Genomic DNA, 57186 nt, shown 5'->3' on the forward strand with positions numbered 1-57186 from the left:
TCGAGCGCGGGGGTGCCGAGGAGCCGTGCGAGCTGTTCGGTCTCCGTCCGGTCGAGCACTCCCTGGGCGTACCGGCCGCCGTCGAGGAGTCCGGTGTCGAGGAGGTGGGCGGCCCACCCGCCGAGCTGGGGCCAGGATCGTCCCTCCGCCGTCCGGGCGGCGGCGGGCCGGCCGCCGGAGAGGTCGTCGAGCCAGAACTCGGCGCGGAACCGGGTGCGCAGCGTGCGGGCTGCGTCCCGGAGCTCTTCCCCGCCGGGCCTCCCGCAGGAGTCGAGGAGGTCGGCCCCGAGCAGGGCGGCCCGGTGCGCGTGGGCCTGTGTCTCGGCCCGCCAGGGGCCGCCGGGCGCCGGGTCCGGCAGGAGCCCGTCCGCGTCGAGGCCGCGGCGCAGCCAGCCGAGGCAGCGCTCCGCCACCGGAAGGAGCTCGTCGAGTTCGGCGACGGGAAGGCCCCAGCGCCGGGCTTCGGAGAGTAGGACGGGGAAGGCGAGGGTGGCCTCGACGCCGGTGCAGCGGGGCGGGAGGTGCGGTCCCGCGTCCCGCAGCGGGCCGGGGATGCGTCCGGACTCGGTGCCGCCGGCGACCTGGGTGCGGCCGAGGGCGCGCAGGGTGGTGGCGGCGAGGCGGGTGCCGAGCGGCAGGGCCATGCGGGCCGCCCAGAGGGCCTCCGCGGTGACGGGCCCGCAGCGCCACGGGACGCCGGCCGCGAGATGGACGTCGGCGGGGTGGGCGGGATCGCGCTGGAGGAGGGCCCGCAGGTCTTCGACGGAGGCGCGGAGCAGCGCGCCCGGCCGGTGGTCGTCGCCCTCCGCCTGGACGTCGGGGAGCAGGTGTCCGCCGGGGCGGCCGCCCCCGACGGGCGCGGCGGCGCCGGGGCTCCGCTCGGCCTGGACGCGGAGGTGGAGGGTGGTGGCGGTGCCGGGGGCGAGGTCGGTTTCCCAGCGGAGGACTCCGGCCGCCGCCAGGGCGTCCGTCGGCGCGGGGTCGGCGGTGACGGCCACGGAGCGGCCGTCGGGGGCGGTCCAGCGGAGGCCGGTGCCGTGGACACTGGGCCGGAGTTCGGGGCGGGGCCGGCCGGACGCGATCGCGCCCAGCTCCGCGAGATCCGTGCCCAGAGCGACCTCCACCGGGACGCGGACGGGGCGGGGTACCGCGCTGCGGAGGGTGATCCGCTCGGATCCGTCGGCGCCTCGGGAGCGCTCGACGGTGATGCCGGGGTCGGGGCCGGTGTCACCGGGGACGCGGAGGGCGCCGACGAAGACGGCCCGGTCGGCTGCGGCGAGCCGTCCCTGGAGGGGGACGGGCTCGCGGCCGGCGACCCGCAGGACGCTACGGGAGAGCAGCCGCCGCCCCGAGGCGTACACGCCCTCCGGTCCGTGCCCGGTGAGCTGGCCGTGCTCGGGCGAGACGGCGAAGGCGGGCAGGGCGACGCAGAGCAGGGCGTCGTGGACCGGGGGGAGTTCTCCGGGGCGCGGCCCGTGGACGGCGGGGGTGCCGCCGCCGACGGGCGGCTTCCTGGCGGAGTGTTCGGTCGGGTGTCCGGGGGCCGGGACAGGGCTGAGGACCATGGGGGGTGTGGCGTGCTCTCTGTGCGATCCGGACGGCCGGCGGGGTGTCGGCGGCTCGGCTCGCCCGGCTCCGCCACAGAGGTGAACGGTCCGGTGGCGCGCGGGGTCACGGTCGTCATCGGCCGCTCCTCGTCCCGCGCCGCCCGCCGTGGTGCGGGGCGGGCCTTCCGGGCCGGGTCGCGGCCCGTCCGGCGGGCCGGACGCCGGGCCTCGCCCGCCCCCGTCCGAGCTTTTGTTGGCTGCCGTCGTGCTCCGCTCGCGGGAGCAGCGGCCTCGGTCCGGCGGTGCGGACTCCCCGCGTGCGGGTCCGGGTGCGCGTCCGGCCTCCGCGGGCGGGGGCGGCGCCCCGCCGCGCCGCCGCGGCGCGGTCCTGCTTCTCCTGGCGCAGACAGGCGCGCAGCGACTCGGGGTCGAGGCCTTCGTTGCACGCCTGGTGCAGCAGCCTCGCGAAGACGTACTCGGGATCGGCCTGGAGGGCGAGGCCGAGGGCGACGCGTGCGGTCGGTTCGTCGCCGGTCGACCAGGCGGCCCAGCCCGCGAGGGTCAGGGGCGCGGCGGCGTACTCCTCGTAGGGGGAGACACAGCGCCGGGCGAGGACGCGCCACAGCCGCAGGGCCGCGGCGCCTTCGGGGCCCTCCATCCATTCGGCGAGCCGGTCGCGGGTGGCGCGGTCCTGGAGCCCCAGGATCACGGCCGCCGCCTCGCCGGGGTCGACGCGGGCGTCGTCGTCCGCCTCGACCGCGGCCCGGCCCCGGCGGGCGCCGTCCTCCCCGATCCGGCGCGGCGGCTCGGCGAACCTGCCGAGGAGCCGGCCGGCGAGGGCCAGGGTGGTCTCGCGGAGCTCCGCCCGGGCGTGCTCCTCCGCGCCGTCGACGACGCGGGGGACGATCGCGGCCGCGGCCGCGTCGAGGGCGGCGCGCTGCTCCGTCTCGCCGGGTGCCCCGGTGGGCCTGAACGCGGCCTCCATTTCCCGCAGCGAGCCCCGTACCTGGATTCCCGCGTAGGCGGCGGCCGCCGCCATGACCGAGGTGCCGGCGAGGGCGAGCGGGGTGCCCTCCGGCGGGCAGCAGCGGGTGTCGGGGCAGCAGTACGAGAAGTGGCGGCCGCCGGAGATGCACAGCACCTCGTAGACGGGGATGTCGAGGGCTCCGCAGGCGGTCCTGAGGCGCTGGGAGAGGGGCCTCAGCCGCTCGTGGACCTGGCGCGCGGTCTCGCCCGGCCGCGGGTCCTGGCAGAGGAAGCCGACGATGCCGTCCGGTGGCGTGGTGCGCTTGGCGGACGTCTCGACGAGGCATTCGGCGAGGTGGTCCGCGGTGGAGTCCCACTCGCCGGGCGAGCGGGGAATGCCGACCCTGATCCGGCCGCCGAAGCGGCCGTTCGCTCCGTGCAGGGCGACGAGCACGATCGAGTCGGTCGGGTGGAAGCCGAGCACGAACGGCAGGGCGTCGGCGAGCTCGGAGGGGCTGCGCAGGGTGATCTGGCGGCCTCGGGTGGATGCGTTGATCTCGTGGTGGTTCGCGTTCATGGCGAGGACCGTCTCGTGATCTCCGATTTCCGACAACCCCTGTGGATAACTCTGTAGATACAGTCTGATGATCCGATATGCACTGTCCACAGATCGCCGCCTCGTTCGCCGAATGTCCGAGGCATCGGGTTGCATGGACGCATGACCCACGCAGACCCCCCGGAAGACCGCGCCGCGCTCCGCGCCACCGCCGACGTCGTACTGGCCCGACTCGTCGGAGACCCGACCGGCACGGCGAGACTCCGCGAGGACCAGTGGCGCGCCATCGAGGCGCTGGTCGCCGACCACCGCCGGGCACTGGTGGTGCAGCGGACCGGCTGGGGCAAGTCCGCCGTCTACTTCGTCGCGACCTCCCTGCTGCGCGAGCGCGGCAGCGGCCCCACGGTCATCGTCTCCCCGCTGCTCGCCCTCATGCGCAACCAGGTGGACGCGGCGGCCCGGGCGGGCATCCGCGCCCGCACGATCAACTCGTCGAACACCGAGGAGTGGGAGAGCGTCCACGACGAGGTCGCGGCCGGCGAGGTCGACGTCCTGCTCGTCTCCCCCGAGCGGCTCAACAACCCGGACTTCCGCGACCAGGTCCTGCCGCGGCTGGCCGCCGCCACGGGTCTCCTCGTGGTGGACGAGGCCCACTGCATCTCCGACTGGGGTCACGACTTCAGGCCGGACTACCGGCGGCTGCGCACCATGCTGGCCGACCTCCCGGCCGGCGTGCCGGTGCTCGCCACCACCGCGACGGCGAACGCCCGGGTGACCGCGGACGTCGCCGAGCAGCTCGGCACCGGCGCGGGCACCGACGCCCTCGTCCTGCGCGGCCCGCTGGACCGCGAGTCCCTCAGCCTCGGCGTGGTCACCCTGCCGGACGCGGCCCACCGGCTGGCCTGGCTCGCCGACCACCTCGACGAGCTGCCCGGCTCCGGGATCATCTACACGCTGACCGTCGCGGCCGCCGAGGAGGTCACCGCCTACCTCCGCCAGTGCGGCCACACGGTCGCCTCGTACACGGGGCGGACGGAGAACGCGGACCGCCAGCAGGCCGAGGACGACCTGCTGGCGAACCGCGTCAAGGCGCTGGTGGCGACCTCGGCGCTCGGCATGGGCTTCGACAAGCCGGACCTCGGCTTCGTCGTCCACCTCGGGTCGCCGTCCTCGCCGATCGCCTACTACCAGCAGGTCGGCCGCGCCGGACGCGGCGTGGAGCACGCGGAGGTGCTGCTGCTCCCCGGCAAGGAGGACGAGGCGATCTGGCGGTACTTCGCCTCCGTCGCCTTCCCGCCCGAGGAGCAGGTGCGCCGGACCCTGGACGTCCTCGCCGCCGCGGGCCGACCGCTGTCGCTGCCCGCCCTCGAGCCCCTGGTCGAGCTGCGCCGGACCCGACTGGAGACCATGCTCAAGGTCCTCGACGTGGACGGGGCCGTCCACCGGGTCAAGGGCGGCTGGGAGAGCACCGGCCGGCCCTGGGTCTACGACACCGAGCGGTACGCGTGGGTGGCCCGGCAGCGGTCGGCGGAGCAGCAGGCGATGCGCGAGTACGCCACCACGACGGGGTGCCGGATGGAGTTCCTGCGGCGCCGACTCGACGACGAGGAGGCCGCGCCCTGCGGCCGCTGCGACAACTGCGCGGGCCCGCGGTTCGACCCGAAGGTGACGGACGCGGCGCTGGACGCCGCCAAGGGCGAGCTGGGCCGCCCGGGCGTGGACGTGGAGCCCCGCCGGATGTGGCCGACGGGTCTGGCCGCCGCCGGCGTCGACCTGAAGGGTCGGATCCCGGCCGGTGAGCAGGCCTCCGGCGGCCGTGCCCTGGGGCGCCTCTCGGACATCGGCTGGGGGAACCGGCTCCGGCCGCTGCTGACCGACACGGCGCCGGACGGCCCGGTGCCGGACGACGTGGTGCAGGCGGTGGTCCAGGTGCTCGCCGACTGGGCGAAGGGGCCCGGTGGTTGGGCGTCCGGTGCCTCCGACGCGCCGGCCCGTCCCGCCGGGGTGGTGACCGTCGCCTCGCGCCGGCGGCCCGCCCTGGTCGGCTCGCTCGGTGCCCGGATCGCCGAGATCGGCCGGATGCCCCTGCTCGGAGCGGTGGAGTACGCCCCCGAGGCGGAGGACCTCCGTCTGTCGCGCACCAACAGCGCCCAGCGCGTCATCGGACTCCATCGGGCCCTGGAGATTCCGCCCGCGCTCGCGGAGCGGGTGGCCTCGGCGGGCGGCCCCGTACTCCTCGTGGACGACCTGTCCGACACGGGCTGGACCCTGGCCGTGGCCGCGCGGCTGCTGCGGCGCTCGGGAGCGGACGGAGTCTTTCCCCTGGTGCTGGCCGTCCAGGGATGAGAAGGGTCGGGGAACGGCGAGTGAATACCGGGTAACTGGGCAGGGATATCAGTGGCATAACGGTTCATTACCGTCAGCCGCCTCAATTGCTCGTTGCCGCCCCCGCTCGGGCCACGCCAGAATTGGGGAACCGCCCCACACGGCTCGAAGCGGTCCGGAAGGACTGTGCCGTGCTGCGCCCTCACCCGACCTTGCCCGCCTCGCGGGCGCGTATCCGAAGGGAGGACCGTGACCCTCGGATTCGCTCCGTCCGCCACCTCGCTCGGCTCGAACCCGGCCTCCGCGAGCCGTCTCGCCCGGATGCTGGAGCCGGCCGACTGGGCCGCGGCCGGAATTCCCTTGCTGGGCAGTCCTCGTGAGGTCGTGAGCGGACTGCACTCCCGCCATCGGCCGCAGCCCACGACCGCGGTCGTGGCGGTGCTCGACCACGAGGAGCGGCTCACCGCGAGCGCCTCGTTCACGCGTCGCCCCGGCCCCGCCGACGGCTGGGAGTTCCGGAACGCGCTCCTCGCCCATCTGCGGCGGGTGGTCCCGCACGACCTCCGTCGGCGCGCCCCCGTCCGGACGGCGGTGCTCGTCTACTGCCGGGACGGCGACGAGCGCTGGACGGAGGAGGACGGGGCCTGGATGTGGGGGCTCCGGGACGCCTGCACGCTCCACGGGCTGCGGTGCGGCGCGTACATCACCCTGACCAAGGCCGGCTGGCAGGTCTTCGGCGAGGGCCGGGGCGGCCGCCGGCCGAGCTCGGACTCCACGCCGCTGGCGTTGGGCGAGCCGACCGGCGAGCTCGGTCACCTCGCGCCGCGGACGGCGGGCGGGGCGGCCGAGCCGCTGCGCAGGGCAGCGGCGCGCTGAACTCCCCGGCCGCTCCGCCGGGCCGTTTCCGGTCCGGCGGAGGCGCGACCGTCAGACTCCGGCGCCGAGGAGCGCGGTGACCCGCTCCGGGTCGCCGCAGACCACGAGCAGGGCACCCGCGCGGGACCGGGCGACCGGCAGGGCGCGGGCGGCCACGTCGTCACCGCCGTTGACGGCGACGATCACCACGGGGCGGGCGGCCACCCGGTCCACCGAGGCGGCGTCCGCGAAGAACACGTCCTCGGCGGTGTCCTGTTGGGCCCAGTAGGACGCCTCACCGAAGGACAGCTCGTGCGCGGCCCACGGGTGGCGCTCGCCGGTGGTGAGCACCAGGACCTCGCCGGGCGCCCTGCCGCTGTCGAGCAGCAGGTCGAGGGCCTCCTCGGCGGCGTCGAGGGCACCGTCGGCCGGAGCCGGGATGAGCTGGAGTTGCGGGTTGTCGCCGCCGGAACGATTCTCCGGACGGTTCTTGGGTGCGGGCGGACCTGGCACGGGCCGCTGGGCCGGCGGCGCGGGGCGAGCCTGACCGGGACGCGGGGAGGCCGCCGAACGGGGGCCGGGTACGGGACGTGGGGTCGGCGCGGGACGGCCGGCGGCCGCGGTGGCGCTAGGACCCTGGGCGCTCTCGTGAATCTGAGGCTCCTCGGGAGGGAGAGGCATGGGTTGATGTCTATCAAATGCCGTTTCGGACGGCACCGTCGGGTGGGCGCACAGGGGCGCCCCCCGGCCCGCCGGGACCGCGTCGGTGAGGTCCCGGGACCGGAAGATCAGAAGTCGAAGCCGAGTTGGCCCCCGCTCTGCAGAGCGGCCGCCTCGGCGGAGAGGCGGACCTTCTTGAGGTGGCGCCATCGGGGCATGGCGTCCAGGTAGGACCAGGAGAGCCGGTGGTACGGGGTGGGACCCAGCTCTTCGAGGACGGCCTTGTGGACGGGCGAAGGGTAGCCCGCGTTGGCGCCGAAGCCGTAGCCGGCGCAGCCGGGGGCGGCCTCCAGATCGGCCATCATGGCGTCCCGCCGCACCTTGGCGATCACCGAGGCGGCGGCGACGGCGATGCAGGACTGGTCGCCCTTGATCACCGTGCGCACCTGCCAGGGGCTGCCGAGGTAGTCGTGCTTGCCGTCGAGGATCACCGCGTCGGGGCGGACCGGGAGGCCTTCGAGCGCCCGGACCGCCGCGAGGCGCAGGGCCGCGGTCATCCCGAGTTCGTCGATCTCCTGCGGGGACGCCTCGCCGAGCGCGTAGGCGGTCACCCAGCGCTCCAGCTCGGCGGCGAGGGCGGTACGCCGCTTCGGAGCGATCAGCTTGGAGTCGGTCAGGCCCTCGGGCGGACGGCGCAGGCCGGTGACGGCCGCGCACACGGTGACGGGCCCGGCCCATGCCCCGCGTCCGACCTCGTCCACCCCGGCGACGATCTTGGCGCCGGTGGTGGCTCGGAGCGACCGCTCGACGGTGTGGGTGGGAGGTTCGTACGGCATGGCGCCTGACAGGTTACGCCGCCTGGTACCGCGTGCGGTACCCGGATTCCCGTCAGGCACTCCTCTCCCGCGGCGCGGGCCCGGTCAGCCTGGTACCGAGCGGACCTGCGGCGCCATGATCCGGCCGAGGGCACCGGCCGTCTCGCCGTCGCCCTCTTCGCTGCCGCACACCTTCGAGATGCCGAAGACAGCGGTCTCGACCGTGGCACGGCGGGGTACGGCCGCCGCCGCGTCGCACTCGTGAAGGACCGCGCGCAGGGTGGGGCCGCTGTCTCGTTGTCTGACGGCGGGAGAGTCCGGACCCGTGCGGGTCCGGAACCTCCGTCGCGTTCAGTTCCGGGCCGTCGCCGGCGGTACCCAGGAAGGAAGGGCCTCGGTCCGGTCCAGCCATTCGGCCGGGGGCGCGCCCGTGGCACCGGAGGCCACCACTCCACCGGCGATCGCACAGGTCGTGTCGACGTCCCCGCCGACCTGGGCCGTCGTCCAGAACGTCGTCTCGAAGTCGCCCAGGCCGCGGGCGGCCGACCAGAGGGCGAAGGGCACCGTGTCGTGGGCGCTGGTGCGCCGTCCGCTGCCGAGTACGGCGGCGACGGTCCCGGCGTCGCCGTAGTCCAGCATGTCGCGGGCCCGGCGCAGTCCCGCGCCGACCGCGCTGCGCGGGACCAGGGCGACGACCCCGTCGAGCAGCGCCTCCGGCGTGGGGGGACCGGCCGGATCGGCCGCGAGGGCGGCGGCCGCCGCGACGGCCATGGCGCCGACCACGGCCTCGCGGTGCTGGTGGGTGGGGTAGGCGGAGATCTCGGCCTGATGGGTGGCCTGTTCGGGGTCGTCGGCGTACCAGGCGCCGAGCGGGGCGATGCGCATCGCGGCGCCGTTGCCCCAGGATCCCTGGCCGTTGAAGAGGGCCGCGGACAGCTCGCGCCAGTCGCCGCCTTCCCTGATCAGCCGGAGCATCCGGTTGACGGCGGGGCCGTAGCCGCGGTCGAAGTCGTGGTGGTCGGCGAAGGAGGCGGCCAGGGCGTCCTGGTCGATGCGGTCGTGTCGGGCGAGGACGGCCAGGACGGAGCAGGCCATCTCCGTGTCGTCGGTCCACTGCCAGGAACCCGGCGGCAGTTCGCGCCGCTTCAGCAGGGGGTAGTGCGCGGGGACGAAGAACTGGGAGCCCAGTGCGTCCCCCACGGCCAGTCCGCGCAGACTGGCGAGGGCGCGGTCGAAGCGCCGGTCGAATGAGGAGTCAGCGGTCATCGGTGCGCCACTCTATCCGGTGGGACCGTACGGTTCCGGGGTACACCAGCGTTCGAACGGGCGGTCAAGTCGGTAGCGTCCGCCCTTCCCGAGCGTCAGGACCCGGGTCTCCGCGTTGCCCGGGTTCGACAGCGATTCGAATTCGGCGACGCTCCAGTGGAACCACCGCATGCAGAAGAGACGCATGGTCAGTCCATGGGTGATGAGCAGGACGTTCGGCGGATGGTCGGGCGCCTCGAAGCTGCGGTAGAGGCTCTCCAGGAACGCCCCGACCCGGTCGTACACATCGGCTCCGGACTCCCCTTGCGCGAAGCGGTAGAAGAAGTGGCCGTACGCGTCCCGGTAGACCTTCTGGAGGCGTACGTCCTCCCGGTCCTGCCAGTTGCCCCAGTCCTGCTCCCTCAGCCGGGGCTCCTCGCGGACCCTGACCTGCCCCGGTGGCAGCCGGAAGGCCTGCAGGGTCTCGTGGGTGCGGCGGTACGGCGAGACGTACACGCTGACCGCCTCGTCGCCGAAGAGCTCCCGGAGCTCCTCCCCCGTCGCCTCCGCCTGCCGCCGGCCGGTCGCAGTGAGCCGGAGGGCGTGGTCGGGCTCCCGTTCGTAGACGGTGTCGTCGACGTTGCCTTCGGACTCCCCGTGCCGTACGAGGACGATGCGCCGCGGTCGTGCCATGGTCCGACCCTAGAGGGAGCCGCCCCGTGCGGCTCAATCGAGGAGGCGACCGGAGTCCATCCGGCGTATCCGCCCGGTGAACCTCCGCCGCAGTTCACGGTCGTGCGAGACCACGACAAGGGCGCCGGGCCACTCCTCCAGGGCCTGCTCCAGCTCCTCGACCAGGCCGAGGGCGAGGTGGTTGGCGGGCTCGTCGAGGAGCAGCAGGTCCGCGGGGCGGGCGAGCAGCCGGGCGAGCGCGAGTCTGCGCAGCTGTCCCGCCGAGAGGGCTCCCACGGGCACGAGGAGGTCGTCCGGCCGGAACAGTCCGTACGACAGGAGCCGTTCGGCCAGGCCCTCTTCGTCGAGCCCGAGCCCCAGTCCGTGACCGAAGGCGGTGAGCAGCGGCTCGGCCGGGCGCGGGACGGCGACCTCCTGGGCGAGGTGGCCGATCCGGCCCCGGCGACGGACCTCTCCCCTGTCGGGGAGGAGGGAGCCTGCCATGACGCGGAGCAGGGTGGACTTGCCCGCGCCGTTGCCCCCGTGGACGAGGAGCCGCTCGCCCGCCCGGAGGGTGAGGGTGTCGACCGCGAGCCGTTCGCCGACCCGGACCCCGTCCAGGGCGAGCAGTTCACCCTGGACCGCGCCCGTCTCGGGACGTGCGGTGAAGGAGAGGGGCGGGGCCGGTTCGGAGACCGGGTTCTCGCCGAGGCGGCGGAGGCGCTCCCGGGCGTTGCGGACACGCCCCGAGACGGATGCCTGGACGCGGCCGCCGGCCCGGTCGTAGGCCATCTTGTTGTTGTCCTTCATGACGCGGCCCGCCGCGACGGCGTGGGCCGCGCCCGCCGCGTACACCTCCAGGCGCTCGGTCTCGGCGCGCCATTCGTCGTACTCCTGCCGGCGGCGCCGGCGGGTGGCCTCGCGTGCGGCGCGGAATCCGGTGTACCCCTCGCCGTGGCGGACGAGGCTCCGCAGGTCGGCGTCGACCTCGACGAGGGTGGTGGTGACCCGTTCCAGGAAGACGCGGTCGTGGGAGACGGCGACGACGGTCCCGCGGTGGCCGCGGAGGGATTCCTCCAGCCAGTCGAGGGCCGACGCGTCGAGGTGGTTGGTGGGTTCGTCGAGCAGCAGGACCTCGGGCGCGGAGGCCACGGCGACGGCGATGCCGAGCCGGGCCTGCTCCCCTCCGGAGAGACTGCCGAGCCGGCGCTCCCGGGGGATGTGGGCGATCCCGAGGGCGTGGAGCGCCTTGTCGACACGGGCGTCGGCCTCGTATCCGCCGCGGAGCTCGTAGGCGGTGAGCAGGTCTCCGTACGCGGCGAGGTCTTCGGCGGTCGCCTGGTCCAGACGGGCTTCGAGGGCGCGCAGGCGCGCCTCCATGGCGCGGAACTCGGCGAGCGCCGCGTCGACGGCGTCGGCCACGGTGTCCTCCGGGGGCAGTTCGGGGGTCTGGCGGACGAGCCGCAGTCCCCCGTCGGCCAGGGCGGTCACGCGGCCCTCGTCCGGCGCGACGGCGCCGGCGAGGAGGTGGAGGAGGGTGGACTTGCCGGCGCCGTTCTCCCCCACGATCCCGACCCGCTCGCCGGGGCGGACGGAGAGCGAGACGCGGTCGAGGAGTATCCGCTCCCCTCGGGAGACGGTGACGTCGTGGAGCGAGATCTGTGCGGGCATGACACCTCCGGCGAATCGGCAAACACAACCCTAGTTGCGTTAACGGCGAGTGTGGCACACTCGGAATCACTAACGCAACGGGAGTGGCAATTGAACGACTCGATCGAGGACCCCGACGCCGCCGCCTCCGCGCCCGGCCCCGCCCCGGGCAGCCGGCGCCCCGGCGGACGCACCGCCCGCACCCGGGCCGCCGTCCGCGACGCCGTCCTGACCGGGCTGGCCGAGCACGGCTACCCCTCCCTGACGGTGGAGTACCTGGCGGAGCACTCGGGCGTGCACAAGACGACGCTCTACCGCCGCTGGGGCAGCGTGGAGGGCATGGTGGCCGACGCCCTCGACCTCGCCGGGGAGGACGAGTGGACCCCGCCCGACACCGGCAGCCTCGCCGGTGACCTGCGCGCCCTCGCCCACGAGGTCGTCGAGGGCTTCCGCGACCCGGCGGACGCCGCCGCGCCCACCGCGTTCGTCGGCGCCGCCTTCCAGTCACCGCGCGCGGCGGACGCCCTGCGCGCGTTCTACGGCGAGAGGTTCCGCCGCTGCGAGACGGTCGTGACCCGGGCGGTCGACCGGGGCGAGGCACCCGTCGGCACCGACGCCGGCGCTGTGGTCCGCGCGGTCTCCGCCCCGCTCTTCCTCCGCCTCTTCGTCACCCGCGAAGCCGTCGACGAACGGCTGGCGGACCAGGCGGCGGACGCGGCGCTCGCGGCCGTGACGGCAGGCGTCTTCACCGGTCCGGACGGAGGACCGGCCCGAAGACCGGCCGCCGCCGCGGACCCCCGCCCGGCCCCCCGCGAGGGCTGAACGCTCAGACGGTCCAGGTGGGTTCGAGGCGCACCACGTCACCCGAGAGCGCGGCCACGTCGGCCTCGGTCTGCGCCCGCAGGCCGAGGCGCTCCACCCGCTCCTCGCGGTACTTGCCGTGCTCGGCGGCGGAGTTCCAGAGCGAGAGGACCAGGAACTCGTGACCGGGCGACTCCCCGAACAGCCCCCGGAGCATGCCCGGCGACCCGGCCATCGCCGGGTTCCACACCTTCTCCTGCATCAGGGCGAAGTGCTCCACCCGCTCCTCGTGGACACGGCAGTGCGCCACCCGCGCCACGTCCGCGTCGGCGAACTTCGGCTCGAAACCGGTCTTCACGTCGAAGCGGTGATCGAAGAGCCTGACCTGTGCGTCCTTGAACGTACCGGACTGCGCGGCGGCCAGCCGGTCGTGCGAGCGGGCCATGAAGGAGTCGTAGAAGGCCCGGCTCTCCCAGAAGGAGAAGACGTGCGCGATCTCGGGACGGGCCCGGCTCCAGCCACCGCCCTGCCCCCGGAACCCCGGCTCCCCGAGCAGCCCCGCCCACTTCCGCTGTCCCCGCTCGAACCCTCGACGGTCCACGACGGCGCAGCGAATCCACTTGACCAGCACCGCGCCATCGTACGGGTCGGAAGAGCGCCCCGGCAGACCGTCACCACAGATGGGCGATCCGGCATGAGCCCTCGTCAGGACCCATGCCATTCCGGCCAGTCGGGCATCGAGTTCCGGCATGAACGCACCCCGCGGGCGGGAACGGCCCGCACGACTGTCGTACCCGCGTGACACCATGAGGAGAGACCCGGGGCCGAGGGTCTTCACGGAGACACGGGGAAGGGGAGGCATCGTGAGCGGACTCAGCAAGGGCGTCGGCAAGGTGGAGGTGGCGCTCAAGTGGGATCCGGCGCCGGCGGGCGCGCCCGCGCACGACCTGGATCTCGTCGCCGCCGTCTTCACCGCCGAGGACCCCCACGGCGCGCCCGCGCAGCTGGTCCACTTCGACAGCCGCTCCCCCGACGGGACGATCACCCTCCTCCGCGACAGCCGCACGGGGCAGGGGTTCGGCTATGACGAGGCGATGACGCTCGAACTGGATCGGCTGGCCGTGCGGTACGGCCGCGTGGTGGTCGGCGTGGTGATACAGCAGGGCGGCGGCCGGGTGACCTTCGGCCGGATCGCCCGGACCTCGGTCCGGGTCCGCGAGGGCTACACCGAGCTGCTGACGTACGACTTCGGCGGCGTCGCCGACGCCACCGCCGCGACCGTCGTCGAATTCGTCCGCGACGCCTCGGCCGGCTGGACCTTCCGCCCCCTGCAGCGGGGCTTCGACACGGACCCGCAGTCCTTCGGCTCCCTGATGGGCACGGCGCGCGCCTGAGCCCGCCCGCTCCGGGCACGCCGAAGGGGACCGGCCGTGGGCCGGTCCCCTTCGTCAGTCACGCGTCAGCCGCGGCAGCCGTCAGCTGCAGCCACTGGTCGAGCCGCAGCCCTCGCAGATGTAGCAGGAGCCGGCGCGCTGCATCTTCGTGCCGCAGGAGAAGCAGAGCGGGGCGTCGGCGCTGATGCCGAGCTGCATCTCGACCAGCTCCGCCGAGGTGTGCGCCTGCTTCGGGGCCGGGATCTCGGCCTTGGCCGCGGGGGCCGGGGCGGCGACGGCCTTCAGCTCCGTGGCGACCGGGGCGGACTGGGCCAGGCCCTCGACGTCGACCTCGTCCTCGGACTGCTCGTAGGAGCCGGTCTCCAGGTGACGCTGACGCTCCTCGGCGGAGTGGATGCCGAGCGCGGAGCGGGTCTCGAAGGGCAGGAAGTCCAGCGCCAGGCGGCGGAAGATGTAGTCGACGATCGACTGCGCCATCCGGACGTCCGGGTCGTCGGTCATGCCGGCCGGCTCGAAGCGCATGTTGGTGAACTTCGAGACGTACGTCTCCAGCGGGACGCCGTACTGCAGACCGACGGAGACGGCGATGGAGAAGGCGTCCATCATGCCCGCCAGGGTCGAGCCCTGCTTCGACATCTTCAGGAAGACCTCGCCGAGACCGTCGTCCGGGTAGGAGTTGGCGGTCATGTAGCCCTCGGCGCCACCGACGGTGAAGGAGGTGGTGATCCCCGGGCGGCCCTTCGGGAGGCGCTTGCGGACCGGGCGGTACTCGACGACCTTCTCGACGGCCTCGCGGATCGTCGCCTCGGTCTTCGCGGTCACCTCGGCCTTCTCGTCCTCCTTCTTCTTGGCGGAGAGCGGCTGGCCGACCTTGCAGTTGTCGCGGTAGATCGCGAGCGCCTTGACGCCCATCTTCCACGCCTCGAAGTAGACCTCCTCGACGTCCTCGACCGTGGCCGTCTCCGGCAGGTTGACGGTCTTGGAGAGGGCGCCGGAGATCCAGGGCTGGATGGCGGCCATCATGCGGACGTGGCCCATCGCGGAGATGGAGCGCTCGCCCATGGCGCAGTCGAAGACCTCGTAGTGCTCGGTCTTCAGGCCCGGGGCGTCGATCACATTGCCGTGCTCGGCGATGTGGGCGACGATCGCCTCGATCTGCTCCTCCTGGTAGCCCAGGCGGCGCAGGGCCTGCGGGACGGTGCCGTTGACGATCTGCATCGAGCCGCCGCCGACGAGCTTCTTGAACTTGACCAGGGCGAGGTCGGGCTCGAGGCCGGTGGTGTCGCAGGACATCGCGAGACCGATGGTGCCGGTCGGGGCGATGACCGACGCCTGCGCGTTGCGGAAGCCGTTCTTGGCGCCGAGGCGGATCACGTCCTGCCAGGCCTCCGTGGCGGCGGCCCAGATCGGCGAGTCCAGGTCGTCCATGCGGACGGCCTTGTCGTTGGCGTCGGCGTGCTGCTTCATGACGCGCTGGTGCGGCTCGGCGTTGCGGGCGTAGCCGTCGTAGGCGCCGACGACACCGGCGAGCTCGGCGGAGCGCTTGTACGAGGTGCCGGTCATCAGGGAGGAGATGGCGCCGGCGAGGGCGCGGCCGCCCTCGGAGTCGTACGCGTGGCCGGTCGCCATCAGCAGGGCGCCGAGGTTGGCGTAGCCGATGCCGAGCTGGCGGAAGGCGCGGGTGTTCTCGCCGATCTTCTGGGTCGGGAAGTCGGCGAAGCAGATGGAGATGTCCATCGCGGTGATGACGAGCTCGACGACCTTGGCGAAGCGCTCGACGTCGAAGGACTGGTTGCCCTTGCCGTCGTCCTTGAGGAACTTCATGAGGTTCAGCGAGGCGAGGTTGCAGGACGTGTTGTCCAGGTGCATGTACTCGCTGCACGGGTTCGAGCCGTTGATGCGGCCGGACTCGGGGCAGGTGTGCCAGTGGTTGATCGTGTCGTCGTACTGGATGCCCGGGTCGGCGCAGGCCCACGCGGCCTCGGCCATCTTGCGGAAGAGCGACTTGGCGTCGACCTTCTCGATGACCTCGCCGGTCATGCGGGCCCGCAGCCCGAAGGTGCCGCCGGACTCCACGGCCTTCATGAACTCGTCGTTCACGCGGACGGAGTTGTTGGCGTTCTGGTACTGGACGGACGTGATGTCGTCGCCGCCCAGGTCCATGTCGAAGCCCGCGTCGCGCAGCGCGCGGATCTTCTCCTCCTCCTTGACCTTGGTCTCGATGAAGTTCTCGATGTCGGGGTGGTCGACGTCGAGGATGACCATCTTGGCGGCGCGGCGGGTGGCGCCACCGGACTTGATCGTTCCCGCGGAGGCGTCGGCGCCGCGCATGAAGGAGACCGGGCCGGAGGCGTTGCCGCCGGAGGAGAGCAGCTCCTTGGAGGAGCGGATACGGGAGAGGTTCAGGCCGGCGCCGGAGCCGCCCTTGAAGATCATGCCCTCTTCCTTGTACCAGTCGAGGATCGACTCCATGGAGTCGTCGACGGACAGGATGAAGCAGGCGGAGACCTGCTGGGGCTGCGGCGTGCCGACGTTGAACCAGACCGGCGAGTTGAAGCTGAAGATCTGGTGGAGGAGGGCGTAGGTGAGCTCGTGCTCGAAGATCTCCGCGTCGGCGGGCGAGGCGAAGTAGCCGTGGTCCTCGCCGGCCTTCGTGTAGGTCTTCACGATGCGGTCGATGAGCTGCTTCAGACCGGTCTCGCGCTGCGGGGTGCCGACGGCCCCGCGAAAGTACTTGCTGGTGACGATGTTGACCGCGTTCACCGACCAGAAGTCGGGGAACTCGACGCCGCGCTGCTCGAAGTTGATCGAGCCGTCGCGCCAGTTGGTCATGACGACGTCCCGGCGCTCCCAGTTCACCTCGTCGTACGGATGCACGCCGGGGGTGGTGTGGATGCGCTCGATCCGCAGGCCCTTGCTCGCCGCCTTGGCTCCCTTGGTGCGGGAACCACGTGCCGGGCCGCTCGCCGTCTCTGTCATGCCGCCTCCCATATACGGGCAAAACACCCTTTGGCGCCCAGATAATCCCAGAGCACCGTCTTCTGTACTACGTTCTGTACTGCTTGACCCACGGGTGCCGCACGGGTCACCCGGGGCAGGTCTTCACGGCCGCACGGCGGCCGGTCGCCGGGCCGCGAGGGCCCGGGCCGCCGTCAGTCGGCGGCGCCGGCGGGAACGGGCACCTCGGGGGTGCCGGTCCCGCCGTTCTCAACGGGAGGCCGCTCGCGGAGTTCCGCGATGGCGGCCTCGAAGTCTTCGAGTCCCTCGAAAGCCTTGTACACGGACGCGAAGCGCAGGTACGCGACCAGGTCGAGCTCCCCCAGCGGTCCGAGGATGGCCAGGCCCACGTCGTGCGTGGTCAGCTCGGCACTGCCGGTGGCGCGCACCGCCTCCTCGACCCGCTGGCCGAGCTTGGCCAGGGCGTCCTCGGTGACCGGCCGCCCCTGGCACGCCTTGCGGACGCCGGAGATGACCTTGGTGCGGCTGAAGGGCTCGGTGACGCCGGAGCGCTTGACCACCATCAGCGAACAGGTCTCCACCGTGGTGAAACGGCGGGCGCAGTCGGTGCACTGGCGGCGGCGTCGGATCGACGTGCCGTCATCGGTGGTGCGGCTGTCGACGACCCGGCTGTCGGGGTGCCTGCAGAAGGGGCAGTGCATTGGTTACGACCCTCTCCTCATGGCACGACCGAACAGCCTCGGCCGGCCCGTCAAGGCCCTCGAAGCGACCACCAGCATAGGCGATGGACAGCACCCCGGCAGACCGAGGACCACTATCCCTGGGTGGCCGGTGACATCCAACCACTAGATCTTGGGTTCAGGAGGTTGCGACACCCCCAGCGTGTCGCGGCCGCGTCGCGGCATCCCGGAGCCGCGTGCGCGGCCCGCGGATGGGAGACTGGGAGGGCGCGCCGGAGTCCGGAAACCCAGCGGCGAAGGCTACCGTAAGGGCGGGATCGACCCCCGAGGGCCCACTCCCATACACCCCCACCCGCACACACGTAAGGCAATCTGCGGATTTTCACTCGAACGTGTGTTTGGCGCAACCTTTCGAAAGCTACTACCGTTGTGCCAGCCAGGGAGACCATTCGAGAGGGGCCGACGACGTGACCACCACCGCAGACAGCGCCACCATCACCGCCCAGGACCGCTCCCAGGGCCGACTCGAGCCGGTGCACGCCATGAACGACACAGCCATGAACGGCGAGGAGCCCGGGCGCCCCGCCCGAGCCCTCCCCGGAAGGCCTCCAGGCATCAGGGCCGACAGCTCCGGCCTCACCGACCGCCAGCGCCGGGTCATCGAAGTCATCCGCGATTCGGTCCAGCGACGGGGCTACCCGCCGTCGATGCGCGAGATCGGCCAGGCGGTCGGCCTCTCCAGCACGTCGTCGGTGGCCCACCAGCTGATGGCCCTGGAGCGCAAGGGCTTCCTCCGCCGCGACCCGCACCGCCCCCGGGCGTACGAGGTCCGCGGCTCGGACCAGCCCAGCACCCAGCCCACCGACACCACCGGCAAGCCCGCGGCCTCGTACGTGCCGCTGGTCGGCCGGATCGCGGCCGGCGGCCCCATCCTGGCCGAGGAGTCGGTCGAGGACGTGTTCCCCCTCCCCCGGCAGCTGGTCGGTGACGGCGAGCTCTTCGTCCTCAAGGTCGTCGGCGACTCCATGATCGAGGCCGCCATCTGCGACGGCGACTGGGTCACCGTCCGCCGCCAGCCCGTCGCGGAGAACGGCGACATCGTCGCCGCCATGCTCGACGGCGAGGCCACCGTGAAGCGCTTCAAGCGCGAGGACGGCCACGTCTGGCTGCTCCCGCACAACGCCGCGTACCAGCCCATCCCCGGCGACGAGGCGACGATCCTCGGCAAGGTGGTCGCCGTCCTGCGGCGGGTCTGACCGAGCCCGCCGGCTCCGACCGGGCCCCGGGACCCACTGCGCCGGTCCCGGGGCTCGCTGTACGACCCGTTCTCCTGGCCCGCCTCCGGCCCCGGCACTCCGCCGGGGCCGGAGGCATGTCCGCGCCCCTCGCTCAGGCGCCGTCCGCCTTCGCCTTCGCGTCGATCGCCGCGAGCGACCTGCGCACCTGATTGCGGTCGGTCGTGTACCAGAAGTCGGGCATCGAGGCCTTCAGATAGCTGCCGTACCGGGCGGTGGCCAGGCGCTGGTCCAGTACCGCCACCACGCCCCGGTCGCCGGTCGCACGGACCAGGCGGCCGGCTCCCTGGGCCATCAGCAGCGCCGCGTGCGTCGCCGCCACCGCCATGAAGCCGTTCCCCCCGGCCTCCTCCACCGCCTTCTGGCGTGCGCTCATCAGCGGGTCGTCCGGGCGCGGGAAGGGGATCTTGTCCATGACGACCAGCTGGCAGCTGGCCCCCGGCACGTCCACGCCCTGCCAGAGCGACAGGGTGCCGAAGAGACAGGTCTTCGGGTCGGCCGAGAAGTTCTTGATCAGTTCGCCCAGGGTGTCCTCGCCCTGGAGCAGGATCGGGAACTCGGGGATACGGGTCCGCAGCTCCTCCGCCGCCAGCTGCGCCGCCCGCATCGAGGAGAAGAGGCCGAGGGTGCGGCCGCCGGCCGCCTGGATCAGCTCCGTCAGCTCGTCCAGCATGTCGCCGCGGTCGCCGTCCCTGGCCGGCTTGGCCAGGTGCTTGGCGACGTACATGATCCCCTGCTTCGGGTAGTCGAACGGGGAGCCGACGTCGAGGCCCTTCCAGACCGGGAGGTCGTCCCCGGTGGTGCCCTCGGGCGCGAGGCCCAGCGAGGCGCCCACGCCGTTGAAGTCACCGCCGAGCTTGAGCGTGGCCGAGGCCAGCACGACGGAGCGCTCGGTGAAGAGCTTCTCCCGCAGCAGCCCGGAGACCGACAGCGGCGCGACCCTCAGCGAGGCGCCGAAGCGGTCGTGGCGCTCGTACCAGACCACGTCGTACTCGGAGCCCTGGGTGATCCGCTCGGCGACGCCGTGCACGGTCTCGACCGAAGCCATCGCCTGCTTGCGGACCGCGTCCTCGTCCTGCACCGAGCGGTCCCGGGTGTTCCCGAGGGCGGTGATCACCGCGCGGGCCGCGTCGCGCAGCGCCGCGAGGGCGTACGCCAGGTCCTCGGGGATCTTCTCCAGGCGGCCCGGCAGGGCGAGCTCCATGACCCGCTCGAAGCCCTCCGCGGCGGTCTGGAGCTCGTCGGCGACCTTCTCGTCCACCAGCTTGGCGGCCCGGCGCACCGCCCGGTTCACCTGGCCCGGGGTGAGCTCGCCGGTGGCCACGCCGGTGACCCGGGAGACCAGCTCGTGCGCCTCGTCGACGATCAGGACCTCGTGCTGCGGCAGCACGGGGGCGCCCTCGATCGCGTCGATGGCGAGCAGGGCGTGGTTGGTGACGACGACGTCGGCGAGCTTGGCGCGCTCACGGGCGGCCTCGGCGAAGCACTCCGCCCCGTACGCGCACTTGCTCGCGCCGAGGCACTCCCGGGAGGAGACCGACACCTGGCCCCAGGCCCGGTCGGAGACGCCGGGCGTCAGGTCGTCCCGGTCGCCGGTCTCCGTCTCGTCCGCCCAGTCGCGCAGCCGGATCAGGTCCTGGCCCAGCTTGCTGGTCGGCGCGGCCGCCTCGAAGGGGTCGAAGAGGCCCTCCTCCTCGTCCTGCGGCACCCCCTCGTGGAGCCGGTGCAGGCACAGGTAGTTCGATCGGCCCTTGAGCATGGCGAACTGGGGGCGGCGGCGCAGCTGCGGGTGGAGCGCCTCGACCGTCCTCGGCAGGTCGCGCTCGACGAGCTGGCGCTGGAGCGCCAGCGTGGCCGTGGCCACCACCACTCTCTCCCCGTGCGCGAGCGCCGGCACGAGATAGCCGAGCGACTTTCCGGTGCCGGTGCCCGCCTGGACGAGCAGGTGGGAGTTGTCGTCGATGGCCTCGGCCACGGCCTCGGCCATGGTGACCTGGCCGGGGCGCTCCGTGCCGCCGACGGCGGCGACGGCGGCGTGGAGGAGGTCGGGGAGGGATGGCTTCGTCATAGCGTTCCCAGCCTACGGGTCCGCACCGACAGCGGGCGCACTCCCGGGAGCACCGCCCGGGATCACGCGAGGGGGTTGGGGACGGTGCCGTGGACGGCGGCGTGGGGGCGGTCGGAGCGGTCGCGGTAGCCGTCCATGTGCAGCCGGTTGCGGTTGAGGCAGAGTCGTTCGATCCGGGGCGTGAGCAGGTCGAACAGCTCGAACCGGTCCTTCAGCTCGGGGAAGCGTTCCTGGTGGCGGAGGATCTCGGCGCGGACGAGGGCCCAGAAGTCCGCCTCGGGGACGTCGAGTTGCTCCTCGCACAGCGGGGCGAGGTAGCGGAAGACGCCGACGAAGAGCCCCGAATGGATGAACTGGGTGAGGAAGCCGGGGTCCTCGGTGAGGAGGACGGCGCGGACGTCGTCGGGCATCGTCGCGTGCTCGGGGAGCGGGTGGGCGCTGATGTTGACGTCGTCGACGAAGTCCTTGATCGCCAGGCGGACGGGGACGTCCTGCTCGTCGTAGACGACGATCGCGTTCTCGCCGTGCGGGGAGAAGACGGTGCCGTAGCGGTAGAGGAAGTGGAGCAGCGGCGGCAGCAGGGCGGCGAAGAGGTGCCGGAGCCAGACGGCGGGGGCCAGGCCGGAGCGCTCGACGAGTTCGGCGACGAAGGCGCGGCCCTCGGGGTCGGTGTGGAGCAGGGAGGCGAGGGTGCGGGCGCGCTCGCCGGGCGGCAGCCGGAGGGGCTCGCGCCAGATCGCGCCGAGCAGTTCCTTGTACTGGTACGGGACTTCGGGCAGCCGGTCGTAGAGGGGGTGCTCGACGGTGACGGAGGCGACCTCGCCGAGGAGGACGACTCCGCACTCCTCGCGGAGGAAGGGGTCGGCGTCGCGCAGGCCGTGGACCCAGGCGGTGACGGCGGGGGCGGCGAGGGTGCGCTCGGTGGGGAGGCCGCGCCAGACGAGGGTGTTGAGCACGGAGAGCGGCAGTTTGACGGTGTGCCGGTCGGGGCGGCTGGTGTTGACGAAGGTGCGGATGGACTGCTGCGGCAGGCGGAGGTCGGCGTCGGCGGGGAGCGGGACGATGGCGCCGGAGGCGATGGCGGGGGCGTACAGCGGGAGCAGGATCTCGTCCCACTGCCAGGGGTGGACGGGGAGCAGCAGGTACGCCTCCGGGTCGAGGCCCCTGGCGGTGAGCCGGGCGCGGAAGGCGTCGAGGACGGCTGCGTCGAGCTCGCCGGCGTAGAGGCACTCGGGTGTGGCGAGTCCCGCGACGCCGCGGTAGGCGGCGATGCGGTTGCTGACCGCGATCCACGGGAGCCGGGTGGCGCGGCGGGCCTCGGGGGCCCAGCGGGCCGCGTCGCCGGCGGAGAAGCCGATGCGGCCCTTGTTGAGGACGAGCCAGGGGTGGCCGGTCTGGTGCCCTTCGAGTTCGGCGTAGGGCAGGTCGGCGAGGCGGTCCGCGGTGAGGGCGGTGTGGTCGAGGCGGGCCTCGGCGGCGAGGGTGGTGGAGAGCTCGCGGATGAGGTGGCCGAGGGTGGCGCCGTCGAGGCCGAGGATCCGGCGGGCGCGGACGAGCAGGTCGAGGGGGTCGGTCAGCGGGCGGCCGTCGTGGGTGATCGTGCCGGGGTCGACGCGCCAGCTGTCGTAGGCGCCCCGGCGGGCGGTGAAGGCGAGGGGGGTGCCGTCGTCGAGGGCGAGGACGTACCGGCCGGGGGTGTCGGGGCCCGCGGCGACGGGTTCGAGGATCTCCTCGTAGGCGAACTCGCCGAGGGCCTTGGCGAGGGTGCGGGCGCCCGCGCGGGCCCAGGCGGTGGGGTTGAGCTCGGGCGGCGCGAGCAGTTCGGGGGCGGACGCGGCGGTCGCCGCGGGCCGTCCGGAGGCGTGGGGTGCTCCGGAGTCGTGGCGTGCTCCGGAGGCATGGGGTGCTCCGGATTCGTGAGGTGCTCCGGATTCGTGGGGTGCTGGGGACGTCGTCACAAGGACTCCTCGAAGGGGGAACCGCTGTGGGGCGAGCGGTGTATCAAGGGCAGGGGTGGTTCACAGAACGTGCCGGAGGGCCCGGTCTCGGATCATGAGCGCGGCCCGTTTGTCGGGTAGGTCGATCTCCGCCGCGTAGCGGAATCCGGCGCTGAGGAAGGCCGAGACGGAGGGGGTGTTGCGGATGTCGGGTTCGGCGACGACGCGGGTGCAGCGGGGACGGTGGTCGAGGACGAGGTCGGCGACGGCCCGCAGGAGTGCGGTGCCGACGCCGCGGCCGCGGTCCGCGACGCCGCCGAGGAGGAGATGGACGCCCGTGTCGTGCGGCAGGGCCGGGTAGGCGCGGGCGAGCGGGTCGAGGTCGGCCCGGTAGATCTCGAAGTAGCTCATCGGGGTGGAGTCGAGGACGCCGAGGCAGGGGACGCTGCGGCCGTCGCCTTCGAGCTGGGCGCGGACGTGGTCGGCGGTGACGGCGTCGGGCCCGGCGAGTTCCCAGAAGGCGGCGACGGCGGGGTCGTTCATCCAGCGCGTGAGCAGAGGCAGGTCGCGCTCCGGACGGACGGGGACGAGCCGGAAGTCGCCGAAGCGGGTGGCCGCCGGTGCCCAGGAGGCGACCGAGTCGAGCAGGTCGCCGTCGAGGCGACGGTCGACGGCGGTGCCGATGCCGGTGCCAGGGCCGGGGTCGGGGCCAGGTCCGGGTCCTGGCCATGGCCCTGGTCCGGGGCCAGGGCCGGGGCCGGTGCGGTCCCGCGCGAGGAGAGCGAGGAGGTCGGCGACGCGGAGGTCGAGGGTGTCGTCGCCCGCCGCGGCGTCGGCCGGTTCGGTGGGCGGATGGGCGGTGGCCGGGGTGCCGGCGTCGTGTCTGTGGTCCGGGTGTATGGACATGAGACGGGTCCTCCGTGGGTCGGGGGCGTCCCCTCGGTGGATGGTCGGGGGACGCGCCGGTGGGCGGGGGCGGGGGGCGGCCGGGCGGGCCGCCGGGGCGTTCAGGCGCGGAGGGGGTTGGTGATCGTGACGTAGACGGACTGGGTGTCGACGGGACCGACGAGCTCGTCGAGGCCGTGCAGGCGGGTGAGGAGGTTGGCCTTGCTGCGGAGGGTGGCGGCTTCGAGGAGGCGGTGCGGGAGGGGCGAGCCGAGGCCGGTGGCGGAGGTGAGGAAGGACCGGAAGGCGGCGAGGAGGATCCGCTCGTCGGCGAGGTGCTGGGCACCGAAGGCGCCGATCAGGCCGAGGACGTTGTTGATGCCGAGGTAGTAGGCGAAGCGCTCGTCCGTGACCTGGTCGGAGACGAAGGTGTCGCTGTGGGCGCCGATGCCGGGGAGGCGGCTCTCCAGCTCGGCCCGGTGGGACTCCCGGAAGTAGTAGCCCTGGTTGTCGCGGTAGCGGCCGCCGACGGGCCAGCCGTCGGGGTCGAGCAGGACGAGGGTGTTCTGCTGATGGGCCTCCAGGGCGATGCCGGCGTGGCCGTCGAGCCAGAGGACGGGGCGGACAACCTGGTCCAGGTAGCGGAGGAACCACTCGGCGGAGACCGCAGCGACGGGACGGCCCGTACGGCCGGCGAGGCGGTCGACGAGGTCGGCGAGGCGGGAGCCCATGCCGGTGGCCCCGGGCCGGGGGCGGGGGGCCGTGAGGGCCGCGAGGCAGACGGCGTCGTCGCCGGGGCCGAAGGGGTTGTGCCGGATCATCAGGTCGAGCCCGGGGACGGGGGTCCCGTCGGGGGCGTCGACGGCGAGCCAGGCGGGGTCGCGGACGATGTCGAAGCCGGGGTGGGCGGCCTGCCACTCGTCGACGAGGCCGGTGCGCAGCAGGCGGTGGACCTCGACGCCCCGGTGGAGCTCCTTGCGGAGGTTCTCGCGGCGGGAGTTGGTGATGCGCAGGCCGAGGGAGAGCTTGAGCATGGCGCGGGCGCCGGGGCGGTGGACGGTGCGGACGGAGGAGGTGGGGTGCCAGTGGCTGCCGTGGGACCCCAGGTCGTGGAGGAGGCCCTGGTCGAGGAGGTCGCGGACGTCGGGGCGGTGGAGGAGTTCGCGGGCCTGCCAGGGGTGCAGGGGCAGGGGGGCGGTGCCGGCGGGGTGGGCGAGGCCTTCGGCGAGGCCGGCGGCGAGCTGCTCGGCGGTGACGGGGCGGCCCTGCTCGGTCCAGGCGGAGTCGGAGGCGAGGAGGGTCTGGTCGACGGCGAACCAGTGGAGGGGGAAGGCGCCGTGGAGTTCGGGCGAGTAGAGGCGGGACTCGGCCTCGGAGAGGCCCTCGCGGCTCTTGGGGGTGGGGTGGAGCGGGTGGCCGAGGAGGAGGGACTGCTCGGCGGCGAGGAAGAGGTCGGCGTCGGGACGGGGCCGGGGGTCGCGGCGGCGGGCGGCGAGGAAGTCGGCGGTGCGGCGGGCGGAGTCGGCGACGCGGCCGACGAGTTCGGTGGCCTCGGGGCGGCCGGTCTCGCGGCTGAGGAGGGCGGCGAGGGTGACGGCGTCGACGGCCGGGGCCGTGGAGGGGAGACCTTCCAGGGTGGGGGTGCCGAAGCGGTGCCAGCCGGTGGGCGACCAGTAGGCGACGGGGACGAGGAGGGCGGTGCCGCTGGCGTCGAGGGGGATGCGGAGGGTGGAGGTGCCGGGGGCGGGGAGGTTCTTCTCGCGGACCCAGCAGCGGAGGAGGTTCTCCAGGGCGGCGGCGTCGGCGGCCCGCTGCGGGTCCGGGTCGTCGAGTGGGTCGGCGGCAGAGGCCGCAGAGGCGACGGAGGCCGCAGAGGCGCCGGGTACGCCGGGGCGGTCGCCGGCCGGGGCCTCTCCGGGGCGGGACGGCCGGAGGGGCGCGGGGCCGGTGTGCTGGCGCGGGACCGTGGATTCCTCGGCGTCGGGGTGGGTCGCGGTCGCGGTCGCGGTCAGCTGGGAGGTGGGGGTGGCGTTCACGCGGGTTTCCTTGGGGAGGGGGCCGGGGGCGGTCCGGGTCAGTGGGACGGTCCGGGGGCGGGCCGGTGGGGGGCGGGCGGCCGGGGGACGTGGCCCCGTTCGGCGGCGGCGAGTGCGTCGGCGAAGCGGTCGAGGACGGCGGTGGCCTGCTCGTCGGTGAGGGTAAGCGGGGGGAGGAGCCGTACGACGGCGGAGTGGCGGCCGCCGAGCTCGACGATGAGGCCGCGGGCGAGGCACTCCTCCCGGACGGCGCGGGCGAGGGCCGGGGCGGCGGGCGGGACCGGATCGTCGGGACCCGCGGCCTCGGGGTCGACGAGCTCGACGCCGATCATGAGGCCGCGGCCGCGGACGTCGCCGACGCAGGGGTGGGCGGCCTGGAGGCCCTGGAGGCGGCCGAGCATGTGGGCGCCGAGGGTGGCGGCCCGGTCGGCGAGCCGGTTCTCGCGGACGTACGCGAGGGTGGCGGTGCCGGCGGCCATGGCGAGCTGGTTGCCGCGGAAGGTGCCGGCGTGGGCGCCGGGTTCCCAGGCGTCGAGCCCGGAGCGGTACACGACGACGGCGAGCGGGAGGGAGCCGCCGATGGCCTTGGAGAGGACCATCACGTCGGGGACGACGCCGCTGTGTTCGACGGCCCAGAAGGCGCCGGTGCGCCCGACGCCGGTCTGGACCTCGTCGACGACGAGGGGAATGGAGTGCCGGGCGGTGATGCTCCGCATGCGGCGCAGCCAGGCGTCGGGGGCGGGGAGGACGCCGCCTTCGCCCTGGACGGCCTCCACGATCATTCCGGCGGGGGTGGTGACGCCGCTCTTGGGGTCGTCGAGGAGGGACTCGGTCCAGCGGGCGGAGAGTTCCGCGCCGCGCTCGCCGCCGACGCCGTAGGGGCAGCGGTACGACTGCGGGTACGGGAGGCGGGTGACGCGGACGTCCTCGGCGCCGCCGGAGACGGCGAGGGCCCCGGCGGTCATCCCGTGGTAGGCGCCGGTGAAGGCGAAGAGGCCGCGGCGTCCGGTGGCGGTGCGGACCAGCTTCAGGGCGGCCTCGACGGCGTCGGTGCCGGCGGGTCCGCAGAACTGGACGCGGGCGTCGGCGGCGAGCTCCGGGGGGAGGGTGGCGAAGAGCTCGGAGGTGAAGGCGTCCTTGACGGGGGTCGCGAGGTCGAGGACGTGGAGGGGGGCGCCGGAGTCCAGGACCTTGCGGATGGCTTCGAGGACGACCGGGTGGTTGTGGCCGAGCGCGAGGGTGCCGGCACCGGAAAGGCAGTCGAGGTAGCGGCGGCCGTCGGCGCCCTCGATGGTCACGCCGCGGGCCCGGACCGGGACGATCGGCAGCGAGCGGGCATAGGTGCGGGCGGCGGACTCGCGCTGGGCCTGCCGCCGCAGGATCGCCTCGTACCCGCCGCCCGCCGCAGTCCCGTACCCCCGCCGGGTGGGGGCGGCGGCTGAAGCTGATTCGGTAACGGCCACGGCTCGGAGTCCTCCCGCGATAACGGTTGCGTTGCACATCGGCGGGGCGTCCGGACGTGCTCAAAGGCCGCTCCGAGCACCGCCGTTGCATCCCCGTCCGTACCAACGACGGGAACTGCCGGGGAACACGGGCCGGAGGCAAGATCCTTGGCGTGTCCCGGATCACGGCATGACAACGGCCGCACCGGCTCCGGAACCGGCGGCGGGGCGCGTACCGTCCCCTCCGGCACCGGCATAGTGGGGGCCGTCGTTCCCACGTCCGGTCGGACGCGTGTGCGGCCGATGCCCGGAAATGCACCAGTTAATGCACCAGTTGACGTAGTCCCAGGGGGATCACGAGATGCGATCGATTCGTCCGCTGCTGACGGCGGCGTCCGCCGTCGCGGCGCTGACGCTCACCGCGACGGCCTGCGGCCCGAGCGAGGAGAACGCAGGAGACAAGCCCAGCGCGCCGGTGAGCGAGAACCCGGTCGACAAGATCAAGATTCCGGAGGACCTGAAGCAGAAGCTGAAGGACCACGGGATCGATCTCGACAAGTGGCGCGACGGCGAGTGGAAGAACTGGGACAAGGACAAGTGGCTCCGCGAGGCGAAGGACTTCGTCAACCCGATCATCGAGGACCTCTGGGACCCGGACCGGATGCGGGACGCCGAGCGCCCTGAGCCGCGCCCGGTCGAGGAGGAGGACATCTCCGGTGACGAGGGCGTCACCGACCCGACCCCGGACCCGGTGAAGGCGAAGGCGGTGCCGGCGAAGTACCACGCGAACTCGCCCGCGTCCGGCAAGGTGTTCTTCGACGGTCCCGACGGTTCGATGGTCTGCTCGGCCACCGTGGTGAAGGACCCGGCGCACCCGGGCAAGTCCAACCTGGTGTGGACGGCCGGCCACTGCGTCCACAAGGGCAAGGAGGGCGGCTGGTACCGCAACATCGCCTTCGTCCCCTCCTACAACGACGCCGCGATGAAGACCTCGGCGCTGGAGAAGGCGACGCGCGAGCAGATCGCCCCGTACGGCGTGTGGTGGGCGGACTGGGTGAAGACCTCCGACGAGTGGATCGCGCAGGGCGCCTCCACCGGCGGCGCGGGCGCCCCGTACGACTTCGCGGTCATCCAGGTCACCCCGGAGAAGGGGTCTTCCGGAAAGTCCCTGGAGGAGACGGTCGGTACGGCCCTGCCGGTCGAGTTCAACGCCCCGGCGGTGCCGAAGATCAAGGCCATGACGGCGACCGGCTACCCGGCGGCGCCGCCGTTCGACGGCCAGAAGATGTTCCGGTGCACGGACAAGCCGGGCCGGCTCTCGCTGAAGGCGGAGCAGCCGACGATGTACCGCATCGGCTGCACGATGACGGCCGGTTCGTCCGGCGGCGGCTGGGTCGCGCAGGGGCAGGACGGGAAGCCGGCGCTGGTGTCGAACACCTCGATCGGCCCGTCGACGGCCGGCTGGCTGGCGGGTCCGCGCCTCGGCCCCGAGGCCAAGGCGATCTTCGACGAGGTCAGCAAGAAGTACGCGGGACAGTAGGCCCGTTCGGGCGCGGGGCCGGGGGCGGGGCGGGACGCCTCCGGCCCCGCGGTCCGGCATACTGTGCACCAGCAAATGACGTGCTCATGGCAATGCATGCAAGGCGTTGCCGGGAGCGAGAGACACCTTCACGGGGGAACTCGAACACATGCGTTCTGTACGGCTCATACCCGCCGCTCTCGGCGTGGCGACGGCGCTCGCGCTGACCGCCACGGCCTGCGGCCCCACCGAGACGCCGGCCACGGACAAGCCGACCGGGGCGACGAGCAGCTCCGCGCCCGCCACCGAGGGCGAAGGCGGCTCGGACGACCTCGCCGGAGGACTCGCCGACAAGCTCAAGAACCACGGCATCGACATCGACCGGTGGAAGGACGGCGAGTGGAAGAACTGGGACACCAGCACCTGGCTCCGTGAGGCCGAGGACTTCGTCAACCCGGTCATCGAGGACCTGTGGGACCCGGCGCGCATGCAGTCGGCGAAGAGCCCGGACCCGACGATCACCGCGCAGGCCGGGGCCTCCGGCTCGGACCCGGTGCCGCGGCCGGTGACGGCCCAGCGGGAGAAGACGCCGTACCACCGCCACGCCGCCCCCGTCGGCAAGATCTTCTTCGACTCGCCCCAGGGTTCGATGGTCTGCTCGGGCACGATCGTGAAGGACCCGCGCCGGCCCGGGAAGTCCAACCTGGTGTGGACGGCCGGGCACTGCGTCCACGCGGGCAAGCGCGGCGGCTGGTACCGCAACATCACCTTCGTCCCCGCCTACAACGACCAGGGCAAGTCCCCCTCCGCCCTGCGCAAGGCACGGGCGCACGAGATCTACCCGTACGGCCAGTACTGGGCCGACTGGGCGGTGACCTCGGGCGAGTGGATCCAGCGCGGCGGGACGCAGCAGGCGTGGCCGTACGACTACGCCGTCCTGCACGTGAAGCCGCAGCGCGGCAAGAAGTCGCTCGAGGAGACCGTCGGCGCGGCGCTGCCGGTCGACTTCTCCGCGCCCGCGCCCGCCCGGGCCGGGACCGTGGGCGCCTGGGGCTACCCGCAGGCGGCTCCGTACAACGGCGTGATCATGCACAAGTGCCTGGACCGGCCGACCCGGCTCACGACGGCTCCGGCGACCCCGGTCATGTACCGGATCGGCTGCACGATGACGGCGGGTTCGTCGGGCGGCGGCTGGTTCCGGGTGCTGCCGGGCGGGAAGACGGCGCTGGTGTCGAACACCTCGATCGGCCCGGCGGGCGGCCGCGGCTGGCTGGCCGGTCCGCAGCTGGGCCGGGGCGCCAAGGGCGCGTACGACATGGTCAGCAAGAAGTTCGCCCGCTGACCGGAGCGGAAGAACGCTGACCGCAGCGAAGGAAACGGGCGCCGGCCCCCTCCCGTGGTCGGGAGGGGGCCGGCGCCTTCGTACGGTCCGGGCTCAGTGCGCGGCGGGGACGTACGGCGCGAGCGCCGCCGCCAGTTCCTCGTGCACCCGGGCCTTGACCAGGGTGCCCTCCGGGGTGTGCTCCTCGGAGAGCATCTCGCCCTCGGCGTGGACGCGGGAGACGAGACCGCCCTGCGTGTACGGCAGGAGGACCTCGATCTCCACCTCCGGGCGCGGCAGCTCGCGGTCGATCAGGGCGAGCAGCTCCTCGATGCCCTCGCCCGAGCGGGCGGAGACGGCCATGGAGTGCTTCTCGACGCGGAGCAGCCGCTGGAGGACCAGCGGGTCGGCCGCGTCGGCCTTGTTGATGATCACGATCTCCGGCACGTTCACCGCGCCGACGTCGCGGAAGACCTCGCGGACGGCGGCCAGCTGCTCCTCCGGGACGGGGTGCGAGCCGTCCACCACGTGCAGGATGAGGTCGGCGTCGGCGACCTCCTCCATGGTGGAGCGGAAGGCCTCGACCAGGTGGTGCGGCAGGTGCCGGACGAAGCCGACGGTGTCGGCCAGGGTGTAGACCCGGCCGGACGGCGTCTCGGCCCGGCGGACGGTCGGGTCGAGGGTGGCGAACAGGGCGTTCTCCACCAGGACTCCGGCGCCCGTGAGGCGGTTGAGCAGGGAGGACTTGCCGGCGTTGGTGTATCCGGCGATGGCGACCGACGGCACCTTGTTGCGGCGCCGCTCCTGCCGCTTGATGTCGCGGCCGGTCTTCATCTCCGCGATCTCCCGGCGCATCTTCGCCATCTTCTCGCGGATGCGGCGCCGGTCGGTCTCGATCTTGGTCTCACCGGGACCGCGGGTGGCCATGCCGCCACCGCCGCCGCCACCCATCTGCCGGGAGAGCGACTGACCCCAGCCGCGCAGGCGCGGCAGCATGTACTGCATCTGCGCGAGGGCGACCTGTGCCTTGCCCTCTCGGGACTTGGCGTGCTGGGCGAAGATGTCGAGGATCAGGGCGGTCCGGTCGACCACCTTGACCTTGACGACGTCTTCGAGGGCGATGAGCTGGCCGGGGCTGAGCTCGCCGTCGCAGACGACGGTGTCGGCGCCGGTCTCGACGACGATGTCCCGCAGCTCCTGGGCCTTGCCGGAACCGATGAAGGTGGCCGGGTCGGGCTTGTCGCGGCGCTGGATCACGCCGTCGAGGACGAGGGCGCCCGCCGTCTCGGCGAGGGCCGCGAGCTCCGCCAGGGAGTTGTCGGCGTCCTGCACGGTCCCCGAGGTCCAGACGCCGACGAGCACGACGCGCTCCAGGCGCAGCTGCCGGTACTCGACCTCGGTGACGTCCTCGAGCTCGGTGGAGAGGCCGACGACACGCCGCAGGGCCGCGCGCTCGGAGCGGTCGAACTGCTCGCCGTCCCGCGCTCCGTCGATCTCGTGGCTCCAGGCGACGTCCTCTTCCATCAGGGCATCGGCCCGAAGGCTCTCGGTGCGGCGCGACTGCGCGAAGCTCTGCTCGTCCTGGGAAGGGGAAGAAGAGGAGGTCATTGGATCCTTACGTCGGTCGGAACGATGATGTCGGTACAACGTGCGGCGGCTCCGGAAGATTCCCCGAAGGGCTCCGGCCGGCCGCGTCGCCGACCTGAAAATGGTGACACGGCCGCCCCGCGCCCGTCACGCGGGTTTCCTCAGCGGCGCGCGTCCGCCGGCGGGAGGCTGCGCCAGTCCGGGTGCCCGGGCATGGGCGGGGTCTTCTCCCCGTACAGCCAGCCGGCGAAGAAGGCGTCGAGGTCCCGCCCGGAGACCTGCTCCGCGAGGGCCGTGAAGTCGGCGGTGGTGGCGGTGCCGTCCCGGTGGTCGGCGACCCAGCGCCGCTGCAGCCGGTCGAAGGCCTCGGCGCCGATGGTCTCCCGCAGGGCGTGGAGCACGAGCGCGCTGCCGTCGTAGACGACGGGCCGGAAGAGGCTGATCTTCTGCCCGGGCGCGGGCGGGCGGGGCGCCGCCGGGGGCCCGCCGTCGGCGCGCCAGCCGTCGGAGGCGGCGTACGCGGCCTTCATGCGCTTCTCCAGGGACTTGCCGGCCGTCTCGTCGGCGTACAGCGCCTCGTACCAGCTGGCATGCCCCTCGTTGAGCCACAGGTCGGACCAGGTGCGCGGGGAGACGCTGTCGCCGAACCACTGGTGGGCCAACTCGTGGACCATGACCGCGTCGACGTACCACTCGGGGAAGCGGGGGTCGGTGAAGAGGCGCCGTTCGAAGAGCGAGAGGGTCTGGGTCTCCAGCTCGAAGCCGGTGGTGGCGTCGGCGATCAGCACGCCGTACGTCTCGAAGGGGTACGGGCCGACCTTGCCCTCCATCCACTCCAGGTGGCCGGGGGTGCGGCGCAGCCAGGGCTCCATGGTCTCCCGGTCCTGGGCGCGGACCACGTCGCGGACCGGGAGGCCGTGGGGGCCGGTGCGGTGGAGGACGGCGGAGCGGCCGATGGAGACCTGGGCGAGTTCGGTGGCCATGGGGTGGCGGACGCGGTAGGTCCAGGTGGTGGTGGCGCCGTGCTCCGCGCGGTCGACGGGCAGGCCGTTGGCGACGGCCGTCAGCTCGCTCGGGGCGGTGATCCGGAAGGTGAAGGCGGCCTTGTCGGAAGGGTGGTCGTTGGAGGGGAAGACGCGGTGGGCGGCGTCGGCCTGGTTGGCCATGGCGAGTCCGTCGGAGGTGCGCACCCAGCCCCCGTTGGCGGCGGGCCCGCTCGGGTCGCTGGTGTGGCGGACGGTCACGGTGACGGCCTCGCCGGCGTCGATCGGGACGACGGGTGTGACGACCAGGTCCTCGCCGCTGGTCGCGAAGCCGGCCGGTACGCCGTCGACGGTGACGCCGGAGACCGTGCCGTGCGTGAAGTCGAGGTGGAGCCGGTCGAGGTCGGCGGTGGCGAGGGCGTCGACCCGGGTGACGGCGGCGAGCGGCTCGGTGTTCACGCCGGAGTAGGTGAGGTTGATGTCGTACGCGAGGACGTCGTACCCCGGGTTCCCGAGGTACGGGAAGAGCGGGTCGCCGATGCCGAGCGGGGCGGGTGCGGGCACGGCCGCCGCGACCAGTCCGGCGCCGGCGGCGACGAGCCCGGCGGCCCGCAGCCAGGACCTCCGGCGCGGTCGCCGGGGGGTGCCGGGGGCGGGCGGCGTCCCGGTGGCGGGGGTGTCGGTGCCGGGGGTGCCGGTGGTGGAGGCAGGCGGGCGGGGCGGGGAAGTGTGCGCCATGGGCCAGGGCTACCAGTGCCCGGGCCCGCGCCCCGGGCCGACGCGCGCACCCGCCACCCGAAGGTGTCACCCGCGGGCGGGGTCAGAGGCGGGGGCAGAGGCGGTGGGGTCAGAGGCGGTGGGTCCTGGCCACGTCGTAGACGCCGGGGACCTCGCGCATGGCGCGCATGAGGGCGGGGAGCGCCGCGGCGTCGGCGAGTTGCAGGGTGTACGTGTGGCGGACCCGCTGCTCGCTCGGTGGCTCGACGGTGGCGGAGACCACCTCGGCGCCGGCGGTGGCGATGGCCTCGGTGAGGTCGGCGAGCAGACCGGGGCGGCCGAACGATTCGGCTACCAGCGTGACCCGGCAGTGGGCGGCGTCGCCCCAGCGGACGGGGACGGCGGCGCGGCCGAGGCGGCGCATGACGTCCACGGCCGGACAGCCCGTGCGGTGGGCGGTGACGGCGCCGCCCCGGACCCGGAAGCCGGTGATGGCGTCGGGGGGCACGGGGGTGCAGCAGCCGGCCGGGCGGACCGGGGCGGCGGGGGCGCCGTCGAGGTCGGCGTGGAGCTCGGCGCCCGAGCTGCGGTCGGCGGCGACGCTGAGCGGCGGGCGGGGGGCCGCGGCGGGCGGGGCGGCGGCCTCCGGGTGCGCCTGGAGCCAGGCGGTGATCGCGATCCGCGCGGCCGGGGTACGGGCGTGGTCCAGCCACTCCGGGGAGGGCCCGGAACCGGCGTCCTGGGCGAGGAGCAGGTGCACGGTGTCGCCGTCGGCGAGGACGGTGCCCAGGGGGGCGAGCCGGCCGTTGACGCGGGCGCCGAGGCAGCCGTGGGCGGCCTCGGCGTGCTGGGCGTAGGCGGCGTCGACGCAGGTGGAGCCGGCGGGCAGGCCGAGCGTCCCGCCGTCGGCGCGGAAGACGGTGATCTCGTGGTCCTCGGCGAGGTCGGCGCGGAGCGAGCTCCAGAAGGTGTCGGGGTCGGGCGCGGACTCCTGCCAGTCGAGGAGGCGGGCGAGCCAGCCGGGGCGGGTGGGGTCGGTGCGCTCGCCGTCCTCGGCGGTCTCGGACGGGTCGGCGGTGTCCGGGGCCGTGCCGAGGGGGCTGCCGAGCGCCACGACGCCCGCCTCGGCGACCTTGTGCATGCGGTGGGTGCGGATCAGGACCTCCGCGACGGCCCCGTCGGGCGCGGCGATCGCGGTGTGCAGCGACTGGTACAGGTTGAACTTGGGGGCCGCGATGAAGTCCTTGAACTCCGAGATCAGCGGGGTGAAGCAGGTGTGCAGCTCGCCGAGGACCGCGTAGCAGTCGGCGTCCTCGGCGACGAGGACGAGGAGCCGCCCGAAGTCGCAGCCGCGCAGCTCGCCGCGCTTGAGCCGGACGCGGTGGACGGAGACGAAGTGGCGGGGCCGGACGAGGACTTCGGCGGCGATGTCCGCCTCGCGCAGTACGGTGCCGACGTGTTCGGCGACGGCGGCGAGGGCGTCGGGCGATCCGGAGCCGGTGGCGTCGGCGATGAGCGCGCGGGTGGCCTCGTACTCCTCGGGGTGGAGGATGGCGAAGACCAGGTCCTCCAGTTCGGTCTTGAGGGCCTGGACGCCGAGCCGTTCGGCGAGCGGGATGAGGACGTCGCGGGTGACCTTGGCGATGCGGGCCTGTTTCTCGGGCCGCATCACGCCGAGGGTGCGCATGTTGTGCAGCCGGTCGGCGAGCTTGATGGACATGACGCGGACGTCGTCGCCGGTGGCGACGAGCATCTTGCGGAAGGTCTCGGGTTCGGCGGCGGCGCCGTAGTCGATCTTCTCCACCTTGGTGACGCCGTCGACGAGGTACGCGACCTCGTCGCCGAACTCGCGGCGGACCTGATCGAGCGTCACCTCGGTGTCCTCGACGGTGTCGTGGAGGAGGGAGGCGGTCAGGGTGGTGGTCTCGGCGCCCAGCTCGGCGAGGATGAGGGTGACGGCGAGCGGATGGGTGATGTACGGCTCGCCGCTCTTGCGGAACTGGCCGCGGTGCGAGGACTCGGCGAGCACGTACGCCCGGCGCAGCACCGTCAGGTCGGCCTCGGGGTGGTGGGCGCGGTGCGCCTCGGCGACGTGGCTGATGGCGTCCGGCAGCCGGTCGCGGGGGGCGGGGCCCGCGGTGGCGCCGAGCAGGGCCGCGCGGCCGATCCTGCGCAGGTCGAGCCGGGCGCGGCCGCGCCTGCGGACGCGTGGGTCGGTGGCGGCGGTCTCGGCCGCGCTCACGGGGTTCGTGGCCTCTGCGCTCATGGGGCACCTCCGGCGGCGTCGACCGGCGGTGGACGGGCGAGGGGAGCCCGGGGGGCCGGTGCTTGATGCTACCGACCCCACCACGTGGCGCAGTCCCGCTCTCGCCCAGCGTGAAACGGATCACCCATTCGAGCGACACGAGAGTCGTTGACAGTTTCGATTGGACCGCCGGGACGGGCCCTCGGGATCGACCGCCGGGACGGCCGCGGCCGGAAGGCGCCTCAGCCGGCGGTGAGCCAGGAGGGCTCCAGGGTGCCCTCGGCGACGATGACGGCGGGACCGGTCATCTCGATGGCGCCGTCGGGGTGCTCGGTGATGACCAGGGTGCCGCCGAGGACGTCCACGGTGTACGTGACGGGGGCGCCGGTCACGGCCGGGTCCGCCCCGTCGCGGCGGGCGGTGGCGACGGCCACGGCGCAGGCGCCGGTGCCGCAGGAGCGGGTCTCGGCGGCGCCGCGCTCGTGCACCCGCATGGCGACGTGGCGGGGGCCCCGGTCCGCCACGAACTCGATGTTGACCCCGTCCGGGTAGACCGACGCGGGCTCGTACGGCGGCTCGTCGTACAGGGTGCCCGCGTGGGCGAGGTCCTCGACGAAGGCGACCGCGTGCGGATTGCCCATGTTCACGTTCCGCGCGGGCCAGCTGCGGCCGTCGACGGCGACCGTGACGCCCTCCTCGGGGAGGACGGCGCGGCCCATGGAGACGGTGACGGAGCCGTCCTTGTCGAGGTGGACGCGCTTGACGCCGCCGCGGGTGGCGACGGCGACCTCGCCGGCGGTGACGTGGCCGGCGTGCTCCAGATAGCGGGCGAAGACCCGGACGCCGTTGCCGCACATCTCGGCGACCGTGCCGTCCGCGTTGCGGTAGTCCATGAACCACTCGGCCTCGTCGGCCATGGCGCGGGCCTCGGGGTGGGCGGCGCTGCGGACGACGTGCAGCAGGCCGTCGCCGCCGAGTCCGGCGCGGCGGTCGCAGAGCCGGGCGACGAGCGCGGGGGGCAGGTCGATCTCGTTCTCCGCGTCGGGGACGATCACGAAGTCGTTCTCGGTGCCGTGGCCCTTGAGGTAACGGAGCGGGGTGGTCTGCGTGCTGGTCACGGGATCAACTGTACGGTGCCGCCCGGACACCCGTTCCGGTTGTCCACAGGGCGGCCGCTCCGGACTCGCACTCGTACTCGTACTGGTCCACAGGGCGGCCCGCGACCGCCCGGCCCGGGCTCAGCGGAGGCGGGCGACGCGCCAGACGGCGAGGGCGACGAGGGCCGCGATGGTCGTCACGTACAGGCCGAGGACCCGCCAGTCCGGACGCTCGCCCGAGCCGCGCTGCGGCAGCCCCGGCCAGGTGTAGCCGACCCTGCGGGCGGCCATGACGCCCCAGCCCGCGGCGCAGAAGCTGATGAGCAGTCCCAGCATGGCGACGACCGCGCCCGCGTCCCCGGAGCCGAAGGCGAGCGGGAAGGCGAACATCAGCGAGCCGACGGAGGCGAGCCCCACGATCGGGGCGAGCTGCCAGAACCTCAGCAGCCGCCGCGGGCGCAGCTCGACCTCGACCTCGTCGGCGATCTCGACCGCGGAGCCCTCGGCGTCGTCGGGCCCGTCGGGGGTCAGCCCCGGGGCACCCCCGGGAACCGACTCGTGCTGTTCTCTGTCGCGAGGGCCGGCCTCCATCGCCACGCGCCCTCCCCACTCGGACTCCACCTTGGTCGATGCTCGATGATGGCACGCTCCCGACCGCGGAAATGACGGGCGGAGCGTCCCGATGCCATCACGTGATCAGGCTGTAACCGCTCGTTCGACCAACGACAGCGCCTCCCGCGGGAGTTCCCCGCGGTGATCGGCGGCCCCGCTGAGCCAGTGGACGCGCGGGTCGCGGCGGAACCACGAGTCCTGGCGGCGGGCGAAGCGCTTGGTGGCGCGCACGGTCTCGGCACGTGCCTCGTCCTCGGTGCACTCCCCCGCGAGCGCCGCGAGCACCTGCTGGTAGCCGAGCGCGCGGGAGGCCGTGCGCCCCTCGCGCAGTCCGAGCGCCTCCAGGGCGCGGACCTCGTCGACGAGCCCCGCCTCCCACATGCGGTCCACCCGGGTGGCGATCCGCTCGTCGAGTTCGGGGCGGGCGACGTCGACGCCGATCTGGACGGTGTCGTAGACCGACTCGTGGCCGGGGAGGTTCGCCGTGAAGGGCTTCCCCGTGATCTCGATGACCTCCAGGGCGCGGACGATCCGGCGGCCGTTGCTGGGGAGGATCGCGCGGGCCGCCTCGGGGTCGGCGGCGGCCAGGCGGGCGTGCAGGACGCCGGAGCCGCGCTCCTCAAGCTCCGCCTCCAGGCGGGCCCGGATCGCGGGGTCGGTGCCGGGGAACTCCAGGGCGTCCACGGCGCCGCGCACGTACAGGCCGGATCCGCCGACGAGCACGGGGGTACGGCCCTCGGCGAGCAGCCGGTCGATCTCGGCGCGGGCGAGGCGCTGGTACTCGGCGACGCTGGCGGCCTCGGTGACGTCCCAGATGTCGAGGAGGTGGTGCGGGACGCCGCCGCGTTCCTCCGGCGTCAGTTTGGCGGTGCCGATGTCCATCCCGCGGTAGAGCTGCATCGAGTCGGCGTTGACGACCTCGCCGCCGAGCTGCTGGGCCAGGAACACACCCAGATCGGACTTTCCGGCTGCCGTGGGGCCGACGACGGCGATGACCCGCGGTGCGGGAGCTGCGCTTCTCACCGTCCCAGTCTCGCAAACCTCCGGGGGCGTCCCCGAACGAGCGACGTGACACGGGGGTGGGGGCTTCGTTCCCCGTGCGTGGTTCCGGCCGTGGTTCCCGCGCACGGCACCCCCGACGAGTAGGCTGAGGAGTGGATATGGGCGTTTTCTCAAGGTTTCGCCGGAAGAAGCAGTCGATGGAGGAGTCGGGTGAGCCGGCTTCGGCGGAGCTCGCCGAGTCCGAGTCGGCGTCCGAGGCGGAATCGGAGTCCGATTCGGAGTCCGATTCGGAGTCGAAGTCGGAGGCGGAGGCTGTCGAGTCCGAGGCGGGCGGGACGGTGACGCGGCTGACCGTCCCGGGAGTGACCGCACCGGAGGAGTCCTCGGAGATCGTGGAGATCCCCCGGCAGCAGTCGGCCGACACCGCCGCGGACGCCGGTTCGGGCGCGGGCTCGGACGCGGGCTCGGACGCGGACAGCGAGACCGGGAAGGCCGCCCGCACATAGGCACGACACGGACACGGAGAGGTGCTCCATGGGCTTCCTGGATTCACTGAAGGCCAAGCTGGGCCCGGCCAAGCACAAGGTCTCGGACCTCGCGCAGCAGCACGGGGACAAGATCGACCAGGGCCTGGACAAGGCGGCGAAGATGGTCGACGAGAAGACCAAGGGCAAGTACAGCGACAAGATCCAGTCCGGCACCGGCAAGGCCAAGGACGCGATCGACCGCATCGGGCAGAAGGACGACGGCACGCCCGGCACCGACGGCACGCCCCCGCCGCCGACCGCCTAGGCACCCGACCGCACGCGGCCCGCGGAGCACGTACCGCTGCTCCGCGGGCCGCGTGCGTTCGCGTGGCGGGCCCGCGCCGAGAACCCGTGGCGGGCCCGCGCTCAGGACCAGACGGCGACCAGGTACTCGACGCCGTACGGCGCGTCCTCGTGGAGGAGGCGGCCGGCCAGGCCCGCGCCCTCGGCGGCGCCCGCGAGGACCTGCCAGGGGGCGCGGCCTGCGGCCTTCAGCTCCCGGGCGAGGCCGGCGTCGAGCGCGAGGACCCCGGGCACGTCGGCGGAGCCCAGGACACGGGCGGCCTCGGCGTCGAAATCGGCGGCGCGCTCGTCGAAGTAACCGGGGGCCTTCACGGTGCGGCAGGCGCTGCCGTCGCCGAGGACGAGCAGGGCGACCCGCTCGGCCGAGGACGCGAGGCGTCGTCCGGCCTCCGCACACGCCTCGGCGGTGGCCCGCTCGTCGACCCCGAGCCCCTCCACGGCCGCGCCGGGCGCACCGGTACGGGAGAGCAGCCAGGCGCCCACGGCGAGCGAGGCCGGCAGCGGGCGGTCGCCCCCGGGGCCCTCGCCGAGGCGCACGGCGAGGTCGACACCGAACCCGGCGAAGGACCCGGCGGAACCGGCCGGGAAGCCGCCCAGGGCGTCCCCGGGCGCCGCCCCGACCACGTACAGCCGGTCGGGCCGGGCGGCGGCGAGCACCCCGAGGGCGTCCGCGCAGTGCGCCCGCGCGGCGTCCAGCTCGGGGGCGGCACCGCTCGCGACCTCGGACACGAGCAGCGGCGGGCAGGGGCACACGGCGGCGGCGACAAGCATGATCCGCAGCCTACTGCCCCGCTCCGACAGGAACGCGGCCGTCGGTGGCGGGCGGGAGCGCGGGCGCGGGCGACCGGCTGGAGCGCGGTGGTCCGGCAAGCGGCCCGGGCACAGCCCGCGCGGTCACCGAGCCGGCGTCCGGCCGCGACCCTCCGGCCTCAGCCCTCAGCCCTCCGCCCTCGCCCCTCCGGCCTCAGCCCTCCGGCCTCAGCCGCTCGGCGACCGCCTCGGACGCGGCTGTCAGTGGGCGACGCCGCAGGCCGGGGCGTCGGCTGCCGGGAGGGGGGCCGGGGCGCCGATCTGCGGGAGGCCGAGCAGGACGCCGGCCGGCTTGGCGGCGGCCGCGGCGGTGCGCTTCTCCCAGGCGTCGCCCGCGCGGGTGCGGCGGACGGCGGTGGTGGGGCCCTCGGCGAGGAGGTGGTGCGGGGCGGCGTAGGTGATCTCGACGGTCACCACGTCACCGGGGCGGACGTCCTCGTCGGGCTTGGTGAAGTGGACGAGCCGGTTGTCGGGGGCGCGGCCGGAGAGGCGGTGCGTGGCGCCGTCCTTGCGGCCCTCGCCCTCCGCGACCATGACCTCCAGGGTGCGGCCGACCTGCTTCTTGTTCTCGTCCCAGGAGATCTCCTCCTGGAGGGCGACCAGGCGCTCGTAGCGGGCCTGCACGACCTCCTTGGGGATCTGCCCCTCCATCTCGGCGGCGGGGGTCCCGGGGCGCTTGGAGTACTGGAAGGTGAAGGCGTTGGCGAAGCGGGCCTCGCGGACCACGTGCATGGTCTGCTCGAAGTCCTCCTCGGTCTCGCCGGGGAAGCCGACGATGATGTCCGTGGAGATGGCGGCGTGCGGGATCGCGGCCCGGACCTTCTCGATGATCCCGAGGAAGCGCTCCTGGCGGTAGGAGCGGCGCATCGCCTTCAGCACGGTGTCCGAGCCGGACTGGAGCGGCATGTGCAGCTGCGGCATCACGTTGGGCGTCTCGGCCATCGCGGCGATGACGTCGTCGGTGAAGTCGCGCGGGTGCGGGGAGGTGAAGCGGACCCGCTCCAGGCCCTCGATGGCGCCGCAGGCGCGGAGCAGCTTGCCGAAGGCCTCGCGGTCGCCGAGGTCGGAACCGTACGCGTTCACGTTCTGGCCGAGCAGGGTGATCTCGGAGACGCCCTCGGCGACGAGCGCCTCGATCTCGGCGAGGATGTCGCCGGGACGGCGGTCCTCCTCCTTGCCGCGCAGGGCGGGGACGATGCAGAAGGTGCAGGTGTTGTTGCAGCCGACCGAGATCGAGACCCAGGCCGCGTACGCCGACTCGCGGCGGGTCGGCAGGGTGGAGGGGAAGGCCTCCAGGGACTCGGCGATCTCGACCTGGGCCTCCTGCTGCACGCGGGCGCGCTCCAGGAGGACCGGCAGCTTGCCGATGTTGTGGGTGCCGAAGACGACGTCGACCCACGGGGCCCGCTGCACGATGGTGTCGCGGTCCTTCTGCGCCAGGCAGCCGCCGACGGCGATCTGCATGCCGGGGCGCGCGGTCTTCATCGGGGCGAGGTGGCCGAGGTTGCCGTACAGCTTGTTGTCGGCGTTCTCACGGACCGCGCAGGTGTTGAAGACGACGACGTCGGCGCCGTCCGCGTCCTTGGGCGCGCGGACGTAGCCCGCCTCCTCCAGCAGACCGGAGAGCCGTTCGGAGTCGTGGACGTTCATCTGACACCCGTAGGTGCGAATGTCGTAGGTCTTCGGTCCTTCGATGCCCACTGTGAGACTCCGGTCGCTGCTGCTGGTCATGTTTCAAGGGTATGGAGTCTTCAAGAGTAGGCGGTCCGCCGTGGGCTCCGGGCCGGACGCCGGACTCCGGCCCGGAGCCCTGCTCGGTGTCCTGCCCGGAGCCCTGCTCGGTGTCCGGCCCGGCGTCCGGCCCGGCGTCCGGCCGGTGTCCGGATGTGACAGGGAATCGTCATTGCCGTCATGGGGCGGGGCGGGCGAAGGTGGGGTCATGTCCGAGACCACCCCCGCCACGGCCCCCGCGGTGCAGCCGGCGCACCCCGTGCACCGGGTCGTCGTCGCGGTCTTTCCCGACGTGGACCTCCTCGACGTCACCGGCCCCGCCGAGGTCTTCGCGCTGGCCAACCGGGAGACGGGCGGCGAGCGCTACCGGGTGCGGCTCGCCGCGCCCGGCGGTGCCGGGGAGGTGCGGACCTCGGCGGGGGTGCGGCTGCTCGCCGACCTCGGCTTCGACGAGGTCGGCGCGGACGTCGACACCCTGCTCGTGCCGGGGGCGGTGGACCCGGGCGAGAACGGCGGGGTCGTCGCCCGGCTGGACCCGGAGGTCGTGCGCTGGGTGCGGGAGACCGCGCCGCACGCCCGGCGGGTGGCGTCGGTCTGCGTCGGCGCGCACGTGCTCGCCGCGGCAGGCCTGCTCGACGGGAGGTCCGCGACGACCCACTGGTCGACGGCGGCGCAGCTGGCGGCCGACCACCCGGAGGTCTCCGTCGACCCCGATCCGATCTTCGTGCGGACGGACCGGGGGCGACTGTGGACCGGGGCCGGGATCAGCGCCTGCCTCGACCTGTCCCTCGCCCTGGTGGCGGAGGACCTGGGCGAGGAGACCGCGCTCGCGGTGGCCCGGCAGCTCGTCATGTACCTGAAGCGGCAGGGCGGCCAGAGCCAGTTCTCGGTGCCGCTGAGCCGTCCGGCGGCCGGCCGGCGCGACATCGACGAGCTGCGGCTCTGGATCGCCGACCACCTCGACGAGGACCTGTCGGCGGAGCGGCTCGCCGGCCGGATGTGCCTGAGCGAGCGGCACTTCGCCCGGGTCTTCGCGCAGGAGACGGGGTCGAGCCCCGCCGCCTACGTGGAGGCGGCCAGGATCGAGGTGGCCCGGCGCCATCTGGAGACCTCGGACGCGCCGCTCGCCGAGGTGGCGGCGCGGGCGGGGCTCGGCTCGGTGGAGACCCTGCACCGGGCCTTCCGCCGGCAGCTCGCGACGACGCCGGCGGCGTACCGGCGGCGCTTCCGCACCGGGGCCGACTGACGACCCCGCCCCCCGCACATTCCCCGTTTCCCGTTCCCCGTTTCCCGTTCCCCATTTCCCGTTCCCCGTTTCCGTTCCCCGTCCCCCGCCGTGGGCGGCTCCGTCGCGCCCGTACGGCATCCGATTTCATAGTAAAGGTTCCGAAATGAGCATCACTCCGTCCGCCTCCCTCCGTTCCCTCTCCGGTCTGGGCGACGAGCCGGCCCGGCTCGCCGAGGCGGCGCTCGTCCTCATCGACGTCCAGAACACCTACCGCTCCGGCGTCATGGCCCTCGAAGGCGCCGAGGAGGCCGTCGCCGAGGCGGCGCGACTCCTGGCCCGGGCCCGGGCGGCCGGCACCCCGGTCGTGCACATCCAGCACGACAGCGGCGAGGGCTCCCCGTACGACCTCACGGCGCCGGTCGGCGCGACCTGCGACGAGGTGGCCCCGGCCGAGGGCGAGCCGGTCGTGGTGAAGAACTTCCCGAACGCCTTCCACGCCACCGACCTGGAGAAGGTCCTGACGGGCCTCGGCTTCGCGGCCGGCGAGGGGAAGGAGCTGGTGCTCGCCGGGTTCATGACGCACATGTGCGTCAACTACACGGCCCAGGCGGCCTTCAACCTCGGCTACCGGCCGACCGTGGTCGCCGAGGCGACCGCCACCCGCGCCCTCGCCGCCCCGGACGGGACGGTCGTGCCCGCGGCCGAGCTGAAGCGGGCCGCGCTGACCGGGCTGACGGACGTCTTCGCGGTCGTGGTGCCGACGGCGGCGGACCTGCGGGCCTGAGCCGGCCGGACCAGGACGGACCCGGCCGGACCAGGACGCCCCTGCGGGCCCGATCCGGACCCCGACGCCCCTGCGGTTTTCCGCAGGGGCGTCGGGCGGGAACGCGCATACCGGCTCCGAGCTGCGGTTTCTAGCGTGGGAAGGGTCGTCGGGCGAGCACGTCGGACGACCCTTCCCCGTGACCCTGGAGGGCTCATGACACCGCTCACGACCGTTCTCGCCCAGGAGCCCGCGGGCGGCCCCGCGGGCGGCCCGGCCGACGGCGTCGCCGGCTGGGCCGCCGGTCTCGTCGACACCCTCGGCGGGCCGGGCGCGGGCTTCGCCATCGCGCTGGAGAACCTCTTCCCGCCGCTGCCGAGCGAGGTGATCCTCCCGCTGACCGGCTTCGCCGCCGGGCAGGGCGTGCTGAGCCTCGCCTCGGCCCTCTTCTGGACGACGCTGGGCTCGGTGGTGGGCGCGCTCGCCCTCTACGGGATCGGCGCCCTCTTCGGCCGGGAGAGGATGCACGCGCTGTGGGCGCGGCTGCCGCTCGTGAAGGTCGCGGACCTGGAGCGGACCGAGGCGTGGTTCCGGCGGCACGGCACGAAGGCGGTGCTCCTCGGCCGGATGGTGCCGATCTTCCGCAGCCTGATCTCGGTGCCGGCCGGGGTGGAGCGGATGCCGGTCCCCCTCTTCCTCCTGCTGACCACCGTCGGCAGCCTCGCCTGGAACAGCGTCCTGGTCCTCGCCGGCTACGCCCTCGGCGACCGCTGGGAGTTGGTCGAGGCGTACGTGGGCGTGGCCTCCAAGGCCGTCCTCGCCCTCGTCCTCGCGGCGGCCGTCGCCTGGCTCGTCGTACGGCTCCGGGGGCGCGGGGCGGAGCCTCGTCACCGTCGCGCCTAGGGTGGGTCGGGTGATCGGGGGCGAGGGATCGAGGGCCGCTCGGGCGGTGGGGGTCGCGGCCGGCTGTGCGTCGGCGGTGCCGGGGGTGCTGTACCTGGTGGGGGCCGGGGTGCCGCTCGGCGGCTTCCTGTTGTGGCCGCGCACGCGCGCGTACGTCCTCCGGATCCTGACGTGCGGCGCCCGGCCGCTGGTGGAACTGGAGCGGAGGCGGCGGGAGCGCTTCTTCGGCGACCGGTTCCCGGAGGCGGACTTCCCGGAGGCGTACGTCCCGGAGGCGTACGAGGGTGAGGGCGGCCCCCTGCGGTATCTGGCCGCCCGGTCCGCGACGGGGCTCGTGTGCGGGATCGTGCTGGCGCTGCTCGGGTTCGGCGTGGTGCTCGCGGTGCTGCTGGCCGGCGGTGTGGCGCGCGGGACGATCGGGGCGGCGGAGCTGCTGACGCAGCTGGTCCTCGGGGGTGTCCTGCTGTTCCTGGGCCTCCAGGGGCTGTTCGCGCTGACCGCGCTCGACGCCCGTCTCGCCCGGGAGTGCTTCGGGCCGTCGGAGCGGGAGCTGATGCGCCGCCGGATCGAGGAGCTGTCGCTGAGCCGGGCCGCCGTCGTGGGGGCCGTGGACGCGGAGCGGCGGCGGATCGAGCGGGACCTCCACGACGGGGTCCAGCAGCGGCTCGTGGCGCTCGCCATGCTGATCGGGCGGGCCCGCAGGAGCGGCGGGCGGGACCCGGAGCGGGCGGCCGGACTCCTCGGCCAGGCGCACCGGGAGGCCCAGGAGGTGCTGGCCGAACTCCGCGAGGTGGCCTGGCGGGTGTACCCGTCGGCACTCGACAGCCTCGGCCTGGAGGAGGCGCTCGGCGGCGTCGCGCAGCGGTGCGCGCTGCCGCTGCGGATCGCGTACGAGGTGACGGGCCCGCTCCCCCGACCGGTGGAGACGGCGGCGTACTTCGTCGTCTCCGAGGCCGTCACCAACGCGGCCAAGCACTCCGCCGCCTCGGCCGTCTCGGTGCGGGTCGCGGGGGCACCCGGCGGCCCGCTGACCGTGCGGGTCGAGGACGACGGCCGGGGCGGCGCGGATCCGGCGGGCGGCGGCCTGACCGGGCTGCGCGGGCGGGTCGCCGCGCTCGACGGCGTCCTGCGCATCGACAGCCCCCTCGGGGGACCCACCACCATCGTCGCGGAGCTGCCGTGCGTGTGATCCTGGCCGAGGACTCGACCCTGCTGCGGGAGGGCCTGTCCCGCCTGCTCGCGGAGGAGGGGCACGAGGTCGTCGGGGCGTTCGGCGACGCGGTGACGCTGCTCGCCGAGACGGAGGCGCTCCGGCCCGACGTGGTCGTCGTGGACATCCGGATGCCCCCGACCCACACCGACGAGGGACTGCGGGCGGCCGTCGCGATCCGCGAGCGGCTGCCCGGGACGGGCGTCCTGGTCCTCTCGCAGCACGTCGAGCGCAGTTACGCGGCCCGGCTGCTCGCCGCCGGCGCGGAGCGGGTCGGCTATCTGCTGAAGGACCGGGTGGCGCAGGTCGAGGAGTTCCTCGACGCGCTGGAGCGGGTCCACGCGGGCGGGGCGGCGATCGACCCGGAGGTCGTACGGCAGCTGGTGGTGCGCAGCGCGCACGCCGATCCGCTGGCCCGGCTGACCCCGCGCGAGCGGGAGGTGCTCCAGGTGCTCGCGGAGGGGTACACGAACACGGCGATCGCCCGCCGGCTGCACCTGTCGCTGAGCGCGGTGGAGAAGCACCTCAACGCGGTCTTCGACAAGCTGGAACTGCGCGGGACCGAGGGCCACAGCCCCCGGATCCTCGCGGTCCTGCGCTATCTGGAGGCGTGAACCTCAGAGGTGTGAACCTCAGCGGTGTGAACCTCAGCGGGTGGCCCCGGTGAGGAGGGCGTGCAGCCGGACGAGGGTCCGCTCGTCGCCGAAGCCGCCCGCCTTGATGACGACCGGGACGCGGGGCACGCCGGCCGGCCCGGCCAGGGTGCCGCGGGCGATGCCGGGCTCGGGTTCGTCGTGGAGGTCGATGCCGTACGCGCCGAGCGCGCGCAGCACCGCCTCGGCGGTCTCCCCGCCGGTGAGCACGAGCCCGTCGAAGGGCGCGCGGGCGGCGAGCGCCGCCACGGACACGGCGAGCTCCCGGGTCAGCTCCGCCGGGTCCACCCGCCGTTCGTGCGGCGTGTGGATGATCCGTACGAGGGCGTCGGCGGCCGCCGACAGCGGCTCGGCGGCGACGGCCGCGACCGCGCCCGGCCGGGCGGCCAGCAGCGCGAGCTGCCGGCGGGTGGCGGGGTTGGCGCTGCCGACCGCGACCAAGGGGCGTACGGCGGGCGGGAGTTCCACCGCGTCCGCGTCCGCATCGCCGCCGGGCCGCGTGTGGTGCCGGGCGAGGGCGGCGGCGAGCCCCGGGGAGCCGACCCACAGGACGGACCGGTGGTCGGGGACGGCGGCGACGATCCGGTCGAGGTCGGCGTCGGTGGCCGCGGAGCAGACGAACAGCCCGCCGGAAGGGACGGGTTCGGCTTCGGCGAGGAGCTCCGGGCGGGCCGCGTCGACGGTGACGGCGTCCGGGAGGAGGCGGGTGAGGTCGGCGGTGCGGACGGGGTGCGCGGGGTCACGGGCGAACTCGCTCTCGTCCACGCGGACTCCGCGGACGTACTGCACGCCGTCGCGGGTGGTCCGCCCCTCGGCCGGGAACGCGGGCGCGACGACGACGGCGCGCCGCCCCGAGCCCTCCCGCGCGGCGCGGATCTCGGCGGCCACATGGCCCCGGAGGGTCGAGTCGACGGTCTTGAGCAGCAGCCCCGCCCCGGACAGCGCACGGGCCGCCTCGCGCGTACGGGCCTCGGCCCCGGCCTCGTCGAGGAGCCGGCTGCCGAGGTCGACGGCGAGCACCCCGTCCTCCTGCCCGTGCCCGGCGAGCGGGCTGCCGGAGAGGAGGACCCGCGCCGGGTGGCCGCCCCGGCGGAACGGCGCCGCCCCGTCCCCCGCGCTGGTCAGGTCGTCGGCGAGGACGGCGACGCGGGGCGGGGTGACGGGCGGGGCGGAGTACATCGACGGCTCCCTGGGGTCGGTCGTACGGTCTCGGGCGGGGCGCGTACCAGCAGGACCAGCAGGACCACCGAGGCCACGGGGGCCACGGGGGCCTCCGGGACCATCGGGGACACAGGGACCTCCGGGGCCTCCAAGGCCACTGGGGCCACCGAGGCCACTATGCCCACTGGGGCCACAGGGGCCACAGGGGCCTCCGGGACTACCAGGACCGCCAGGACCACCGGGCACCGGGCACCGGGCACCGGGCACCGAAGCCACCAGGACCACCAGAACCACCAGGCGATGCGCACCGCCCCCACCCTCGCCCGCGTCGGCCCACTCAGTCCAGCGGCCACCGGACGGCGGGAAGGTGCGCCCGGCGGGAGCCAGGGGCGGGCAGAGGGGACTGCCCTCAAGATCACCGGGCGCCTCCCGACGCTAACCGCACGGACCCCGGCACCACGACAGGACACACGGCGGGAGCGCGCCGCCGGGACCCGCTCACCGCTTCGGCGCAGCGCGTACGGCCCGCGCCCGGCGCGTACGGCGGCGCAGCGGACATCACAGCCGCCCGGGCCCCGCCGCCCTGGCCAGGGGCCTCGGCCACCTGGCAGGATCGACGGCATGTTCGCCTCCCTCACCCGTGCCGCCCGCCGCCGCGTCCTCGCGTTCGTGGCCGCGCTGGCCGTGGTGTGCGGGGTGCTGCTGTGGTGGGTGGCGCCGTTCGGCGGCTCGACGCCCAGCGGCTCGATCACCTTCAGCACCGGGGTCCCCACGGGGGTGTACCAGCGGTACGGCGCACTGCTCAAGAAGGCCATGGCGAAGGACCTCCCCGAGGTCTCTGTCAGGCTCACGGACAGCGAGGGCTCCCAGCAGAACCTGGCGCGGGTCGCCTCCGGGGAGGCCGACTTCACGGTCGCGACCGCCGACGCCGTGGCGCAGTACATCCGCGACCGCCGGCCCGGCTTCGAGCGGCTGCGCGGCTGCGCCCGGCTCTACGACGACTACGTCCAGCTCGTCGTACGCCAGGGCTCGGCCGTCCAGACCGTCTCCGACCTGCGCGGACTGCGGGTCGGCGTCGGGCAGGACGGCTCCGGCGTGCGGCTGATAGCGGACCGGGTGCTCGCGGCGGCCGGGCTCACCGCGTCACGGGACGTGACCGCGGTGCCGGTCGGGATCGACTCGATGCCGGAGATGCTGGAGAAGGGCGGCCTCGACGCCTTCTTCTGGTCCGGCGGGCTGCCGACCCAGGGGGTGCAGATGCTGTCGGAGCGGACCTCGATCCGGCTGATCCCGATGGACGCGCCGCTGGTGGAGGCGTTGCGGAAGGTGGGCGATTCGACCCGGCACTACCGCTCGGCGGTCATCCCGAAGGACGCGTACGCGGCCGCGCAGAACGGGCAGCCGGTGGAGACGCTGGCCGTGGCGAACCTGATGGTGACGACGGTGGAGGCCGATCCGGACCTGGTGGAGGGGTTCACCCGCTCGGTGATCGACAGCCGGGACGGCATCGGCAGCCAGGTGCACCCGGCCCAGCTGGTGGACCTGCGGACGGCCATCTACACCGAGCCCCTCACCCTCCACGACGGCGCCCGCCGCTACTACCGCTCGGTCAAGCCCTGAGCCGTACGGGCTCCGCCCCGACCAGCGGCCCACCACTCCGCACCGACCAGCGGCCCACCATCCCGCACCGACCCGCAGCCCACCATCCCGCACCGACCCGCAGACCGCCGCCCCGCACCGGCGGGCGGCGCGTCACCGGTCCGTCGGCTCGTGCCGCGGCTCGTGCCGCGGCACCGTCACCGTCACCTTCAGGCCGTGCGGCTCGTTCGGGGCGAAGGCGATGCCGCCGCCGGTGGCGGTCAGCAGGACGCGGGCGATGGAGAGGCCGAGGCCCGAGCCCTTGACGTTCTGGTGGCGTCCGGAGCGCCAGAAGCGGTCGCCGACCCGGGTCAGCTCCTCCTCGGTGAGGCCGGGTCCGAGGTCGGTGACGACGACCTCCACCGCGTCCTTGCCGGGCAGCACCCGCACCGTGACCCGCTCGCCCTCGGGCGTGAACTTCAGCGCGTTGTCGACGACCGCGTCGAGCGCGCTGGACAGGGCCACCGGGTCCGCCCAGCCGGTCGCCGCCCCGCACTCCCCCACCAGGGCGACGCCCTTGTCGTCGGCGACCGGCCGCCAGGAGGCGATCCGCTCTGCGGTGAGCGCGCCGACGTCGGTGAGCTGCAGGTCGGCGGCGGCGTGCTCGGCGAGGGCCAGGTCGAGGAGGTCGTCGAGGACCCGCGCGAGCCGCTTGCCCTCGGTGCGCACGGAGGCGATCTCCTCGTTCCCCTCGGGGAGTTCGAGGGCGAGCAGTTCGATGCGGAGCAGCAGCGCGGCGAGCGGGTTGCGGAGCTGGTGGGAGGCGTCGGCGACGAACGCCCGCTGCTGTTCGAGGGATTCCTCGACGTGGTCGGCCATCTCGTTGAACGAGCGGGCCAGGCGGCGCAGTTCGGGCGGCCCGCCGGCCTCGGCGACCCGGGAGTTCATCCGCCCGGTGGCGATGTCGTGGGTGACGCCGTCAAGCACCCGTACCGGACGCAGCACCCAGCCGGTGAGGCGTACGGCGGCGCCGACGGCGAGCAGCATCGCGGCGGCCTCGCCGGCGAAGATCACCAGCCAGCCGCGCAGGATGCGGGCGCGGAGGTCCCCGGTGGGCGAGTCGGTGACGACGACGGCGACGACGTCCCCGTCGCGGACGACGGGCGAGGCGATGGTGAGGCGGGCATGCGGCTGCCAGGGCCAGACCTGCGGCGGGTCGTGGCTGCGGCGGCCGAGGAGGGCCTCCTTGAAGGCGCGGCGGCCCTCGCCCTCGTACGGGACGACCCAGTCCTCGGGGGCGGCGGCCACGGCACGGTTGTCGCGGTAGAAGATGCCGGCCCGGATGCCGTACACGTCGTAGTAGCTGGCGAGTTCGCCGCGGAGGGTGGTGCGGCGCTCGTCGCTGACGGTGCTGGGGTCGCGGACGAACTGCCCGAGGGCGGCGAAGCGTGCGCCGTCGTCGAGGCGGTCGACGACGACCCGCTGCTGCTGGGCGGCGGCGAGGCTGGCGGCGAGCGGGAAGCCGAGGGCGAGCAGGACCCCCGCCATCAGGACGATGAGCAGGGGGAGGAGTCGGGTGCGCACGGGCGGGGCGGCCGGGGGGTTACGCGGCCGGGGCGACCAGGCGGTAGCCGACGCCCCGCACGGTCTCGATCAGGGCGGGCATCCGCAGCTTGGAGCGGAGCGAGGCGACGTGCACCTCCAGGGTGCGGCCGGTCCCCTCCCAACTGGTCTGCCAGACCTCGGAGATGATCTGCTCGCGGCGGAAGACGACGCCGGGCCGCTGGGCGAGGAGGGCGAGCAGGTCGAACTCCTTGCGGGTGAGGGCGACGGGCTCGCCGTCGACGCTGACCCGCCGGGTGGGCAGCTCGACGGCGACGGACCCGAGGTGCAGCACGGTGGCATCGGCGGCGGAGCCCGTACCGCCGGCGCCGTCGTCGGGGGTGCCGGGTCCGGTGGTGCGCCGGGAGACGGCGTGGATGCGGGCGAGCAGCTCGCCGGGGTCGTAGGGCTTGACGACGTAGTCGTCGGCGCCGAGGTTGAGGCCGTGGATCCGGGAGCGCACGTCGGCACGGGCGGTCACCATGATCACCGGGGTGGTGGTGAGCTTCCGGATGCGCGCGCAGACCTGGTAGCCGTCCTGGTCGGGGAGGCCGAGGTCGAGCAGGATCACGCCGTACGAGGGGCGCTCGCCCTGTGCGGTGGGGAGGACGGCCTGGAGGGCCTCCTCGCCGTTGCGGGCGTGGGTGACGGCGAAGCCGTGCTTGGCGAGGATCGCGGAGAGGGCCGCGGCGACGTGGTCGTCGTCCTCGACGAGCAGCAGTCGCATGGTCTTCTCCTCTCGTTCGCCGGGATGTCCCCCGTTCGGGACATGAACGACCCATGAACGCCGATCAGCGACGTCACAGTCAAGTGTCTCCGGCGGAGCTCCCGGTTCCGTTATCCACCCGGTACGGCCTCCTGGACCGTCTTCACCCAGAGTGTCCGACTGTCGCCCTATCGTTATCCTCAATTTCCGCTCAGATGTGATGACGGCCCTCCGGACGGGTCTCTAGTGTCCTCCCAACCGAGGAGGACGGAGCAAGAGGCCGATGAGCGGAGTGGCAGTGTCCAAGAACCACGAGGACGCCCCCCGGGCCCAGGACGACCTGGTCGTCCTGTCCGGCGTGAACAAGCACTTCGGCGCGCTGCACGTGCTGCAGGACATCGACCTCACGATCGGCCGCGGTGAAGTCGTCGTCGTCATCGGGCCGTCGGGTTCCGGCAAGTCGACGCTGTGCCGGACGATCAACCGCCTGGAGACCATCGACGCGGGCACGATCACGATCGACGGGAAGCCGCTGCCCGCGGAGGGCAGGGAGCTGGCCCGGCTGCGGTCGGACGTCGGCATGGTCTTCCAGTCCTTCAATCTCTTCGCGCACAAGACCGTGCTCGAGAACGTGATGCTGGGCCAGATCAAGGTCCGCGGCACCGCGAAGGCCGAGGCGGAGACCAAGGCCCGCGCCCTGCTGGAGCGGGTGGGGGTGGCCGCACAGGCCGAGAAGTACCCGGCGCAGCTCTCCGGCGGCCAGCAGCAGCGCGTGGCGATCGCCCGGGCGCTCGCCATGGGTCCGAAGGTGATGCTCTTCGACGAGCCCACCTCGGCCCTGGACCCCGAAATGATCAACGAGGTCCTGGAGGTCATGCAGCAGCTGGCCCGCGAGGGCATGACGATGGTGGTCGTGACGCACGAGATGGGCTTCGCCCGCTCCGCGGCCGACCGGGTCGTCTTCATGGCCGACGGCAGGATCGTCGAACAGGCCACCCCCGAGGAGTTCTTCAGCAACCCGCGCAGCGACCGGGCGAAGGACTTCCTCTCCAAAATCCTGCACCACTGAGCGAGTCGACGACCTAGTCTTCGCAACTCACCGCTACCCAAGGGACGTTCACCCATGAAGCTTCGCTCCGCCTCCGCGGCCGCCGCGGCCGCCGTCGTCCTCGCCCTGACCGCCACCGCCTGCGGCACCGGCTCGGACTCCGGCAGCAACGGCGACAAGATCACCATCGGCATCAAGTTCGACCAGCCGGGTCTCGGCCTGAAGACCCCGGACGGCTCGTACGCGGGCTTCGACGTCGACGTCGCCAAGTACGTCGCCAAGGAGCTCGGTTACGACGAGGGCAAGATCAACTGGAAGCAGGCCCCGTCGGCCGAGCGCGAGAACCTCATCAAGAACGGCGACGTGAAGTTCGTCGTGGCGACCTACTCGATCAACGAGAAGCGCCTGAAGGAGGTCGACTTCGCCGGCCCGTACTTCGTGACCCACCAGGACCTGCTGGTCCGCGCCGACGACAGCTCGATCACCAAGGTCGAGGACCTCAACTCCAAGAAGCTCTGCTCGGTCACCGGCTCGACCTCCGCGCAGAACGTCAAGGAGAAGCTGGCCCCCGACGCCGACCTCCAGCAGCTCGGCGGGTACTCGGAGTGCCTGACCGGTCTCGAGAACAAGCGCGTCGACGCCCTCACCACGGACGCCTCCATCCTCGCGGGCTACGCCGCGCAGAAGGAGCACCAGGGCAAGTTCAAGCTCGCGGGTCTCTCCATGAGCGACGAGAACTACGGCATCGGCCTCAAGAAGGGCGACTCCGAACTCAAGGGCAAGATCAACAAGGCCCTGGAGAAGATGGTGTCCGACGGCACCTGGGACAAGCTCGTGAAGCAGCACTTCGGCCCGTCCGGCTACAAGAACGAGCCCGCCCCGAAGATCGCGGGCTGACCTCACGTGCTGCCGTGACGGCCGCCCCGCCCGGGTGCGGCCGTCACGGCGCCACCGGCCGCTGCCGACGCACCGGCCGTCCCACCGACCGACCACCAGGGGAGAGCGCGGAGCATCGTGTTCGACTTTCTTGATTCCGGGCAGTACGACCTGCTCGGCGCCTTCTGGGTGACGGCGCAGCTCGCCCTCTACTCGGCGATCGGCTCGCTGATCTGGGGCACCGCCCTGGTCGCCATGCGGGTCAGCCCGGTCCCGCTGATGCGCGCCTTCGGCACGACGTACGTCAACCTCGTCCGCAACACCCCGCTGACGGTCGTCATCGTGGCCTGCTCCTTCGTCCTCGACCAGACCCTGGCGGTGACGCTCGGCGGCGAGACCTTCGAGGAGACCGGCTTCCGTCTCGCGATCCTCGGTCTCACGGCGTACACCGGCACCTTCGTCTGCGAGGCGCTGCGCTCCGGCATCAACACGGTCCCGGCCGGCCAGGCGGAGGCCGCCCGCGCGCTGGGCATGAGCTTCACCCAGGTCCTGACCGTGGTGATCCTCCCGCAGGCGTTCCGCGCGGCGATCACCCCGCTCGCGAACGTGCTCATCGCCCTCACCAAGAACACCACGGTGGCGGCGGCGATCAGCGCCGCCGAGGCCGCGTTCCTGATGAAGGCGATGATCGAGAACGAGGCCCAGGCGCTCTTCACCGTCTTCGGGATCTTCGCCTTCGGCTTCATCGTCCTGACCCTCCCCACCGGCCTGGTCCTCGGCTGGGCGGCCAAGCGACTGGCGGTGAAGCGATGAGCTCCGTCCTCTACGACGTCCCCGGCCCCAAGGCCAAGCGGCGCAACGTCCTCTACACGATCGTCTTCCTCGCCGTCCTGGGCCTGGTGGCCTACTGGGTGCTCTCCGCCATGGCGGACAAGAACCAGCTGGCGGCCGAGAAGTGGAGCCCGTTCGTCACCGACTCCCAGGTCTGGACGACGTACCTGCTGCCCGGCCTCGTCGAGACGCTGAAGGCCGCCGCTCTCTCCATCCTGATCGCGCTGCCGCTCGGCGCGGCCCTGGGCATCGGCCGGCTCTCCGACCACCGCTGGGTACGTGTCCCGGTCGGCGTGGTCGTCGAGTTCTTCCGGGCCATCCCGGTGCTGCTGCTGATGATGTTCTCCAGCGCCGTGTACGCCGCCTACACGCCCGTCAGCTCCGACTTCCGCCCCCTGTACGCGGTCGTCACCGGCCTGGTGCTCTACAACGCCTCCGTCATCGCCGAGGTCGTCCGCGCCGGCGTCCTCTCGCTCCCCCGGGGCCAGGGCGACGCGGCCGTCGCGCTCGGCATGCGCAAGGGCCAGTCCATGCTGTACGTGCTGCTGCCGCAGGCGGTGACGGTCATGCTCCCGGCCCTGGTGAGCCAGCTCGTCGTCATCGTGAAGGACACCGCGCTCGGCGGCGCGCTCCTCGGCTTCGGCGAACTGCTCAGCCAGAACCGGCAGATCACCGCCAACTACGGCGCCAACACGATCGCCGCGTTCACGGTCATCGCCCTGATCTACATCGCGCTCAACGCCCTCCTCACCTACCTCGCCGCACGCCTGGAGAAGCGGCTCCGGCAGGGCCGCAAGGCCGCCGCGGTGAAGGACGTGGCCCCGGTCGTGAACGTCGAGGCGGGCGCGGCGGGCACCGGCGGCGTCTGACCCCCACGACCACCCTCCCGACCGGCCCGGTTTCCCCCCAACTCCGCGCCCGTCCCCTTCCGGCCCCGTCCGGCTCCCCCGGAGCATCCGCTTCCGGTGGAACCGGCGGGGCCGGAGGTTCTGGTGGGACCGGAAGGGGTACGAGGGGTGCTCCCCGGGCCCGGAAACGGCCCCGACCTGACAACAGCCGCACCACGCCCACCGCGTCACTTGACGCAAAACACCCTGACTGGGTTGCATACGGTCTGTGATCAAGCACCGGGCTCGTGCCACACTCTGCTGTGCTGCCCCCATGACTTTCCGGCCTTTTGGAGCCGCGCCGTGGACCCGGTGATCATCGTGGGCGCGGGGCCGGTCGGCCTCGCGCTCTCCCTCGCGCTCGCCGCGCAGGGCGTGCCCAGCGTCGTCCTCGACGAGACCTCCGGCAAGGAGGAGCCGCGCCCGGCGCGGACCGTCGTGCTGCGCGCCGACATGGCCGCCCTGGTCGAGCGGCTGGGCTGCGCCACCGTCCGCGACGAGGGGCTGCGCTGGGTCGGCTGGCGCGGGATGCAGCGCCGCCGGCAGCTGCGCGAGGTCGCCTTCGACCTGGGACTCGGCGGCACCGAGGAGTGGTCCGAGGACCCCGACTCCCCCTCCGCTCCGGCCGCCCCCCTGCACATCCCCCAGCACGCGCTCGCCCGCGGGCTGCGCGAGGCCATCGCCCGCGAACCGCTCGTCCGGCTCGTCACCGACGCCCGCCTGGACACCATCGAGCAGGACCGCACCGGGGTCACCGCCCACACCCGCGGCCCGGACGGCACCTGGTGGCGCGGTAGCCACCTCGTCGGCTGCGACGGCGCCCGCTCCACGGTCCGCAAGCTGCTCGGCGTCCGCTTCCCCGGCCGCACCGCGGTCGAGCGGCACGCGGTCGCCGCCCTGCGCACCGAACTCCCCTGGCCCGGCGAGTCCCTGCTGCACCGTCAGCCCCCGTGGCGCGGGTCCGGCGAGGAGATCACCGCCCGCCCGCTGCCCGACGGGGTGTGGCGGATCGACTGGCTGCTGCCGCCGCGCGGCGAACTCGTCACCCCGGACGCCCTGGTCGCCCGGATCCGCGAGACCCTGGCCGGCTGGTGCGAGGGCGTCACCCCTCCGTACGAGCTCCTCGACACCGGTGTCCACACCCTGCACCACCGGCTGGCCCGCCGCTGGCGCGTCGACCGGGTGCTGCTCGCCGGGGACGCGGCCCATCTGCTGGGCGCGATCGGCACCCAGAGCCTCGACGAGGGCCTCCGGGACGTCGACAACCTCGCCTGGAAACTCGCCCTCACCTGGCACCGGTCCGCCCCCGACGCCCTGCTCGACAGCTACCAGAGCGAGCGCCGCACGGCGATCGCGGCCCGGCTGCGCGCCGCCGACCAGGCCCTGCCGGCGCTGCGCGGCGGCGGTGGGCTGCGCGGCTTCCTGCCGGGCGGGATGCGGGGCCACGAGGCCCTGCTGACCGACGGGCACCTGGGCCGGGGCCCGCTGGGCGCCTCCCCCGCCTATCCGCACTCGCCGCTCGCCGCGCCCTTCAGCGAGGGCATGGTCCCGGTGGGCACCCCGCTCGGCGCGCCCGTCGAGGACGTCCGGGTGACCGCCCCCGACGACACGACGGTACGGCTCCGGGACCGGCTGGGGCAGGCCCGCTTCCTGGTCCTGCTCGTCGCCCCCGGCTCCGGGGTGTGGGAGCGCCGGCACTGGCGGACGGCCGGTCTGATGCCCCGCCTGGAGGAGGCCGCCGAGGCCCTCCCGGTGACGGCGGAGGTCCTGGTGACCGACGCTTATCCCGGCGCGCCCGCCCACGCCGTCCTGCTCGTCCGCCCCGACGGGCATCTGGTCGCCGCCTTCGCGGGCGTGCACCCCGAGGAGCTCCACGCGGCGGCCGAGGCCGCCCGCGGCAGCGCCCCCGAGGAGCCCGCCGACGCGGCGGAGGAGAAGCCGCCGGCCCTGCCCGCGACGGCCGAGGAGGCGCTCTCCGTCGAGGTCCCGGCCCCGGCCGAGGCATCGCCGGCACAGGACCGGACGGTGGAAGTCCATTGATTCGCGCGGACGCGCGTGGTGTACTCCGGAGCGTGACCGACACCGATGTACGCCTGTGGCGGAGGGTCCACATGGACCTGATCCGCTATGCGGGCTGCGTGTGTCGCCCGTCCTTCTGAACTCGCTTCCCTTTCCCCGCGCGTCCGCCCGACCCGCCGCCCCGCCCCGGACCTCCGTCCGGCGGGCGTGCCCGGTTCGGCTTCCCCGGCGAACCCGCCGTTCTCCCTCCGCGGCGCGCACCCCAGCGATTCCAGGACGGTCATCCGTGCCCGCGACTTCTGTCATCCCTTCCCCCTCCCCCGCTCGAACGGCCGCCGGTCCCCCGACCGCGGCCGAACTGCTCGACTTCGTCCTCCGTACCGCCGCCGACCAGGCCCTCGTCGACTCCCTGCCGCTCGATCCGGAGGGCCGCACCTGGGTGCGCCTGGACGGCCCCGGCGGCAGCGAGGCCTGGCTCAT

The 57186-nt window shown here is 73.7% G+C and carries 48 protein-coding genes (2 of these 48 cut by a window edge); 22 read left to right on the top strand and 26 right to left on the bottom strand.

The annotated features are described in order from the left end of the window. Positions 1-1565, bottom strand: the 5' portion of a protein-coding gene (locus HHL19_RS36910) for a glycogen debranching N-terminal domain-containing protein (RefSeq protein WP_206325659.1). It extends 493 nt beyond the left edge of the window; only the first 1565 of its 2058 coding nucleotides appear in the window; the start codon lies at positions 1563-1565; the stop codon falls past the left edge of the window. Positions 1566-1680: 115 nt separating this feature from the next. After that, on the bottom strand, positions 1681-3090 hold the full coding sequence (locus HHL19_RS36915; RefSeq protein ID WP_206325660.1) for a DUF4192 domain-containing protein: 1410 nt from the start codon (positions 3088-3090) through the stop codon (positions 1681-1683). A 141-nt stretch (positions 3091-3231) separates the two neighbouring features. Here HHL19_RS36915 and HHL19_RS33530 point away from each other — a divergent pair, with 141 nt between their 5' ends. Both HHL19_RS33530 and HHL19_RS33535 read left to right on the top strand, forming a co-directional pair. After that, positions 3232-5415 carry a RecQ family ATP-dependent DNA helicase gene (locus tag HHL19_RS33530; protein ID WP_169094159.1) on the top strand — a complete coding sequence of 728 codons (2184 nt, stop codon included), beginning with the start codon at positions 3232-3234 and terminating at the stop codon, positions 5413-5415. Between the two features lie 228 nt (positions 5416-5643). After that, a complete protein-coding gene (locus tag HHL19_RS33535; protein ID WP_169094160.1) occupies positions 5644-6270 on the top strand; it encodes a hypothetical protein in 627 nt (208 codons plus the stop codon). A 51-nt stretch (positions 6271-6321) separates the two neighbouring features. Here HHL19_RS33535 and HHL19_RS33540 read toward each other — a convergent pair whose 3' ends face one another. The 5 genes from HHL19_RS33540 to HHL19_RS33560 all read right to left on the bottom strand — a co-directional run bounded on the left by HHL19_RS33540 (position 6322) and on the right by HHL19_RS33560 (position 11312). Next, positions 6322-6930, bottom strand: coding sequence for a hypothetical protein (locus HHL19_RS33540; RefSeq protein WP_169094161.1), 609 nt, complete (start codon positions 6928-6930; stop codon positions 6322-6324). A gap of 107 nt (positions 6931-7037) precedes the next feature. After that, complete coding sequence (locus HHL19_RS33545; protein ID WP_169094162.1) at positions 7038-7745, bottom strand: ribonuclease HII; 708 nt, start codon at positions 7743-7745, stop codon at positions 7038-7040. Between the two features lie 330 nt (positions 7746-8075). Beyond that, a complete protein-coding gene (locus tag HHL19_RS33550; protein WP_169094163.1) occupies positions 8076-8990 on the bottom strand; it encodes an ADP-ribosylglycohydrolase family protein in 915 nt (304 codons plus the stop codon). Between the two features lie 12 nt (positions 8991-9002). Next, positions 9003-9662, bottom strand: coding sequence for a histidine phosphatase family protein (locus HHL19_RS33555; RefSeq protein ID WP_169094164.1), 660 nt, complete (start codon positions 9660-9662; stop codon positions 9003-9005). A gap of 33 nt (positions 9663-9695) precedes the next feature. Beyond that, positions 9696-11312, bottom strand: a complete 1617-nt coding sequence (locus HHL19_RS33560; RefSeq protein ID WP_169094165.1) for an ATP-binding cassette domain-containing protein — start codon at positions 11310-11312, stop codon at positions 9696-9698. A gap of 90 nt (positions 11313-11402) precedes the next feature. On the opposite strand from HHL19_RS33560, the gene HHL19_RS33565 reads away from it, so the two are divergent. Further along, entirely contained in the window at positions 11403-12113 is a 711-nt protein-coding gene (locus HHL19_RS33565; RefSeq protein ID WP_206325661.1) for a TetR/AcrR family transcriptional regulator, read from the top strand. A gap of 4 nt (positions 12114-12117) precedes the next feature. Here HHL19_RS33565 and HHL19_RS33570 read toward each other — a convergent pair whose 3' ends face one another. Next, positions 12118-12723 (bottom strand): YdbC family protein, encoded by a 606-nt coding sequence (locus HHL19_RS33570; RefSeq protein WP_169094166.1) that lies wholly within the window; start codon positions 12721-12723, stop codon positions 12118-12120. A gap of 232 nt (positions 12724-12955) precedes the next feature. Here HHL19_RS33570 and HHL19_RS33575 point away from each other — a divergent pair, with 232 nt between their 5' ends. Continuing rightward, positions 12956-13486 carry a TerD family protein gene (locus HHL19_RS33575; RefSeq protein WP_169094167.1) on the top strand — a complete coding sequence of 177 codons (531 nt, stop codon included), beginning with the start codon at positions 12956-12958 and terminating at the stop codon, positions 13484-13486. Between the two features lie 81 nt (positions 13487-13567). Here HHL19_RS33575 and HHL19_RS33580 read toward each other — a convergent pair whose 3' ends face one another. Together HHL19_RS33580 and nrdR are read right to left on the bottom strand one after the other, a co-directional pair. Continuing rightward, positions 13568-16465: a vitamin B12-dependent ribonucleotide reductase gene (locus tag HHL19_RS33580; protein WP_169094168.1), complete on the bottom strand. Its 2898-nt coding sequence runs from the start codon at positions 16463-16465 to the stop codon at positions 13568-13570. Positions 16466-16638: 173 nt separating this feature from the next. Then, entirely contained in the window at positions 16639-17145 is a 507-nt protein-coding gene (nrdR, locus tag HHL19_RS33585) for a transcriptional regulator NrdR (protein WP_169094169.1), read from the bottom strand. A 446-nt stretch (positions 17146-17591) separates the two neighbouring features. Between nrdR and lexA the strand changes: the two genes are divergently transcribed. Further along, positions 17592-18380 (top strand): transcriptional repressor LexA, encoded by a 789-nt coding sequence (lexA, locus tag HHL19_RS33590; RefSeq protein WP_031010805.1) that lies wholly within the window; start codon positions 17592-17594, stop codon positions 18378-18380. A gap of 133 nt (positions 18381-18513) precedes the next feature. Here lexA and HHL19_RS33595 read toward each other — a convergent pair whose 3' ends face one another. The 5 genes from HHL19_RS33595 to HHL19_RS33615 form a co-directional block, all read right to left on the bottom strand. Then, positions 18514-20487 carry an ATP-dependent DNA helicase gene (locus HHL19_RS33595; protein ID WP_169094170.1) on the bottom strand — a complete coding sequence of 658 codons (1974 nt, stop codon included), beginning with the start codon at positions 20485-20487 and terminating at the stop codon, positions 18514-18516. A 62-nt stretch (positions 20488-20549) separates the two neighbouring features. Beyond that, positions 20550-22307: an IucA/IucC family siderophore biosynthesis protein gene (locus HHL19_RS33600; protein ID WP_169094232.1), complete on the bottom strand. Its 1758-nt coding sequence runs from the start codon at positions 22305-22307 to the stop codon at positions 20550-20552. 198 nt (positions 22308-22505) lie between these two features. After that, positions 22506-23330, bottom strand: a complete 825-nt coding sequence (locus HHL19_RS33605) for a GNAT family N-acetyltransferase (protein ID WP_169094171.1) — start codon at positions 23328-23330, stop codon at positions 22506-22508. A gap of 101 nt (positions 23331-23431) precedes the next feature. Then, a complete protein-coding gene (locus HHL19_RS33610; protein ID WP_346768511.1) occupies positions 23432-25345 on the bottom strand; it encodes an IucA/IucC family protein in 1914 nt (637 codons plus the stop codon). Between the two features lie 38 nt (positions 25346-25383). Next, positions 25384-26727, bottom strand: a complete 1344-nt coding sequence (locus tag HHL19_RS33615; protein WP_346768518.1) for a diaminobutyrate--2-oxoglutarate transaminase family protein — start codon at positions 26725-26727, stop codon at positions 25384-25386. A 421-nt stretch (positions 26728-27148) separates the two neighbouring features. On the opposite strand from HHL19_RS33615, the gene HHL19_RS33620 reads away from it, so the two are divergent. Further along, complete coding sequence (locus HHL19_RS33620) at positions 27149-28327, top strand: hypothetical protein (RefSeq protein WP_169094173.1); 1179 nt, start codon at positions 27149-27151, stop codon at positions 28325-28327. Positions 28328-28475: 148 nt separating this feature from the next. Beyond that, the gene (locus HHL19_RS33625) at positions 28476-29648 is read left to right on the top strand and encodes a hypothetical protein (RefSeq protein ID WP_169094174.1); all 1173 of its coding nucleotides are present in this window, start codon (positions 28476-28478) and stop codon (positions 29646-29648) included. Between the two features lie 93 nt (positions 29649-29741). On the opposite strand, the gene hflX is transcribed toward HHL19_RS33625, so the two are convergent. From hflX to miaA, 6 genes are all read right to left on the bottom strand, one after another. Next, positions 29742-31235, bottom strand: coding sequence for a GTPase HflX (gene hflX / locus HHL19_RS33630; RefSeq protein ID WP_169094175.1), 1494 nt, complete (start codon positions 31233-31235; stop codon positions 29742-29744). Between the two features lie 140 nt (positions 31236-31375). Next, entirely contained in the window at positions 31376-32935 is a 1560-nt protein-coding gene (locus tag HHL19_RS33635) for a M1 family metallopeptidase (protein WP_169094176.1), read from the bottom strand. Between the two features lie 109 nt (positions 32936-33044). Further along, positions 33045-35180 (bottom strand): HD domain-containing protein, encoded by a 2136-nt coding sequence (locus tag HHL19_RS33640; RefSeq protein ID WP_169094177.1) that lies wholly within the window; start codon positions 35178-35180, stop codon positions 33045-33047. A gap of 221 nt (positions 35181-35401) precedes the next feature. Further along, positions 35402-36277: a diaminopimelate epimerase gene (gene dapF, locus HHL19_RS33645; RefSeq protein WP_169094178.1), complete on the bottom strand. Its 876-nt coding sequence runs from the start codon at positions 36275-36277 to the stop codon at positions 35402-35404. Between the two features lie 120 nt (positions 36278-36397). After that, positions 36398-36847 (bottom strand): hypothetical protein, encoded by a 450-nt coding sequence (locus tag HHL19_RS33650; protein WP_169094234.1) that lies wholly within the window; start codon positions 36845-36847, stop codon positions 36398-36400. A 105-nt stretch (positions 36848-36952) separates the two neighbouring features. Next, complete coding sequence (gene miaA / locus HHL19_RS33655) at positions 36953-37891, bottom strand: tRNA (adenosine(37)-N6)-dimethylallyltransferase MiaA (protein ID WP_169094179.1); 939 nt, start codon at positions 37889-37891, stop codon at positions 36953-36955. Positions 37892-38028: 137 nt separating this feature from the next. Here miaA and HHL19_RS33660 point away from each other — a divergent pair, with 137 nt between their 5' ends. Further along, complete coding sequence (locus HHL19_RS33660) at positions 38029-38376, top strand: hypothetical protein (RefSeq protein WP_169094180.1); 348 nt, start codon at positions 38029-38031, stop codon at positions 38374-38376. A 28-nt stretch (positions 38377-38404) separates the two neighbouring features. Beyond that, entirely contained in the window at positions 38405-38662 is a 258-nt protein-coding gene (locus HHL19_RS33665; RefSeq protein WP_169094181.1) for an antitoxin, read from the top strand. A gap of 101 nt (positions 38663-38763) precedes the next feature. Here HHL19_RS33665 and HHL19_RS33670 read toward each other — a convergent pair whose 3' ends face one another. Continuing rightward, positions 38764-39471, bottom strand: a complete 708-nt coding sequence (locus tag HHL19_RS33670) for a class III extradiol dioxygenase subunit B-like domain-containing protein (protein ID WP_169094182.1) — start codon at positions 39469-39471, stop codon at positions 38764-38766. A 240-nt stretch (positions 39472-39711) separates the two neighbouring features. After that, positions 39712-41241, bottom strand: coding sequence for a tRNA (N6-isopentenyl adenosine(37)-C2)-methylthiotransferase MiaB (gene miaB / locus HHL19_RS33675; RefSeq protein ID WP_169094183.1), 1530 nt, complete (start codon positions 41239-41241; stop codon positions 39712-39714). 208 nt (positions 41242-41449) lie between these two features. Between miaB and HHL19_RS33680 the strand changes: the two genes are divergently transcribed. The 5 genes from HHL19_RS33680 to HHL19_RS33700 all read left to right on the top strand — a co-directional run bounded on the left by HHL19_RS33680 (position 41450) and on the right by HHL19_RS33700 (position 45959). Beyond that, the gene (locus tag HHL19_RS33680) at positions 41450-42487 is read left to right on the top strand and encodes a GlxA family transcriptional regulator (RefSeq protein ID WP_169094184.1); all 1038 of its coding nucleotides are present in this window, start codon (positions 41450-41452) and stop codon (positions 42485-42487) included. Positions 42488-42632: 145 nt separating this feature from the next. Further along, positions 42633-43253: an isochorismatase family protein gene (locus tag HHL19_RS33685; RefSeq protein ID WP_169094185.1), complete on the top strand. Its 621-nt coding sequence runs from the start codon at positions 42633-42635 to the stop codon at positions 43251-43253. Positions 43254-43448: 195 nt separating this feature from the next. Continuing rightward, positions 43449-44135, top strand: coding sequence for a DedA family protein (locus HHL19_RS33690; RefSeq protein ID WP_169094186.1), 687 nt, complete (start codon positions 43449-43451; stop codon positions 44133-44135). An 85-nt stretch (positions 44136-44220) separates the two neighbouring features. Next, positions 44221-45324, top strand: a complete 1104-nt coding sequence (locus HHL19_RS33695; RefSeq protein WP_346768512.1) for a histidine kinase — start codon at positions 44221-44223, stop codon at positions 45322-45324. Next, positions 45315-45959, top strand: a complete 645-nt coding sequence (locus tag HHL19_RS33700; RefSeq protein WP_169094187.1) for a response regulator transcription factor — start codon at positions 45315-45317, stop codon at positions 45957-45959. Before HHL19_RS33695 ends, HHL19_RS33700 begins: the two co-directional genes overlap by 10 nt. 33 nt (positions 45960-45992) lie before the next feature. On the opposite strand, the gene HHL19_RS33705 is transcribed toward HHL19_RS33700, so the two are convergent. Next, complete coding sequence (locus HHL19_RS33705; protein WP_169094188.1) at positions 45993-47177, bottom strand: four-carbon acid sugar kinase family protein; 1185 nt, start codon at positions 47175-47177, stop codon at positions 45993-45995. A 603-nt stretch (positions 47178-47780) separates the two neighbouring features. On the opposite strand from HHL19_RS33705, the gene HHL19_RS33710 reads away from it, so the two are divergent. Continuing rightward, positions 47781-48779 (top strand): TAXI family TRAP transporter solute-binding subunit, encoded by a 999-nt coding sequence (locus tag HHL19_RS33710; protein ID WP_169094189.1) that lies wholly within the window; start codon positions 47781-47783, stop codon positions 48777-48779. 132 nt (positions 48780-48911) lie between these two features. Here HHL19_RS33710 and HHL19_RS33715 read toward each other — a convergent pair whose 3' ends face one another. Then, positions 48912-50321, bottom strand: coding sequence for a HAMP domain-containing sensor histidine kinase (locus HHL19_RS33715; RefSeq protein ID WP_169094190.1), 1410 nt, complete (start codon positions 50319-50321; stop codon positions 48912-48914). 19 nt (positions 50322-50340) lie between these two features. After that, entirely contained in the window at positions 50341-51066 is a 726-nt protein-coding gene (locus HHL19_RS33720) for a response regulator transcription factor (protein ID WP_169094191.1), read from the bottom strand. A gap of 319 nt (positions 51067-51385) precedes the next feature. Between HHL19_RS33720 and HHL19_RS33725 the strand changes: the two genes are divergently transcribed. From HHL19_RS33725 to HHL19_RS33750, 7 genes are all read left to right on the top strand, one after another. Further along, positions 51386-52114 carry an amino acid ABC transporter ATP-binding protein gene (locus HHL19_RS33725; protein WP_206325684.1) on the top strand — a complete coding sequence of 243 codons (729 nt, stop codon included), beginning with the start codon at positions 51386-51388 and terminating at the stop codon, positions 52112-52114. Positions 52115-52168: 54 nt separating this feature from the next. Further along, positions 52169-52990 (top strand): glutamate ABC transporter substrate-binding protein, encoded by an 822-nt coding sequence (locus tag HHL19_RS33730; protein WP_169094193.1) that lies wholly within the window; start codon positions 52169-52171, stop codon positions 52988-52990. 117 nt (positions 52991-53107) lie between these two features. Beyond that, on the top strand, positions 53108-53782 hold the full coding sequence (locus tag HHL19_RS33735) for an amino acid ABC transporter permease (protein WP_169094194.1): 675 nt from the start codon (positions 53108-53110) through the stop codon (positions 53780-53782). Then, entirely contained in the window at positions 53779-54669 is an 891-nt protein-coding gene (locus HHL19_RS33740) for an amino acid ABC transporter permease (RefSeq protein WP_169094195.1), read from the top strand. The genes HHL19_RS33735 and HHL19_RS33740 overlap by 4 nt, the downstream gene beginning before the upstream one ends. A gap of 321 nt (positions 54670-54990) precedes the next feature. After that, a complete protein-coding gene (locus HHL19_RS33745; protein WP_169094196.1) occupies positions 54991-56727 on the top strand; it encodes an FAD-dependent monooxygenase in 1737 nt (578 codons plus the stop codon). 32 nt (positions 56728-56759) lie between these two features. Beyond that, positions 56760-56846: a putative leader peptide gene (locus HHL19_RS38625; protein WP_346768519.1), complete on the top strand. Its 87-nt coding sequence runs from the start codon at positions 56760-56762 to the stop codon at positions 56844-56846. 146 nt (positions 56847-56992) lie between these two features. Continuing rightward, positions 56993-57186, top strand: the start of a protein-coding gene (locus HHL19_RS33750; RefSeq protein ID WP_346768513.1) for a cysteine dioxygenase. The gene runs 352 nt beyond the window's last position; 194 of the gene's 546 nt are visible here — the first part of the coding sequence; its start codon is at positions 56993-56995; the stop codon falls past the right edge of the window.

The organism is Streptomyces sp. R302 (genome assembly GCF_012927245.1).
GTDB lineage: Bacteria > Actinomycetota > Actinomycetes > Streptomycetales > Streptomycetaceae > Streptomyces.

What these genes read in the sequence shown, in the direction of transcription:
- HHL19_RS36915 (WP_206325660.1), bottom strand. Translation starts at nt 3,090, where the DNA reads ATGAACGCGAACCACCACGAGATCAACGCATCCACCCGAGGCCGCCAG.
- HHL19_RS33530 (WP_169094159.1), top strand. Translation starts at nt 3,232, where the DNA reads ATGACCCACGCAGACCCCCCGGAAGACCGCGCCGCGCTCCGCGCCACC.
- HHL19_RS33540 (WP_169094161.1), bottom strand. Translation starts at nt 6,930, where the DNA reads ATGCCTCTCCCTCCCGAGGAGCCTCAGATTCACGAGAGCGCCCAGGGT.
- HHL19_RS33545 (WP_169094162.1), bottom strand. Translation starts at nt 7,745, where the DNA reads ATGCCGTACGAACCTCCCACCCACACCGTCGAGCGGTCGCTCCGAGCC.
- HHL19_RS33550 (WP_169094163.1), bottom strand. Translation starts at nt 8,990, where the DNA reads ATGACCGCTGACTCCTCATTCGACCGGCGCTTCGACCGCGCCCTCGCC.
- HHL19_RS33555 (WP_169094164.1), bottom strand. Translation starts at nt 9,662, where the DNA reads ATGGCACGACCGCGGCGCATCGTCCTCGTACGGCACGGGGAGTCCGAA.
- HHL19_RS33560 (WP_169094165.1), bottom strand. Translation starts at nt 11,312, where the DNA reads ATGCCCGCACAGATCTCGCTCCACGACGTCACCGTCTCCCGAGGGGAG.
- HHL19_RS33580 (WP_169094168.1), bottom strand. Translation starts at nt 16,465, where the DNA reads ATGACAGAGACGGCGAGCGGCCCGGCACGTGGTTCCCGCACCAAGGGA.
- nrdR (WP_169094169.1), bottom strand. Translation starts at nt 17,145, where the DNA reads ATGCACTGCCCCTTCTGCAGGCACCCCGACAGCCGGGTCGTCGACAGC.
- HHL19_RS33595 (WP_169094170.1), bottom strand. Translation starts at nt 20,487, where the DNA reads ATGACGAAGCCATCCCTCCCCGACCTCCTCCACGCCGCCGTCGCCGCC.
- HHL19_RS33605 (WP_169094171.1), bottom strand. Translation starts at nt 23,330, where the DNA reads ATGTCCATACACCCGGACCACAGACACGACGCCGGCACCCCGGCCACC.
- HHL19_RS33620 (WP_169094173.1), top strand. Translation starts at nt 27,149, where the DNA reads ATGCGATCGATTCGTCCGCTGCTGACGGCGGCGTCCGCCGTCGCGGCG.
- HHL19_RS33625 (WP_169094174.1), top strand. Translation starts at nt 28,476, where the DNA reads ATGCGTTCTGTACGGCTCATACCCGCCGCTCTCGGCGTGGCGACGGCG.
- hflX (WP_169094175.1), bottom strand. Translation starts at nt 31,235, where the DNA reads ATGACCTCCTCTTCTTCCCCTTCCCAGGACGAGCAGAGCTTCGCGCAG.
- HHL19_RS33635 (WP_169094176.1), bottom strand. Translation starts at nt 32,935, where the DNA reads ATGGCGCACACTTCCCCGCCCCGCCCGCCTGCCTCCACCACCGGCACC.
- HHL19_RS33640 (WP_169094177.1), bottom strand. Translation starts at nt 35,180, where the DNA reads ATGAGCGCAGAGGCCACGAACCCCGTGAGCGCGGCCGAGACCGCCGCC.
- HHL19_RS33650 (WP_169094234.1), bottom strand. Translation starts at nt 36,847, where the DNA reads ATGGAGGCCGGCCCTCGCGACAGAGAACAGCACGAGTCGGTTCCCGGG.
- HHL19_RS33660 (WP_169094180.1), top strand. Translation starts at nt 38,029, where the DNA reads ATGGGCGTTTTCTCAAGGTTTCGCCGGAAGAAGCAGTCGATGGAGGAG.
- HHL19_RS33665 (WP_169094181.1), top strand. Translation starts at nt 38,405, where the DNA reads ATGGGCTTCCTGGATTCACTGAAGGCCAAGCTGGGCCCGGCCAAGCAC.
- HHL19_RS33670 (WP_169094182.1), bottom strand. Translation starts at nt 39,471, where the DNA reads ATGCTTGTCGCCGCCGCCGTGTGCCCCTGCCCGCCGCTGCTCGTGTCC.
- miaB (WP_169094183.1), bottom strand. Translation starts at nt 41,241, where the DNA reads ATGACCAGCAGCAGCGACCGGAGTCTCACAGTGGGCATCGAAGGACCG.
- HHL19_RS33680 (WP_169094184.1), top strand. Translation starts at nt 41,450, where the DNA reads ATGTCCGAGACCACCCCCGCCACGGCCCCCGCGGTGCAGCCGGCGCAC.
- HHL19_RS33685 (WP_169094185.1), top strand. Translation starts at nt 42,633, where the DNA reads ATGAGCATCACTCCGTCCGCCTCCCTCCGTTCCCTCTCCGGTCTGGGC.
- HHL19_RS33690 (WP_169094186.1), top strand. Translation starts at nt 43,449, where the DNA reads ATGACACCGCTCACGACCGTTCTCGCCCAGGAGCCCGCGGGCGGCCCC.
- HHL19_RS33705 (WP_169094188.1), bottom strand. Translation starts at nt 47,177, where the DNA reads ATGTACTCCGCCCCGCCCGTCACCCCGCCCCGCGTCGCCGTCCTCGCC.
- HHL19_RS33710 (WP_169094189.1), top strand. Translation starts at nt 47,781, where the DNA reads ATGTTCGCCTCCCTCACCCGTGCCGCCCGCCGCCGCGTCCTCGCGTTC.
- HHL19_RS33720 (WP_169094191.1), bottom strand. Translation starts at nt 51,066, where the DNA reads ATGCGACTGCTGCTCGTCGAGGACGACGACCACGTCGCCGCGGCCCTC.
- HHL19_RS33730 (WP_169094193.1), top strand. Translation starts at nt 52,169, where the DNA reads ATGAAGCTTCGCTCCGCCTCCGCGGCCGCCGCGGCCGCCGTCGTCCTC.
- HHL19_RS33740 (WP_169094195.1), top strand. Translation starts at nt 53,779, where the DNA reads ATGAGCTCCGTCCTCTACGACGTCCCCGGCCCCAAGGCCAAGCGGCGC.